This window comes from Stenotrophomonas mori (assembly GCF_023556335.1).
Taxonomy (GTDB): Bacteria; Pseudomonadota; Gammaproteobacteria; order Xanthomonadales; family Xanthomonadaceae; genus Stenotrophomonas; species Stenotrophomonas mori.
The window spans coordinates 54979-111962 of sequence record NZ_JAIKTS010000001.1 but is presented as its reverse complement, the minus strand read 5'-3'; the positions used below and the strand labels follow the sequence as shown (position 1 = coordinate 111962).

At 71.6% G+C, this 56984-nt stretch carries 47 protein-coding genes (1 of these 47 running past the window's edge); 14 read left to right on the top strand and 33 right to left on the bottom strand.

Going from position 1 to position 56984, the window contains the following annotated elements; genetic code table 11:
* Positions 1-631: 631 nt before the first annotated feature.
* Positions 632-1204 (top strand): O-acetyl-ADP-ribose deacetylase, encoded by a 573-nt coding sequence (locus K5L01_RS00510; RefSeq protein WP_250060944.1) that lies wholly within the window; start codon positions 632-634, stop codon positions 1202-1204.
* 853 nt (positions 1205-2057) lie between these two features.
* Here the strand turns inward: K5L01_RS00510 and K5L01_RS00505 are convergent.
* The 4 genes from K5L01_RS00505 to K5L01_RS00490 all read right to left on the bottom strand — a co-directional run bounded on the left by K5L01_RS00505 (position 2058) and on the right by K5L01_RS00490 (position 7375).
* A complete protein-coding gene (locus K5L01_RS00505; protein WP_250060942.1) occupies positions 2058-3062 on the bottom strand; it encodes a class I fructose-bisphosphate aldolase in 1005 nt (334 codons plus the stop codon).
* A 264-nt stretch (positions 3063-3326) separates the two neighbouring features.
* On the bottom strand, positions 3327-4793 hold the full coding sequence (gene pyk / locus K5L01_RS00500; RefSeq protein WP_250060940.1) for a pyruvate kinase: 1467 nt from the start codon (positions 4791-4793) through the stop codon (positions 3327-3329).
* A gap of 616 nt (positions 4794-5409) precedes the next feature.
* Positions 5410-6054, bottom strand: coding sequence for an HAD hydrolase-like protein (locus tag K5L01_RS00495; protein WP_250060938.1), 645 nt, complete (start codon positions 6052-6054; stop codon positions 5410-5412).
* 142 nt (positions 6055-6196) lie between these two features.
* The gene (locus tag K5L01_RS00490; RefSeq protein ID WP_250060936.1) at positions 6197-7375 is read right to left on the bottom strand and encodes a phosphoglycerate kinase; all 1179 of its coding nucleotides are present in this window, start codon (positions 7373-7375) and stop codon (positions 6197-6199) included.
* 54 nt (positions 7376-7429) lie between these two features.
* Here K5L01_RS00490 and K5L01_RS00485 point away from each other — a divergent pair, with 54 nt between their 5' ends.
* Positions 7430-7999 carry a GNAT family N-acetyltransferase gene (locus K5L01_RS00485; RefSeq protein WP_250060934.1) on the top strand — a complete coding sequence of 190 codons (570 nt, stop codon included), beginning with the start codon at positions 7430-7432 and terminating at the stop codon, positions 7997-7999.
* A 129-nt stretch (positions 8000-8128) separates the two neighbouring features.
* On the opposite strand, the gene K5L01_RS00480 is transcribed toward K5L01_RS00485, so the two are convergent.
* From K5L01_RS00480 to gap, 3 genes are all read right to left on the bottom strand, one after another.
* Positions 8129-9508, bottom strand: coding sequence for a DUF3999 domain-containing protein (locus K5L01_RS00480; protein WP_250060932.1), 1380 nt, complete (start codon positions 9506-9508; stop codon positions 8129-8131).
* The gene (locus K5L01_RS00475; protein ID WP_250060930.1) at positions 9505-12189 is read right to left on the bottom strand and encodes a DUF2339 domain-containing protein; all 2685 of its coding nucleotides are present in this window, start codon (positions 12187-12189) and stop codon (positions 9505-9507) included. The genes K5L01_RS00480 and K5L01_RS00475 overlap by 4 nt, the downstream gene beginning before the upstream one ends.
* Before the next feature lie 443 nt (positions 12190-12632).
* On the bottom strand, positions 12633-13634 hold the full coding sequence (gene gap / locus K5L01_RS00470; RefSeq protein ID WP_250060928.1) for a type I glyceraldehyde-3-phosphate dehydrogenase: 1002 nt from the start codon (positions 13632-13634) through the stop codon (positions 12633-12635).
* A 209-nt stretch (positions 13635-13843) separates the two neighbouring features.
* On the opposite strand from gap, the gene K5L01_RS00465 reads away from it, so the two are divergent.
* The 3 genes from K5L01_RS00465 to K5L01_RS00455 all read left to right on the top strand — a co-directional run bounded on the left by K5L01_RS00465 (position 13844) and on the right by K5L01_RS00455 (position 18010).
* Entirely contained in the window at positions 13844-14488 is a 645-nt protein-coding gene (locus K5L01_RS00465) for an OmpW/AlkL family protein (protein ID WP_250060926.1), read from the top strand.
* A gap of 145 nt (positions 14489-14633) precedes the next feature.
* Positions 14634-15458, top strand: coding sequence for a S1/P1 nuclease (locus K5L01_RS00460; protein ID WP_250060924.1), 825 nt, complete (start codon positions 14634-14636; stop codon positions 15456-15458).
* A 581-nt stretch (positions 15459-16039) separates the two neighbouring features.
* Positions 16040-18010: an acetyl-CoA hydrolase/transferase C-terminal domain-containing protein gene (locus tag K5L01_RS00455; RefSeq protein WP_250060923.1), complete on the top strand. Its 1971-nt coding sequence runs from the start codon at positions 16040-16042 to the stop codon at positions 18008-18010.
* Here K5L01_RS00455 and K5L01_RS00450 read toward each other — a convergent pair.
* From K5L01_RS00450 to K5L01_RS00375, 16 genes are all read right to left on the bottom strand, one after another.
* A complete protein-coding gene (locus K5L01_RS00450) occupies positions 18007-18552 on the bottom strand; it encodes an AAA family ATPase (RefSeq protein WP_250060920.1) in 546 nt (181 codons plus the stop codon). The genes K5L01_RS00455 and K5L01_RS00450 overlap by 4 nt on opposite strands.
* Positions 18553-18571: 19 nt before the next feature.
* Positions 18572-18976, bottom strand: coding sequence for a hypothetical protein (locus K5L01_RS00445; protein ID WP_250060918.1), 405 nt, complete (start codon positions 18974-18976; stop codon positions 18572-18574).
* A 99-nt stretch (positions 18977-19075) separates the two neighbouring features.
* Positions 19076-19444: a VOC family protein gene (locus K5L01_RS00440; protein ID WP_250060916.1), complete on the bottom strand. Its 369-nt coding sequence runs from the start codon at positions 19442-19444 to the stop codon at positions 19076-19078.
* 802 nt (positions 19445-20246) lie between these two features.
* Positions 20247-22253 carry a transketolase gene (gene tkt, locus K5L01_RS00435; protein WP_250060915.1) on the bottom strand — a complete coding sequence of 669 codons (2007 nt, stop codon included), beginning with the start codon at positions 22251-22253 and terminating at the stop codon, positions 20247-20249.
* 164 nt (positions 22254-22417) lie between these two features.
* Positions 22418-23707: a dicarboxylate/amino acid:cation symporter gene (locus tag K5L01_RS00430; protein WP_250060914.1), complete on the bottom strand. Its 1290-nt coding sequence runs from the start codon at positions 23705-23707 to the stop codon at positions 22418-22420.
* 121 nt (positions 23708-23828) lie between these two features.
* Positions 23829-25418, bottom strand: a complete 1590-nt coding sequence (locus K5L01_RS00425; protein WP_250060913.1) for a protein BatD — start codon at positions 25416-25418, stop codon at positions 23829-23831.
* Positions 25415-27166, bottom strand: a complete 1752-nt coding sequence (locus tag K5L01_RS00420; protein ID WP_250060912.1) for a VWA domain-containing protein — start codon at positions 27164-27166, stop codon at positions 25415-25417. Before K5L01_RS00420 ends, K5L01_RS00425 begins: the two co-directional genes overlap by 4 nt.
* Positions 27163-28161 (bottom strand): vWA domain-containing protein, encoded by a 999-nt coding sequence (locus tag K5L01_RS00415; RefSeq protein ID WP_250060911.1) that lies wholly within the window; start codon positions 28159-28161, stop codon positions 27163-27165. The genes K5L01_RS00420 and K5L01_RS00415 overlap by 4 nt, the downstream gene beginning before the upstream one ends.
* Positions 28158-28613: a DUF4381 family protein gene (locus tag K5L01_RS00410; protein ID WP_250060910.1), complete on the bottom strand. Its 456-nt coding sequence runs from the start codon at positions 28611-28613 to the stop codon at positions 28158-28160. Before K5L01_RS00410 ends, K5L01_RS00415 begins: the two co-directional genes overlap by 4 nt.
* Positions 28610-29548 (bottom strand): DUF58 domain-containing protein, encoded by a 939-nt coding sequence (locus tag K5L01_RS00405; protein WP_250060909.1) that lies wholly within the window; start codon positions 29546-29548, stop codon positions 28610-28612. The genes K5L01_RS00410 and K5L01_RS00405 overlap by 4 nt, the downstream gene beginning before the upstream one ends.
* A gap of 7 nt (positions 29549-29555) precedes the next feature.
* A complete protein-coding gene (locus K5L01_RS00400; RefSeq protein WP_250060908.1) occupies positions 29556-30566 on the bottom strand; it encodes an AAA family ATPase in 1011 nt (336 codons plus the stop codon).
* Positions 30567-30670: 104 nt separating this feature from the next.
* Positions 30671-32551 carry a type IV pilus secretin PilQ gene (locus tag K5L01_RS00395; RefSeq protein ID WP_250060906.1) on the bottom strand — a complete coding sequence of 627 codons (1881 nt, stop codon included), beginning with the start codon at positions 32549-32551 and terminating at the stop codon, positions 30671-30673.
* 21 nt (positions 32552-32572) lie between these two features.
* Positions 32573-33082 carry a pilus assembly protein PilP gene (locus K5L01_RS00390; protein WP_250063386.1) on the bottom strand — a complete coding sequence of 170 codons (510 nt, stop codon included), beginning with the start codon at positions 33080-33082 and terminating at the stop codon, positions 32573-32575.
* Between the two features lie 26 nt (positions 33083-33108).
* Positions 33109-33789, bottom strand: coding sequence for a type IV pilus inner membrane component PilO (locus tag K5L01_RS00385; protein ID WP_250060904.1), 681 nt, complete (start codon positions 33787-33789; stop codon positions 33109-33111).
* Complete coding sequence (locus K5L01_RS00380; RefSeq protein WP_250060902.1) at positions 33786-34496, bottom strand: PilN domain-containing protein; 711 nt, start codon at positions 34494-34496, stop codon at positions 33786-33788. Before K5L01_RS00380 ends, K5L01_RS00385 begins: the two co-directional genes overlap by 4 nt.
* Entirely contained in the window at positions 34496-35554 is a 1059-nt protein-coding gene (locus K5L01_RS00375) for a pilus assembly protein PilM (RefSeq protein ID WP_345779161.1), read from the bottom strand. The genes K5L01_RS00380 and K5L01_RS00375 overlap by 1 nt, the downstream gene beginning before the upstream one ends.
* A gap of 216 nt (positions 35555-35770) precedes the next feature.
* Between K5L01_RS00375 and K5L01_RS00370 the strand changes: the two genes are divergently transcribed.
* Both K5L01_RS00370 and K5L01_RS00365 read left to right on the top strand, forming a co-directional pair.
* Positions 35771-38227, top strand: coding sequence for a penicillin-binding protein 1A (locus K5L01_RS00370; protein WP_250060898.1), 2457 nt, complete (start codon positions 35771-35773; stop codon positions 38225-38227).
* Between the two features lie 67 nt (positions 38228-38294).
* Positions 38295-38912 carry a hypothetical protein gene (locus tag K5L01_RS00365; protein WP_250060895.1) on the top strand — a complete coding sequence of 206 codons (618 nt, stop codon included), beginning with the start codon at positions 38295-38297 and terminating at the stop codon, positions 38910-38912.
* Between the two features lie 175 nt (positions 38913-39087).
* Here K5L01_RS00365 and K5L01_RS00360 read toward each other — a convergent pair whose 3' ends face one another.
* From K5L01_RS00360 to K5L01_RS00315, 10 genes are all read right to left on the bottom strand, one after another.
* Positions 39088-40293, bottom strand: a complete 1206-nt coding sequence (locus K5L01_RS00360) for a citrate synthase (protein WP_425603847.1) — start codon at positions 40291-40293, stop codon at positions 39088-39090.
* 393 nt (positions 40294-40686) lie between these two features.
* Positions 40687-40929 (bottom strand): type B 50S ribosomal protein L31, encoded by a 243-nt coding sequence (locus tag K5L01_RS00355; RefSeq protein WP_250060891.1) that lies wholly within the window; start codon positions 40927-40929, stop codon positions 40687-40689.
* 82 nt (positions 40930-41011) lie between these two features.
* Entirely contained in the window at positions 41012-41953 is a 942-nt protein-coding gene (locus tag K5L01_RS00350) for a nucleoside hydrolase (RefSeq protein WP_250060890.1), read from the bottom strand.
* A gap of 151 nt (positions 41954-42104) precedes the next feature.
* Entirely contained in the window at positions 42105-44249 is a 2145-nt protein-coding gene (gene recG / locus K5L01_RS00345) for an ATP-dependent DNA helicase RecG (RefSeq protein ID WP_250060888.1), read from the bottom strand.
* Positions 44250-44257: 8 nt separating this feature from the next.
* Positions 44258-44644, bottom strand: a complete 387-nt coding sequence (locus tag K5L01_RS00340; RefSeq protein ID WP_250060885.1) for a RidA family protein — start codon at positions 44642-44644, stop codon at positions 44258-44260.
* Between the two features lie 340 nt (positions 44645-44984).
* The gene (locus tag K5L01_RS00335) at positions 44985-47144 is read right to left on the bottom strand and encodes a RelA/SpoT family protein (protein WP_250060883.1); all 2160 of its coding nucleotides are present in this window, start codon (positions 47142-47144) and stop codon (positions 44985-44987) included.
* Positions 47145-47295: 151 nt separating this feature from the next.
* Complete coding sequence (rpoZ, locus tag K5L01_RS00330) at positions 47296-47595, bottom strand: DNA-directed RNA polymerase subunit omega (RefSeq protein WP_250060881.1); 300 nt, start codon at positions 47593-47595, stop codon at positions 47296-47298.
* A gap of 157 nt (positions 47596-47752) precedes the next feature.
* Positions 47753-48364 carry a guanylate kinase gene (gmk, locus tag K5L01_RS00325; RefSeq protein WP_250060878.1) on the bottom strand — a complete coding sequence of 204 codons (612 nt, stop codon included), beginning with the start codon at positions 48362-48364 and terminating at the stop codon, positions 47753-47755.
* A gap of 83 nt (positions 48365-48447) precedes the next feature.
* Positions 48448-49758 (bottom strand): serine hydrolase domain-containing protein, encoded by a 1311-nt coding sequence (locus K5L01_RS00320; RefSeq protein ID WP_250060876.1) that lies wholly within the window; start codon positions 49756-49758, stop codon positions 48448-48450.
* Positions 49759-49791: 33 nt separating this feature from the next.
* Entirely contained in the window at positions 49792-50652 is an 861-nt protein-coding gene (locus tag K5L01_RS00315; protein WP_250060874.1) for a YicC/YloC family endoribonuclease, read from the bottom strand.
* 180 nt (positions 50653-50832) lie between these two features.
* On the opposite strand from K5L01_RS00315, the gene rph reads away from it, so the two are divergent.
* The 7 genes from rph to pepQ all read left to right on the top strand — a co-directional run.
* A complete protein-coding gene (gene rph / locus K5L01_RS00310; RefSeq protein ID WP_250060872.1) occupies positions 50833-51561 on the top strand; it encodes a ribonuclease PH in 729 nt (242 codons plus the stop codon).
* Complete coding sequence (locus K5L01_RS00305; protein WP_250060870.1) at positions 51558-51947, top strand: VOC family protein; 390 nt, start codon at positions 51558-51560, stop codon at positions 51945-51947. Before rph ends, K5L01_RS00305 begins: the two co-directional genes overlap by 4 nt.
* Positions 51944-52549: an RdgB/HAM1 family non-canonical purine NTP pyrophosphatase gene (gene rdgB / locus K5L01_RS00300; RefSeq protein ID WP_250060869.1), complete on the top strand. Its 606-nt coding sequence runs from the start codon at positions 51944-51946 to the stop codon at positions 52547-52549. The genes K5L01_RS00305 and rdgB overlap by 4 nt, the downstream gene beginning before the upstream one ends.
* A gap of 115 nt (positions 52550-52664) precedes the next feature.
* On the top strand, positions 52665-53894 hold the full coding sequence (hemW, locus tag K5L01_RS00295; RefSeq protein ID WP_250060868.1) for a radical SAM family heme chaperone HemW: 1230 nt from the start codon (positions 52665-52667) through the stop codon (positions 53892-53894).
* 92 nt (positions 53895-53986) lie between these two features.
* Complete coding sequence (locus K5L01_RS00290; protein ID WP_250060867.1) at positions 53987-56311, top strand: DUF1631 family protein; 2325 nt, start codon at positions 53987-53989, stop codon at positions 56309-56311.
* Positions 56308-56655, top strand: coding sequence for a PilZ domain-containing protein (locus K5L01_RS00285; RefSeq protein ID WP_250060866.1), 348 nt, complete (start codon positions 56308-56310; stop codon positions 56653-56655). Before K5L01_RS00290 ends, K5L01_RS00285 begins: the two co-directional genes overlap by 4 nt.
* Before the next feature lie 115 nt (positions 56656-56770).
* Positions 56771-56984, top strand: partial view of a Xaa-Pro dipeptidase gene (gene pepQ / locus K5L01_RS00280; protein WP_250060865.1) — the start only. The gene runs 1115 nt beyond the window's last position; the window shows 214 of its 1329 coding nt (coding positions 1-214); it begins with the start codon at positions 56771-56773; the stop codon falls past the right edge of the window.

The following is a 56984-nucleotide window of genomic DNA, read 5'->3' as shown; positions in this document are numbered from 1 at the left end:
CCCCATCGATGCGCCCGGTCCCGGCCTGCGGCCACTGCACCGCCGGCGCCCTGCCGCGCAGCCGCAGGAACGGAGCGTCGCCCCGGCGTCGAGGCCTCCCCGGCGACGGCCCACGGGACGCCACCGCCCTGCCCGCCCCCTCGGCGGAGCGGCGGCCACAACCGACGGCCGGCCCGGAAAGCCCGCTGACGCTGCCGAGGCGCTTCCGGAACATTCCGGAATCCCGCCCCGGCAATGCCGCATCGCACCGGTCGCGTCCCGCGGCACTCGGGACGGGCGTCGCCCGGCACCGGCCCGGACGGCCCGGCAACCGCGGCACATGCGCCCACCGCCACGGACCACAACGGCCGCGGCCCTGCCCTCCTTCCCCTGCACCAGCGGCCCTCACGACGCGACCCCGCGCGGCGGCGGGTTCCTGCTGCCCCATCCCGCTCCTGCACCCGCCGGCGGCTGGCCGCATCCCGGCACGCCGCCGTGGCGCCCGGATGCGGGTCCCACGGCACCGGCATCGCGCCCCGGCACCGGCCCGTCGCAGCCGCCGAGACCGCCCCTGCTCAGACTTCTCCGCGACCGCCTGCAATCCGTGCATCCGTCACATTCCGTTCCTGCAGGCCAAGGGAGGATCAGCGACATGAACATCGACATCTGGCAGGGCGACATCACCACGTTGACGGTGGACGCCATCGTCAATGCGGCCAATGAGGGCCTGCTCGGCGGTGGCGGGGTCGATGGCGCGATCCACCACGCCGCAGGCCCCGGCCTGCGCGCCGAATGCGCAGCGCTGCCGGAGCTCCGTCCCGGCGTGCGCTGCCCCACCGGGGAAGTGCGCGCCACCGGCGGCCATGCCCTGCCCGCGCGCCATGTCTTCCACACCGTCGGCCCGGTCTGGCAGGGCGGGCAGCACAACGAGGCCGCGCTGCTGGCCAACTGCTACTGGCAATCGCTGCGGCTGGCCGAACAGATGCAGCTGGATTCGATCGCCTTCCCCGCCATCAGCTGCGGGGTGTACGGCTACTCGCTGCACCAGGCCGCCACCATCGCGGTCACCGAGACCGTCACCTGGCAGAAGTCCCACAGCCGGCCGCTGCGCATCCTCCTGGTCGCCTACAACACCGCCACCTTCAAGGCCTACCGGCAGGCACTGGCCACGGCCACGCAGACCGGCGCCGGCATCGACGATCCACAGCCCACCTTCGCCCGCTGACCCGGCGCCGGTGCCTTCCCGACGCCGCACAACAGCGACTTTCCTGCAGAGCGGGGCCGCGCCCTGCCGCCGGGCAGGGCCCGGCGCTACAGAGCCTCGCGCTCCCCCTGTAGAGCGGGGCCATGCCCCGCCGGGGCATCACCACGAGCACCCCGCCGGGCAGGGCCCGGCGCTACAGAGACTCGTGTTCCCCTGTAGAGCGGGGCCGTGCCCCGCCGGGGCATCACCGCGAGCACCCCGCCGGGCAGGGCCCGGCGCTACAGAGCCTCGCGTTCCCCTGTAGAGCGGGGCCGTGCCCCGCCGGGGCATCACCGCGAACACCCGCCGGGCAGGGCCCGGCGCTACAGCACCTCACGTTCCCCCTGTAGAGCGGGGCCGCGCCCCGCCGGGGCATCACCGCGAGCACCCGCCGGGCAGGGCCCGGCGCTACAGAGACTCGTGTTCCCCTGTAGAGCGGGGCCATGCCCCGCCGGGGCATCACCGCGAGCACCCCGCCGGGCAGGGCCCGGCGCTACAGAGCCTCGTGTTCCCCTGTAGAGCGGGGCCGTGCCCCGCCGGGGCATTACCGCGAACACCCGCCGGGCAGGGCCCGGCGCTACAGAGCCTCGCGTTCCCCTGTAGAGCGGGGCCGTGCCCCGCTGGGGCATCACCGCGAGCACCCCGCCGGGCAGGGCCCGGCGCTACAGAGCCTCACGTTCCCCCCGTAGAGCGGGGCCCTGCCCCGCTGGGGCATTACCGCGCAGGGCCCACCCCCACAGCCCCCCGCGCTTCCCGGTGTAGAACGGGGACCCCGCGAAAACAGAAACGCCGGCACAAGGCCGGCGTTTCCACATCCATCATGGGCAGGCGGCGATCAGCCTTCCCACTTGCCCAGCGCGGCCAGGCCGTTTTCCCTGGCACGGGCGTAGACGGTCTGCTGCGCGGCTTCATAGTTGCCCTGCATGTCCTTCGCCCACAGCTTCAGCGCGGCCTGCTGCATCGCGCGGCCGTAGGAGAAGCTCAGCGGCCACGGCAGCCTGTCGAGCTGGTTCATCGCGTTCAGGTGCGCGGTGGACTGCTCGTCGCTCTGCCCGCCGGACAGGAACACCACGCCCGGCAGGATCGCCGGCACGGTGCTCTTCAGGCACATCACGGTGGCTTCGGCCACTTCCTCGACGTCGGCCTGCTCATCGCAGTCCTTGCCGGCGATGACCATCGAGGCCTTCAGGATCGTGCCTTCCAGCAGCACGTTCTGCTGGTACAGCGCATCGAACAGCGAGCGCAGGGTGGCTTCGGTGACTTCGTAGCAGGTCTCGATGTCGTGGTCGCCGTCCATGATCACTTCCGGCTCGACCATCGGCACCAGGCCGCATTCCTGGCACAGCGCGGCGTAGCGCGCCAGCGCGTGCGCGTTGGCCTCGATGCAGGTGCCCGACGGGATGCTCTCGCCGATGTTGATCACCGCGCGCCACTTGGCGAAGCGGGCACCCAGCGTGTAGTACTCCTGCAGGCGCGCGCGCAGGCCGTCCAGGCCTTCGGTGACCAGCTCGCCCGGGCAGCCGGCCAGCGGGTGGGTACCCTTGTCGACCTTGATCCCCGGGATCATGCCGTTGTCGGCCATGAACTTGGCGAACGGCACGCCGTCCTTGGTCGACTGGCGGATGGTTTCGTCGAACAGGATGGCGCCGGAGATGTGCTCGTTGAGCTTGGGCGTGGTCAGCAGCAGCTCGCGGTAGGCACGGCGGTTGGCCTCGGTGTTCTCGATGCCGACGCCGGCGAAGCGCTTGGCGATCGTGCCGGTGGATTCGTCGATGGCGATGATGCCCTTGCCCGGGGCGACCATGGCCTGGGCGGTTTCAGCCAGCAGTTCGATGCTCATGAAGTTCCTGTGACGGGATGGCGGGAAAAGCCGCATTATAGCCCGTGGCCCGCATCAACCGGCCCCGGCGATGACCCACCCGCGGTTTCCACCGGTCCCGGCAGGACAAAGCCTGTCCCGCCCGCCCCGCGGTGCCCCTGCCGTGCCGGCCGCCTGCCGGCAGTGCCCGTCCCCCGGTCCCCGCCGGCCGCCACGCCCCTCCTGCCTCCGCGCACCCCGCCCCCGGCGGCGCCGGGGCGGTGAGCGGTTGCGTCGGCGCGGCGCCTACAGCTCGCCCAGGCCGCCGGCGCGGCCGTCGCTGCCGACCTGCAGCAGCCGTAGCGTATTGGTGGCGCCGTGGGTCTCCATGTGCTCGCCGCTGGTGAACACCACGCGGTCGCCGCTCTGCAGCAGGCCGGCCGCCACCAGCAGGCCGATGCTGCCCCGCGCGGCCTCGCGCGGGGTGAAGCCGCGACTGTCGAAGTTGATCGGGAACACATCGCGCATCAGTGCCATCTGCCGGCGCGCACCGTCGTGGCGGGTGACCGCATAGATCGGCGACTTGGCGCGGAAGCGCGACAGGTAGCGCGCGGTGCCGCCGGATTCGGTCATCGCCACGATGGCGCGCACGCCCACGTGCTGGGACAGGAACATGGTCGCCATGGCGATGGCCTGGTCGGCGCGCTGGAGGTTGCGCGGCGAGGCGTTGAAATCGGTCTCGGTCTGGAACTGGCGTTCGGCGCCCAGGCAGATGCGCGCCATCGCTTCCACCGCCTTCACCGGCCAGGCCCCGGCCGCGGTTTCCGCCGACAGCATCACCGCGTCGGTGCCGTCGATGACCGAGTTGGCCACGTCCAGCACTTCGGCGCGGGTCGGGATCGGGCTTTCGACCATGGACTGCAGCATCTGGGTGGCGGTGATCACCACCTTGTTCTGGGCCAGCGCGGCCTTGATGATCTTCTTCTGCAGGCCCGGCAGCTCGGCGTCGCCGATCTCCACGCCCAGGTCGCCGCGCGCGACCATCACCACGTCGCTGGCCTCGACGATCTCCTCCAGGTTGGTGATCGCCTCGGTGCGCTCGATCTTCGACACCAGCGCCGCATCGCTGCCGTGCTGCTGGGCGATGGCGCGGGCATCGTTCATGTCCTGCGCATTGCGGCAGAACGAAACCGCGATGAAGTCCACGCCGATCTTGGCGACGATGCCGATCAGCTCCTTGTCGCGTTCGGTCAGGGCGCCCAGCGAGAGCCCGCCGCCCTGCTTGTTCAGCCCCTTGCGGTCGGACAGCACCCCGTCGTTGAGCACGCTGGTGATGATCCGCTCGCCCTGCACCTCGGTCACCTGCAGCTGCATCAGGCCATCGTCCAGCAGCAGCACATCGCCGGCGCCGACGTCCTGCGGCAGGCCGAGGTAGCTCACGCCGACCTGTCCGGCGTCGCCCGGGCCGACATCGCCACGCGCGATCAGGTCGAAGCGGTCGCCGGCCTTGAGCTGCACCCTGCCCTCGGCGAAGCGCTCGATGCGGATCTTGGGCCCGGGCAGGTCGGCGAGGATGCCGACCTCCACACCGACCCGCTGCGCGGCGGCCCGCACCTCGGCGGCACGCTTGGCCTGCCCCGCCGGATCGCCATGCGAGAAGTTCAGCCGGACCACGTTGACGCCGGCACGGAACAGATCATCGAGCACGCCCGGCGCATCGGTCGCCGGTCCGAGAGTGGCGAGGATCTTGGTACGGCGCTGGCGTTCGATCATGGTGCGAAAACTCCGTTAAAGTCCGTCGAAATTAGCACAATCAACGCATGACAACGATGTCCGGCGCACTTTCAGACGCCACTGTCCGCACTGTCCCGCGCAGATGGCGGACAGGCTGTCCGGACCTCGGCGCGACGAGGCACGGCACTGTCCCGCGGCAACACCGCACAAGGACAGGCGCCGGCACCGGACAGCCTTCCCGGGACCGTGCCCGAGCCAGCCGGGACAGTCCACCGACACCCGTACCGGGGCGATATGCGGTCTGGCATTTCCCGCGACGACAACCGGACGCCAGGCACGGCCGCCGGCGAAGATTCCGGTGAGGGCATGCACCTGCAGGCGGGGGACTGCCCGGTAAAGCTCCAGCGGGGCGCGGCCCCGCTCTACAGGGCCTGCGGCCGCGGCAATGACGTAGCGCCGGGCCATGCCCGGCGGGGGACGGCCCGGTAAAGCCCCAGCGGGGCGTGGCCCCGCTCTACAGGGCTTGCGGCGGTGGCAATACCGTAGCGCCGGGCCATGCCCGGCGGGGGACGGCCCGGTAAAGCTCCAGCGGGGCATGGCCCCGCTCTACAGGGCTTGCGGCCGCGGCAGTGGCGCCGTGCCGGGCAGGGCCGCTCTATCGCGACAGCAGCCGTCCCAGCTCCGCGGGCGTGTCGGCAAGGTGGGCTGCGCCGGCCGCGGCCAGCTCCTCGCGGCTGCCGAACCCCCACAGCACGCCGATGTTGCGCAGGCCATGGTGGCGCGCGCCCTCGATGTCCATGCGGCGGTCGCCGATCATCCAGCACTGTGCGGGCTGCAGCGCCAGGCGCCGCAGGGCTTCGGCAACCAGCTGCGGTTTGTCGCTGCGCGTACCGTCGGGGGTGGCGCCGATCACGTCGTCGAAACACGTTCCGAACGGCAGGTGTTCGACGATGCGCCGCGCATGCGGTTCGTTCTTGGCGGTGACCACCGCCAGCCGGTGGCCGGCGGCATGCAGGGCACGCACCTGGTCGCCGATCCCGGGATAGACCGCGTGTTCCCGCCAGCCGACGGCCTCGAAGCGTTCGCGGTACAGCGCCACCGCCTGCTCCACCCGCCGCGCATCACCCAGCAGCGGTGCGAAGCTGGAGCGCAGCGACGGCCCGATCCAGCGGCGCAGCTCGTCCGCTGGCGGCAGCGGCTGCTGCATCCGCTCCAGCGCATACGCCACGCAGCGGGTGATCCCCGCGGCCGAATCGATCAGCGTGCCGTCGAGGTCGAAGAACAGCACATCGCGGCTCATGCGGCGTCCTCTCGATCCGTCATGGGCGATGGCCCGTGAACCGTGGCGGTGCGCAGCAGGCGCAACGCATGCGGAATACGCGGGCACTACCGGCACCGCCCACGGCCTGCCGGACAGGCGCACCAGGTCCGTGCGCGCGCCCTCACGCGCCGCGGGCGTCCAGTGCCGCCACCGCCGGCAGGGTCTTGCCTTCCAGGAATTCCAGGAACGCGCCGCCACCGGTGGAGATGTAGCTGACCTGGTCGGCGACGCCATACTTGTCCACCGCCGCCAGGGTGTCGCCGCCGCCGGCGATGGAGAACGCGCTGGACGCGGCGATGGCGCGCGCCAGCGCCTCGGTGCCCTTGCCGAAGGCGTCGAACTCGAACACGCCGACCGGGCCGTTCCACACCACGGTGCCGGCCTTGGCGATCAGTTCGGCATACTGCACGGCGGTCTCCGGGCCGATGTCCAGGATCATGTCGCCGGCGCCCACAGCATCGACCGCCTTGACCGTGGCCGGGGCGTCAGCAGCAAAGGCAGGCGCCACCACCACATCGACCGGCAGCGGGATCTCGGCACCGCGCGCCTTGGCATCGGCGTCGATCTTGCGTGCGGTGTCGAGCAGGTCGTTCTCGACCAGCGACGTGCCCACGCCGTGCCCCTCGGCGGCGATGAAGGTGTTGGCGATGCCGCCGCCGACGATCAGCTGGTCCACCTTGCCGACCAGGCTGGAGAGCAGTTCCAGCTTGGTCGAGACCTTGGAGCCGGCGACGATGGCCAGCAGCGGCCGCGCGGGATTGGCCAGCGCCTTGTCCAGCGCGTCCAGCTCGGCCATCAGCAGCGGGCCGCCGGCGGCGACCGGCGCGAACCGGATCACCCCGTGGGTCGAAGCCTGCGCGCGGTGCGCGGTGCCGAAGGCGTCCATCACGAACACGTCGCACAGGGCCGCGTACTTCCTGGACAGGGCTTCGTCGTCGGCCTTCTCGCCGACGTTCATGCGGCAGTTCTCCAGCAGCACGATGCTGCCCGGCGCCACGTCCACGCCTTCCACCCAGTCCTTGACCAGCGGCACGTCCACGCCCAGCAGCTCGGACAGCCGTGCGGCCACCGGCGCCAGCGAATCGGCCTCGCTCCACACGCCTTCCCTGGGGCGGCCCAGGTGCGAGGTGACCAGCACCGCTGCGCCCTTCTCCAGCGCCAGCTTCAGCGTCGGCAGCGAGGCGGTGATGCGCTGTTCGGAGGTGATCCTGCCGTTGTCGTCGATCGGCACGTTGAGGTCTTGCCGGATCAGGACCCGCTTGCCGGAAAGATCAAGGTCGGTCATGCGAACGATGGACATGGCAGCGCGGCTCCGCGAACGTGATGGGAAACCGCGATTCTCGCCCGCCCCCGCATGAGGGGCAAACCCGAGGTGCGGCGCCTGCCACCGCGCCTGCCCTATCCCGAGCTGTCCAGCCCCCGGCTGCGCCTGCGCGAAGTACGCGGGGCCGCCGCGCCGGCCCTGTTCGCCATCCACAGCGATCCGCGGGGGATGCGCTACGGGAGCTGCCCGGCCTGGACCGAGCCGGCGCAGGCCGAACGCACGGTGGCCGACATCCAGCGCCAGCGCCGCGGGCTGGACAGGCTCGTCCGGGCCATCGCCGATGCGCACAGCGACCGGCTGGTCGGCACCAGCGCGGCGGTCGCGACGCACCTGGAGCAGGGCCGCGCCGGGATCGGCTACAGCCTGCATCCGCACTGGCCGGGCCACGGACTGGCCAGCGAGGTGTTGCTCAGGATCCCGCACGCCCTGTTCGAGGACATGGGGACTGCACCGGATCGAAGCCGACACCGGCCCGCGCCACCCGGCCTCGTGCCGCCGGGTCGAAAAGCCGGGCTTCGTCCGCGAGGGCGTGCTGCGCGAACGCTGGCACGTCAATGGCGAATCCGGCGACACCAGGCTGTATGGCCTGCTGCGCGGTGACTTCATCGACCGCGCGCAGACGCGCACTTCAGTGCGCGACGGGACGTTCCCCGCCCGGACCCCGCGTGCGGACGGATCAGCGGGCGGGCCGCCCGCGACCGGAGTCGTTCCGGCCGGACAGGAACGGCTTCAATCGTTCGCGGGGCGGTTGCCGCGCAGCAGGCTCATCGCGAATCCGGCCACCGCCAGCGCGCCGGCCACCAGCACCGCCCACAGCACCAGGTTCTTCCAGTCGCGCACCGGCGCCGCCGGCGCATAGGCCTTGTCGCCGGCGCGTACCGCGCCTTCGCCGAGGCTGGCGACCGCCGGCTGCCACTGCGCACCATTGCCCGCGCGCAGCGCGGCCAGCATCGGCTCCAGATTCGTCTCGCGCACGTCGGCCCGTGCGCTGCCGGCCACCAGCAGGTAGGGTGCGCGGCCCTGGGCGAGGAACACCACGCTGCCCGGCCGGTAGCCCAGCCTCAAGGCCGGTGCGGGGGTTCCCGCCACCGCCGGCTCGGCCTGCAGCTGCCAGTCGCGGTCGCCGGTTTCCCGCCCCAGCTCCAGCGGCGCCGAGGCCTGGCGGCGGTCGCCGTCCTGCAGTGTCCAGGTGTTCCAACCGCTGGCGCGCACGTGCCAGGCCTGTGCGGCATCGGCCACCTTGCGGTCGTCGTCGGCGCTGGACACGGTCCACGACACGGTGCTGTTGGCGGGCAGCGCCACGTCCAGCCGCTGCACCGGGAAACGTCCCTGCACCCGGTACCGGAAACGGCCCGGCGCGCCGGCGTCCGCTGCCGGCGCCGCCAGTTCGACCCATCGCCAGTCGCCGGCGGCCGTGTCGCCGGCCAGTTCGCCGTGCAGCGCGCGCAGCGGCGGCGCGCCATCGCGCTGCAGCGGCACCAGCCGCAGGTACCGCTGCGGCGTGGACAGTGCGATGCGGTCGCTGTTCAACTGCCGCCCCTGGTTGCGCAGGCGCACCAGCCGCACTTCCGGGTCGAGCACCTGCCAGCGGCGCAGGTCGTCGCTGCCTTCCAAGCGATAGCCCAGGTCCACCGCCGTCGGCTCGCCCTCCCACTCGACCTTCAGTGCCTGCACCTGGCCGGCCTGCCGGCCCAGGTCCACCAGCCACGAGGGATCGCCCTTGGCCGCGCCCGCGGCGCCCAGCGTATTGCGCACCGACACCACGTTGCCGCCGGCATCGCGCTGCACCACCACGCTCAGGTCTTCGCCCGCCGTCGCGGCGGCGCTGGCCGGCAAGGCGAACCAGTCCAGCGTCACCTGCCGTGCCGGCCCGGCGGTCGGCACGGCCGCTCCCTGCACCGCGCTGGCCATCGGCCTGCCGTCGGCATCGAGCACCTGCACATCGCGCAGGTCGCGCCAGTACGCGGCGCGGTAGACGCCGTCCTCCAGCACCACGCGGTAGGCGCCGGCATCGTCCTGGGCCAGCTGCAGCGGCCATTGCGTGGCGAATTCATCGGCCGCGGGCGCCGTCAGCGGCAGCAGCGCCAGCCATCCAAGACGTTTGATCATGCGGAGGGGTCCTCGTGTCGTGTGCCCTGGCCGGCGGTGCGCGGCGGCGCCGGCGCCAGCCAGCCGACCAGCGTGCACAGCAGGCCATAGGCGATGAAGGCGCCGATGCCCAGCAGGTCGCCCAGATTCTCGCGGTCGATCAGCAGCAGCTTGGCCAGCACCACCGCCATCAGGATGGCGCCGGCCAGCCACAGCCCCCATTGCCCGCGCCGCGAGCCGGATACCCAGCCGACCACTCCGAGCAGGCTCCAGACCACGGTCAGGCTGGTCTGCGCCAGGCTGGTGTCGATCAGGCGGCCGTTCCAGTCCACGCCGCCCCACTGGTGCACGGCGCGCAGGGTGACCGTACTGACCAGCACCAGCGCGGCCAGCGGCAGCAGTCCCAGGCGTAGCCCGGCCAGGCGCGAGCGGTCGGCCAGCGACCACAGCTGCGCGGCCGCCAGCGCCAGTACCGCCAGCTGTGCCAGGTCCAGCGGATTGAGCAGCACCACCCACGGCAGCGGCGACGAATCGCCGGCGTTGCCCAGCCAGACCAGCCACCACAGGCCCAGGAGCGCGAACACCGCCGCCTGCAGGGCCGCGCGGTAACGGTCGAAGGCCGGCCCCAGCGGCTGCGCCAGCCAGTGCCAGCGCCGCATCGACAGCAGCGCCAGCAGCAGCCAGGGCAGCGCCAGCAGCATGCCGACCCAGCCGTCGGCCAGCGCGAAGCGCCTGCCCAGATGCCAGGACAGCAGCGACAGCACCGTCGGCCACAGCAGCCACCAGGCCAACTGTGCCGGGCCGGCGACCGCATCGCCCGCCGAGCGCAGGCACAGCAGGCTGCGCACGCCCAGCGCGGCGAACAGTGGCCACGCCCAGGCACCGTGGCCGGCAAACGGCTGGCCGTATTCGGCCACCTGCAGGAAGGCCAGCGGGAACGCCAGCACGAAGCAGCCCAGCGTGGTCAGCGAGAGTCCCGCTGACGGCCGGCGGCGGTGCACCTCGGCCGCCAGCCAGCCGGTGACACCCAGCAGCAGCAGCATGCCGTGCAGGACGCTGCGCGGCTCCACGAAGCGCGCGATCTCGGTACCGCCATTGCCCAACCACCAGAGCAGGCCCCAGGCATAGGCGATCGCCGCCACCGCCCGGCGGCCGGCGCCGCGGTACAGCCACGCGGTGGCGAAGGCCGCCAGCGCGATCAGCAGCGCCCCCATGAAGGCCGCATTGGCGACAGCGAGCTCCACGCCGCCGCTGGCGTGGGCACCGTCGATGCCCACCGCCAGCGCGAACGCGGCCGCCAGTTGCAGGCCGATGCCGGTCCAGCGGGCAAGCCGGCGCTGCTGCATCAGGCCCAGCCAGACCAGGCCGGCGCCTTCCAGCGCGAACACCGACGCGGTGGCCTTGGCCGACAGCGCCAACGGCACCGCCAGCGTGGCGAAGCCGACAGCCAGGATGGCGTAGCCCTGGGCCAGCAGCTGCAGGCGCGCGCGGCCGCGCAGCGCGTATGCCAGCCCCGCATAGAGCACGGCCACGCCGAGCGCGCACAGCGCCAGCGCCATGCGCTCGCCCTGCAGCAGGCCGGCCTGCAGCGAGAACGCCACCAGCGGCGTGCCGAACAACAGGCAACCGTCGATGCGCGCGCCGCCCGGCGTCGCCGCCCGACGCGCGTACAGCAGCGGCAGCAACAGGTAGAAGGCGAAGAACAGCACCAGGAACGGCTCGGTGCTGGCGAACTTGGCCGGCGTGTAGTCCAGCACGCCCCAGAGCGTGCCGATGCCCCAGGTGAAGGCGAAGCCCAGCAGGTTGAGGATGCGCCAGGGGCGCACCCAGGCAATGGCGAACAGCCCGGTGTTGAGCAGCGCGTAGTAGGAGAACAGGCCGACATGGTTGCCGCCGCCATCGGACAGCCAGATCGGCGCCATGAACCCGGCCAGCACGCCGAGGATGGCCAGTGTGCGCGACTCCTGCAGCACCGCCATCACGCACAACCCGGCGATCAACACCACGCTGACCACGAAGGCCGGCGCGATGCCCAGCAGACCGTAGTTCTTGGCCGCCGCGAACACGGTCAGCAACAGTACCCCGATGGCACCGCCCTGCAGCGCCAGCGCGAATGCCCGGTGGCTGTCGCGCTGGCGCCAGGCGAACACCAGCCCGGCCAGCGCCGCGGCACTGATGCCGGCCAGGCGCAGCTCGATCGGCAGGCGCAGCCAGCCCTGGTCGCTGACGTACTTGAGCAGCGCGGCGACGCCGGCCAGCAGCACCAGCATGCCCACCTTGACCGGCACATTGCCGCGGGTGAACCACTGCTTGATGCGCTCCAGGCCGCGCTCGACCAGGCCCGGCGCTTCCGCTGCCGGCGTCCCAGCCTCCTCCGGCGCAGCCACGGACGCAGGCGCGGACACAAGGGCCGGTTCCGGCAACGGCGGGACCTCGAGCGGCGCCCTCTGCCCCTCCACGTCCGGTTCCCGGGGCGGCACCGGGACGGGGACGTCCTCTTCCTCCGGTGGACCGTCCTCCCACGCACCGTGCGCTTGCGGATCCACCGCCGGCACCACCGTGGCCGTCCCGGCATGCATCGCCAGCGCGGCCTCCAGCGCCGCCACGCGCCGCTTCAGCGAGGACACCGACACCAGCGCCAGGATCAACAGCACCGGTATCGCCAGCACCACCCCCATCGCCACCAGCCACCCAAAGACCATACGCGCTGTCCTTCCTTATCCCTGGCACCGGCAGGTGCGGTCCCCATTATCCGCGCTTCGCGGAAACACACCATGCCGACCACAGGCGCCTGCCGCGGCAGGCGCCCGGCGGGCTGGCCCGGGAGGGGCCACAGCGGGGCATGGCCCCGCTCTACAGGGGGAGGCTGCCGTCGGTAGCGCCGGGCAGCGTCCGGCGGGCTTGTCCCGGGAAGGCCGCAGCGGGGCAGGGCCCCGCTCTACAGGGGCTGCCGTCGGTAGCGCCGGGCAGCGCCCGGCGGGCTGGCCCGGGAGGGCAGCAGCGGGGCAGGGCCCCGCTCTACAGGGAGCTGCCGTCGGTAGCGCCGGGCAGCGCCCGGCGGGCTGGCCCGGGAGGGCCGCAGCGGGGCGCGGACAAAAAAGAAGGGCGCCGTTGGCGCCCTTCCCTGGATCCGGTGGGGTGCGGGTCAGGCCGCGACCACGCGGACCATTTCCAGGCACTTGTTGGAGTAGCCCCACTCGTTGTCGTACCAGCTGACCAGCTTGACGAAGGTGGAGTCCAGCGCGATGCCGGCTTCGGCGTCGAACACCGAGGTGTGGGTCTCGCCGCGGAAGTCGGTGGCGACCACCTTGTCCTCGGTGTAGCCCAGCACGCCCTTCAGCGGGCCTTCGCTCTGGGCCTTCACTTCGGCGCAGATCTCGGCGTAGGTCGCCGGCTTGTCCAGTTCGACGGTCAGGTCGACCACCGACACGTCCGAGGTCGGCACGCGGAAGCTCATGCCGGTGAGCTTCTTGTTGAGCTCCGGGATCACCACGCCCACCGCCTTGGCCGCGCCGGTGGAGGACGGGATGATGTTCTCCAGGATGCCGCGGCCGCCGCGCCAGTCCTTGTTGGACGGGCCGTCGACGGTCTTCTGGGTGGCGGTGGCGGCGTGCACGGTGGTCATCAGGCCGCGCTTGATGCCCCACTTGTCGTTGATGACCTTGGCCAGCGGCGCCAGGCAGTTGGTGGTGCACGAGGCGTTGGAGATGATCGCCTGGCCGGCATAGGTCGTGTCGTTGACGCCGAACACGAACATCGGCGTGTCGTCCTTGGACGGCGCCGACATGATCACCTTCTTGGCACCGGCGTCGATGTGCTTCTGCGCGGCCTCCTTGGTGAGGAACAGGCCGGTGGCCTCGATCACCACGTCCACGCCCGCCTCGTCCCACTTCAGGTTGGCCGGGTCGCGCTCCTGGGTCAGGCGCACCTTCTTGCCGTTGACCCGCAGGTGCCCGTCCTCGACGGCGACATCGGCCTTGAAGCGGCCGTGCACGGAGTCGTACTTGAGCATGTAGGCCAGGTAGTCCGGTTCCAGCAGGTCGTTGATGGCCACGACCTCGATGTCGTTGCCGAAGTTCAACACTGCCGAACGCAACACGTTGCGCCCGATGCGACCGAAACCGTTGATGCCGACCTTGATTGCCATGTTCACGAACTCCTGCGGCCGCAGAGCCTTGCGGCGGGGGTGGAAAGGGGCGGGCATTGTAGCAGCCGCGCCCCCGCGGCTGGCCCCCGCGCCGCCCGCGGCCCGGTGAACGCCACATGAGCGCAAACAAGCGTTTGATCCGGATCAAGGCGCCGCCACCGCCGGCTGCGGAAACTGGCCACAACCTCACCAAGCAATGGAACATTCCCATGCGCAAGACTCCCACCCTGCTGCTGTCCGGCCTCGCCGCCGCCCTGGTGCTGGCCGCCTCCCCCGCCATGGCCCAGTCCAAGGGCGACTGGACGCTGGGCGTCGGCGTGCACAACGTCGATCCGAAGTCCAAGGCCGGCGACCTCGACGGCTCGGCCCTGGGCCTGGGCGCGCTGCCGACCAAGGTGGACAGCAGCGTGCGCCCGACCGTGACGTTCGAATACTTCGTCGCCGACAACGTGGGCGTGGAAGTGCTGGCCGCACTGCCGTTCCAGCACGACATCAGCATCGACGGCGTGGGCAAGGTCGGCCGCACCAAGCAGCTGCCGCCGGTGGTCTCGCTGCAGTACCACTTCGCCAACCGCAGCATCGTCACCCCGTTCGTCGGCCTCGGCGTGAACTACACCAAGTTCTTCAGCACCGACAGCAAGGGCGCGCTGGAAGGCACCAAGCTGCGGCTGAGCGACTCGTGGGGCCTGGCCGCGCACGCGGGCCTGGACTTCGCACTGACCGAGAAGGACGCCCTGCGCGTGGACCTGCGCTGGGCCGACATCGACACCAAGGTCAAGGTCAACGGCAACCGCCTGGGTACCGCCAGCATCGACCCGCTGGTGTACGGCGTGGCCTACGTCCGCACGTTCTGATCCAGCCCGGGCTTCCCGCCCTGCGGGGAGCCCCCGTTTCCCGGGCCTGCCCCGGTCCCGCCGCGAGCCAAGCGCGGCAGGGCCACGGGCGGGCCCGCCAGCGTCGGCACACGGATGCCACCTCGCCGCCGCTAGAATGCCGGCGATGACTACCGTTCCCCGTCTTGCCGCACGCCTCTCCGGCGTCGCCCTCGCCGCCCTGCTCCTGCTTCCCGCGCCCGTCTTCGCCTGGGGCGCCCAGGGCCACCGTCTGGTCGCCCGCATCGCCGAGACCCGCCTGGACCCGGCCGCCAGGGCCGAGACCGGGCGCCTGCTCGCGCTGGAGCCCGGCGCCACCCTGGCCGGCATCGCGCCGTGGGCCGACCAGCTGCGCGCCGAGGACCCGGACCTGGGCAAGCGCTCGGCCGGCTGGCATTACGTCAACATCGGCGAGGACGGCTGCGCCTACGACGCCTCCAGGCACTGCCGCAACGGCAACTGCGTGGTCGAGGCCCTGAAGGCCCAGAGCGCGCGCCTGGCCGACCGCGGCCTTCCCGATGCCGAGCGCCTGCAGGCGCTCAAGTTCGTCGTGCACCTGGTCGGCGACATGCACCAGCCGATGCACGCCGGCTACGCGCACGACAAGGGCGGCAACACCTTCCAGCTGCAGTTCGAGGATCGCGGCACCAACCTGCACTCGCTGTGGGACAGCGGCATGTTCTACGCCCTGCGGCTGGACGACGAGCGCTACCTGCAGCGCCTGCTGGCCCTGCCCGCTCCCGGTGGCATCGCGCCCCCGCAGCTGCAGCGCGACGCCGCACGCTGGACCGAGCAGAGTTGCCGCATCGCCATCGGCGACGGCCTCTACCCTGCCCGCCGCACCGTCGGCGACGCCTATGCCGCCACCTGGCGTCCGGTCGCCGAAGCGCAGCTGCGGCTGGCCGGCGAACGGCTCGCGGCACTGTTGAACGAATTGCTGGCTACCCCGTAGGACCAGCGCTGCCCCAGTGCCACCGGCATCGCCCGGCGAGGGAGCCGACCCGACCCCGGCGGACGATGCCCCGGCTCCGCACTGGCACGGCCCCCCACGCGGGCGCAAGGCGATGGACGGCCTGCCTGTCCGCCTGCCTGGCCCTGCGCGGTCGCGAGGGCGAACGCAGACGGCCACGTCGCCGCCATCACGTCGACGTGGCGCGCACGGCCCCGGCCCGTGCCAGCACGTCCCGACGCTGTGCGCCTGCGCCCTGTCCTCGAGGGCGGCCGGATGCATGACGCGTGGCCGGTGCCCGGACCCGCCGAGGGCGCCCAGGTCGAACAAGCGATGGCACAGGAGCGCGGAGGTCCCTGGCAGCACCGCTGCACTCAGCCAGGCGCATCCTCACGTCCCCGGCACCAGGCCGACGCCACATGCCAGCGAGGGCCGGCAGCATCGTCCCGGCCCTCGTTCTGGAGCAGGGCTCACGTCCAGGCACGCCATTGGCCGCAGCTGCAAACGGCCCTCGACAAGCCCCTGCCCCCGGAATTCACCGCATCGGTGCTGTAATGCCGCATTCCCGCAACAACGTATCCGCCATGCCCCACCACCTGACCGATCCCGATGCCGCGGTGGACTGGCTGCTCGCCCAGGTCGAAGGGCCGCTGCGCATCGCCGCGCCGCTGGCGCTGGGCAAGCCCCACCGCCTGCTCAATGCCCTGTATGCCCGTATCGAGGGCGATCCCTCGCGCCCGCTGCAGCTGTACACCGCGCTTTCGCTCGATCCGCCGCAGGCCCGCGGCGGCAGCCTGGAAGCGCGCTTCCTGCGGCCGTTCGTCGAGCGCCATTTCGGCGCGGACTTCCCGCGCCTGGCCTATGCGCGGGCCATCGCGCGCGATGCCCTGCCGGCGCACGTGCAGGTGGAAGAGTTCTACATGCAGTCCGGCGCGCTGCTGGGCTCGGCGCAGGCGCAGCGCGCCTATACCAGCCTCAACTACACCCATGCCGCCGACGCGGTGGCGCAGCGTGCGCCCAACGTCATCGTGCAGAAGGTGGCCCGCCGCGAGGGCAGCCGCCGGCTGTCGCTGTCGTGCAACAACGACCTCACCCAGGACACGCTCGATGCCATCGCCGCGCGCGGGCTGCCGCGCCCGCGGCTGATCGCCGAGGTCGATCCGGAGCTGCCGTGGCTGGGCGGCACCGCGACGGTGGCCGAGGACGTCTTCGACGTGGTGGTCGACCCGCCCGGCCCGCATCCGAAGCTGTTCGGCCTGCCGCGGCAGCCGGTGAGCGATGCCGACTACGCCATCGGCCTGTATGCCAGCGTCCTGGTGCGCGATGGCGGCACCCTGCAGATCGGCATCGGCACGCTGGCCGATGCGCTCAGCCACGCGCTGGTGCTGCGCCACACCGACAACGCCCGCTACCGCCAGGTGCTGCGCGCGCTCGACCCGACCCTGGAGGACCACCCGCTGGTGCGCGAGAGCGGTGGGCTGGCACCGTTCGGGACCGGGCTGTACGGCTGCAGCGAGATGCTCAACGAAGGCTTCCGCACGCTGGTGCAGCACGGTGTGATCCGCCGCAAGGTGCACGACGACCTGGCGCTGATGCAGCGCCTGGCCAACGGCAGCGCCTATACCGCCGACCACGCCCGGCTCGCCGAGGAGGGCGAATACCTGCATGGCGCGTTCTATCTCGGCTCGCCGGCGTTCTACGACTGGCTGCGGCACCTGCCCGAGGACGAATGCCGCGCCATCGGCATGCGCCGCATCAGCGAGATCAACCAGCTCCATGGCGACCACCACGCCCTGCAGCGGCTGCAGCGGCGCGAGGCGCGCTTCTTCAATTCCTGCATGATGGCCACCGCGCTCGGCGCGGCCGTGTCCGACGCCCTGGACGACGGCCGCGTGGTCTCCGGCGTCGGCGGCCAGTACAACTTCGTGGCGATGGCGCATGCGTTGCCCGACGCGCGCAGCATGCTGATGTTCCGCGCGGTGCGCGACACCGATGCCGGCCCGCGCTCCAACATCCACTGGAGCTATGGCCACACGACCATTCCGCGCCACCTGCGCGACGTCTTCATCGACGAGTACGGCATCGCCGACCTGCGCGGCCTGACCGACGAAGACTGCGTGATCGCCATGGCCGGCATCACCGACGCCGCCTTCCGGCCGGCGCTGCTGGAGCAGGCGCAGGCCGCGAAGAAGCTGGCCCACGGCTTCACCGCGCCGGAGCACTGGCAGCGCAACCGCGCCGATGTCCTGGCCACGGCGCTGGCGCCGTTCCGCCGCGACGGCACCCTGCCCGACTATCCGCTGGGCAGCGACTTCACCCCGGTCGAGCAGGACCTGCTGCGGGCCCTGTCCTGGCTGAAGGTCCATGCCCGCGGCCGCGTTGGCACGCTGCGCACCGTGCTGGCCGCACTGGTGCAACCGGCGGGCGACAACGATGCCCTGTACCTGCAACGCATGGGACTGGGCCACCCCACGACCCTCGGCGAACGGCTCGACGCCAGGCTGCTGCGCCTGGCGCTGGCGAAAACCGCATGCCCCCCAGCCGACCCGCCCTAGGACGCGGGCCAGGAAAACCCGCCCTTTGCCGCCCGCACCCGGTATTCGCCGGCCACCTCGTCCAGGCACCGGTCGCCCGTGTCGATCGTGTGGCCGGCCAGGGACGCCGGCAACGCGGCGAACCGCGCCTGCATGCGCCGCACCAGATGGACATCGGCCGAGGGCTGCGAGGTACGCGCTGCGGCACGCGCCAGCAGCGTGTCCAGCGGCGCCTGCAGCAACACGTAGTCGAACCCGCCCAGCCACGGCCCGATCAGCGGCAGCGACCATGGGCCGATCACCCCGTCCAGGTACACCGCATAGCCGGCGGCGGCGTACTCCCGCGCGGCCGCCGCGCAGGCGCGCAGCGCCGCTTCGTTTTGCCGCCGCGACTGCGGCAGGGAAGGGTCGATGCGGTGGGCCGGGAAGCGGAAAAACACATCGGCCTGGACGTGCACGCCGCGCGGGTCCTCGCCGGCAAGCGCATGCGCGAGCGACGTCTTGCCCGAGGCCGGCGCGCCCGCGATCACCACCACCGCCCTGCGCCCTTCCGTCTCGTCCATCGCCCTGCAGCCCGTACGTTCAATCGCCGCGCCGGGCCCTGCGGCGCCCGCGCAGCAGCAGCCAGGGCCAGAAACCGATCATCGCAAGCCCGAACAGGGTCACCGCAACGGCACGGACCACGCCGACGGCCGGATTGCTCCATGCCGTCGCGATCGACAACGCGCCGAACAGCAGCGCCGGCCCACCGAGGAACACCAGCGCGAAGCTCCGCAGCCCACCGCCCGCATGCGGCTCCTGCAGCTTGCCGACGATGTCGGCCGTCGCGAAGTGGATCTGCAGCGGGTCGGTCGTGGAGCGCGCGGGCTCGATCACCGTCGCCACCGTGCTCTGCACCGGCTGGTTGAGATCGATCCCGGCCGGCGGCGGCTGGACCAGTTCGTCGATGTTGGTACGCGCCACCAGATCCTTGAGCTTCGAGTCCATGTCCCTTCCCTCCGACGACACTGGCCCGCCACTGTAAGCGGACGTCCGCGCCGATCAAGGGCCTCCCGCCCCCGTGGCGGAGCGGCCCTGGTCCCGCGCTCAACCGGCCGTGTCCGCCGCGTCGTGCTGCAGGATGTTCAACAACGTCCCGAACGGATCGCGCACGAAGAACCTGCGCACGCCCCAGGGCTCGTGGACCGGCCCGTACGTGATGACGACACCGGCCCGACGGACGCGTTCGAGCGCCTCGTCCAGGTCGTCGACCTCCACCGAAAGGTCCGGCTGCGGGGGGCCCGTCTCCCCTTCAAGAGCGACGCCGAGCTGCACGCGCATGCGCGCATCCGCGGCGTAGGTACGGAACCAGCCATGGTCCATGGCCCGTTCCAGGCCGAGGATCCCGTGGTAGAACGCATCCGCGGCCTCCAGGTCGTCCGTGCGGATGTTGGCGACGATACGGTTCACTTTCATCGTGTTCTCCTCTCCGGCCACATGCCGCCATGCTAGCGGGTCCACCGCGGGCTGCCGAAGCCCCGGCCGCCTTGCGGCGCGATGGCGCCCGCCCGGCCCGCTCCTGCCAGCGTCATCGCACCAGGGTGTGGAACAGCGCTTGCCCGGGAATGCCCCAGCGGGGCATGGCCCCGCTCTACCGGCATGGTGGGGCCGATGCATCCGTAGCGCCGGGCCGGGCCCGGCGGGGCTTGTCCGGGAATGCCCCAGCGGGGCACGGCCCCGCTCTACCGGCATGGTGGGGCCGATGCATCCGTAGCGCCGGGCCGGGCCCGGCGGGGCTCGACCGGGAATGCCCCAGCGGGGCACGGCCCCGCTCTACCGGCATGGCGGGGCCGGTAAATCCGTAGCGCCGGGCCCCGCCCGGCGGGCCCCGCCCGGGAATGCACCAGCGGGGCGCGGCCCCGCTCTACCGGCATGGCGGAGCCGGTAAATCCGTAGCGCCGGGCCCCGCCCGGCGGGGCTCGACCGGGAATGCCCCAGCGGGGCGCGGCCCCGCTCTACCGGCATGGCGGAGCCGGTAAATCCGTAGCGCCGGGCCCCGCCCGGCGGGGCTTACCCGGGAATGCCCCAGCGGGGCGTGGCCCCGCTCTACCGGCATGGCGGGACCGACACATCCGTAGCGCCGGGCCATGCCCGGCGAGGCTTGCCCGGTAATGCCCCAGCGGGGCGTGGCCCCGCTCTACGGGCTGGCAGGCGGTTGCCGGCAAAGAAAAGGCCGGGAAATCCCCGGCCTTCTCCGATCACGACGCGGTGCGCCGCATCACTTGGCCAACTGCGCCCTGGCCGCGGCGACCACGGCGTCGGTGGTGATGCCGAAGTGCGCGTACAGCTTGTCGGCCGGGGCCGAGGCGCCGAAGCTGTCCAGGCCGACCATCGCGCCGTCCAGGCCCACGTACTGGCGCCAGAAGCCGGTCACGCCGGCCTCCACCGCCACGCGGGCGCGCACCGCGTTGGGCAGCACCGATTCACGGTAGGCCGCGTCCTGGCGGTCGAACACGTTGGTGGACGGCATCGACACCACGCGCACCTTGATGCCCGCTGTTTCCAGCTCGGCCTTGGCGGCCATGGCCAGGCCGACTTCCGAACCGGTGCCGATCAGGATCACGTCCGGGGTGCCGGCGGCGTCGGCCAGCACGTAGCCGCCACGCTCGATCTGCGCGACCTGCTCGGCAGTACGCGCCTGCGGGGCCAGGTTCTGGCGGCTGAAGACCAGGCAGCTCGGGCCTTCCCTGCGGACGATGGCCGCCTTCCAGCTGGCCGCGGACTCGGCCGCGTCGCACGGACGCCAGACATCGTTGTTGGGGATGTAGCGCAGCGAGGACAGGTGCTCGACCGGCTGGTGGGTCGGGCCGTCCTCGCCCAGGCCGATGGAGTCGTGGGTGTAGACGTGGATCACCTGCGCCGGGATCAGCGCGCTCATGCGCAGCGCATTGCGGGCGTAGTCGCTGAACACCAGGAAGGTGGCGTCGAACGGCAGGAAGCCGCCATGCAGGGCCAGGCCGTTGGCGATCGCGCTCATGCCGAACTCGCGCACGCCGTAGTGCACGTAGTTGGCCTGGGGGTCTTCGCCGACCACGGTCTGCGCGCCCTTCCACAGGGTCAGGTTGGAACCGGCCAGGTCGGCCGAGCCGCCGATGATCTCCGGCAGCAGCGGCGCGAAGGCCTGGATCGCGTTCTGCGAGGCCTTGCGCGAGGCGATGTTCGGCGCCTCGGCCTGCACCTGCGCGATGTAGGCGTCGGCCTTGGCCAGGAAGTCGTCCGGCAGTTCGCCGTGCGAACGCCGGGTCAGCTCTTCGGCCTCGGCCGGGAACTGCGCGGCGTACTTGTCGAACAGCTGCTCCCACTCGGCCTGGCGCAGGGTGCCGGTGCCGCCGGCACGCCAACCCGCGTAGATGTCCTCCGGGATCTCGAACGGGCCATACGGCCAGTCCAGCGCCTTGCGGGTGGCCTCCAGCTCGTCCTTGCCCAGCGGCGCGCCGTGGCTGGATTCCTGGCCGGCCTTGTTCGGCGAGCCGAACCCGATGGTGGTCCTGCAGCAGATCAGGGTCGGCCTGTCGGACTGCGACAGCGCCGCGTCGATGCCGGCCTTGATGCTCTCCGGGTCATGGCCGTCGACGCCGCGCACCACGTTCCAGCCGTAGGCTTCGAAGCGCGCCGGGGTGTCGTCGGTGAACCAGCCGTCCACTTCGCCGTCGATGGAGATGTTGTTGTCGTCCCAGAAGCACACCAGCTTGCCCAGGCCCCAGGTGCCGGCCAGCGAGGCGGCTTCGTGCGAGACGCCTTCCATCAGGCAGCCGTCGCCGAGGAACACCCAGGTGCGGTGGTCGACAACCTCGAATTCCGGACGGTTGTAGCGCTGCGCCAGCAGCTTCTCGGCCAGCGCGAAGCCCACCGCGTTCGCCAGCCCCTGGCCGAGCGGGCCGGTGGTGGTCTCCACGCCCGGGGTCTCATGGCGCTCGGGATGGCCGGCGGTCTTGCTGCCCAGCTGGCGGAACGCCTTGAGCTGCGCGATCGGCAGGTCGTAGCCGCTCAGGTGCAGCAGCGCGTACTGCAGCATCGAGCCATGGCCGTTGGAGAGCACGAAGCGGTCGCGGTTGAACCAACCCGGGTTGTTCGGGTTGTGCCGGAGGTAATCGTTCCAGAGCACTTCGGCGATATCGGCCATGCCCATCGGCATGCCGGGGTGGCCGGAGTTGGCGGCTTGCACCGCATCGGCGGCGAGGAAACGGATGGCGTTCGCCAACTGGCGGCGGGAGGGCTGCGTCATGGTTCGTCGGAATTCGGGAGGCTCCCGCGGAAATGCGGGCGGCCCATTGTCCCACAGAGGGCGCGGCAGGTCAGGCCATGGCCGGCGCCGCCCGCGCCCGCATGCCCCCAGGAACGGGGCGGCCGCCCTTGGGGCGGCCGCCGTATCGGACAAGCACCGGTGGACTATTCTTTTCCACCCGTTGCCTGCATGTCCGGCACGTCTTCGTCGGTCACGCCACTGCGCCGGGAGACCACCACGGCCATGGCCAGGTCTCCAGAGACGTTGAGTGAGGTACGGCACATGTCCAGGAAGGTATTGACGCCGAGGATGATGCCGATGCCTTCCGGGCGGATGCCGATGATGCCGCAGATCATCGCGATCACCGGCAGCGAACCGGAAGGAATGCTCGCGGTGCCGATACCGCCGAGGATGCACAGCAGCAGCACCATCAGCTGCTGCGCCAGACCCAGTTCAAGACCGTAGACCTGGGCCAGGAACAACACCGTGATGCCCTCAAACAATGCCGAACCATGGTGGTTGGCCGAGGCGCCGACCGTCAGCACGAAACGCGAGACCTTGCGCGGCAGTTTCAGGTTCTCCTCGGCCACCCGCAGGGTCACCGGCAGGGTCGCGCTGGAGGAGGCGGTGGCGAAGGCCGTCAGTGTGGCTTCCTGGGTACCGCGGAAGAACGTGCGCACCGGCATGTCGCCCATCAGCCGAACCCACAGCGGCAACACGATGAAGCCGTGGATGGCCAGCGCCAGCAGCACGGTGACCACAAACCACAGCAGGCTCTGGATGACGTCCCAGCCCAGCTGCGCGGTCAGGTTGAACATGAAGGCGCACACCGCGTACGGTGCCAGCTTGATGAACATGCCGATCAGGTGCATGCACACCTCGAACAGGCCCTGTACCGCGCCCTTGAATGCGTTGGTACCCTGGCTCGGCTTCATCACCAGGCCGATGCCGACCATCAGCGCGAAGAACACGATGCCCAGCTTCTTGCCATCGTCACCCATCGCGTTGACGATGTTGGACGGCACGATGTTCACCAGAAGGTCCATCAATCGCAGCTCATTGCCCTTGCTGACGATCTCGCCGGTCTTGGCGCTGCCGATGGCCCGCTCGACCATGTCTGGATCCATGTGCGCGCCCGGCTGCAGCAGGTTCACGCAGACCAGGCCGATCAGCACGGCCAATGCCGTGACCACCGCCGTATAGTTCAGCGTCTTCCAGCCCAATTTGCCCAGCGAAGCCACATCGCCGAGCTCGGCCACCCCCAGCACCAGCGCCGAAAAGATCAGCGGCACCACCAGCATGAACAGAAGGTTGAGGAAGATCTGGCCAAAGGGCTGGGTGACGTAACCGATCACCGCCTGCACCCATGCAGCATCGCCTGCGACGGCGTGTGCGATCAGGCCCAGAGCCGTGCCCAGCACGAAACCGATCAACACTTTGATTTGCAAGGGCATGGGAGATTTCCGTACTGCTGGGACTTGAGCCTGGGGCATGCGTCGGCACTCGTTCGGGGGAAGGAGAATCGCGCAGCTTAACAAAAGCTGGACGCCGGCCACCCGTGCCCAAATGCACGGGTCAGCGGGGCGGATAGAGGGGCGGCAGCGGCGCGGCGGCGGCCTTCGATTCGACCCGCCAGGCGGGGCCCGCGCCGAACGCCGACCGCAGCGCGGCGCGTGCCTGCGGCGCGGCGCCACCGGCCCAGCGGGCACGCCGCAGGGCCTCGAGCGCGGCCTGCTGGCGCGTGTCGCCGAGTCCCGCGGCCAGCGCGTCCAGGTCCCTGGCGGGTGGCCGCGCCATGCCGCGCAGGGCCTGCTCGATATCGTCCAGGTCGCCCAGGTCCAGCGCACGCCGCAGGTCGGCGAGGGTGTGGGTGGCGCCAGGCGCGGCCGGCACACGTGTCCGCGGCGCGGTCCGCGCGTCCGGCGACGGGTGCCGGCGCAGCAGCGCCCACAGCAGGGTCGCCAGCCACAGCATCGCGAAACCGGCCGCCAGCATCGGCCATGACCGCGACGCCGCCCTGGCCGCCACCGCAGCCGGTGGCCGGTCGTCGGTGGCCAGCGGCGCCCGGGCCGCCGGCACCGGCGCCGCGGCCGTCCCGGGCATGCCTGCCGGCGCCGCCGCCACGTCCAGGACGAGGTCGGGCAGGCGCGCGGTGCGCGCCGTCGCCGAGCGCACGTCCCACCACGCGAGGTGCGGCCCGGGAAGGGTCAGCGCCCCTGCCTGCCGCGGCACCAGCGCATAGCGGCGCGTGACCGTCAGCCGCGGTCCGTCCACGCCGAAGGTCTCGTCGTAGCGCGCCGGCTCGGCCAGCACCTGCGCTGCCGGCCCCGCCGCGGGCAGCGGCAGCTCCGGGAACTGCGCCCGGGTGGCACCGGCCGCGCTCGCCTCCACCTCCAGGGTCACCGCCTCGCCCACGCGCGCGTGCCGGACCGTGCCGGTATAGCGCAGCCGCAGGTCGGTCAATGGCAGCCACGGCTGCGGCGCGGCAGCGGGCATCGCCCGCACCTGCAGCACCTGGGCCGGCGCATGCGCCTCCAGGGCGCGCCCGCCGGTGCCGAACATGCCGTCGAAGAAGCCGCCGACGCCGCGGCCGTTGAAACCGGCCCCCTCCAGGCGCAACGGACCGCTGCGCTCGGGGATCAGCACGAAGCGCCGCTCCAGCACGTGGTAGCTGCGGCCGCCGATGTCGCGCACCGAACGGCGCTCCTCGCCCACCCGCTGCAGCGAGGCCGACGCCGGCGGCGCCAGCGTCAGCTCGCCGGAGACCAGCTGGAGCGCGAAGTACAGCCGCACCGTGACCGCCACGCGCTGCTGTACATACGGCTGCAGGTCGTCCACCTCGGTTTCCACGAACACCGGGGCCTCGCCGCGGCGGACCGCCGCCGGCACCGGTACCCCCCGTGTCCCCGCCTGCAGGCGTGGCGCGAGGAGCGCAGCGAACAGGGCGGCACCGGAGACGCCGTTCCCTGCGACCTGCCCCGACCGTCCCCGGCCGCCGGCCATCCGCACGGAATCGGCCTGCGGCGCCACCTGCGCCGACACCGCGGACAGCCGGCCGTCCGCACCGCCTGGCGCACCCTCCAGCCAGGCGCGCGCCGACACCGGCGCCGCCGCGACCATCCAGACGAACAGCACCCCTGTCAGCACCCGGCATCGCCCGCTCATGGTTGCTCCCGCCTGCGCCGTTGGTATTCGAGCTGGAACTTCGCCTTCAACAGATCGCCCGGAGCATCCGGCACCCGCTGCATCCAGCCATCCAGCGCCTGCTGCCGCTCGCGCTGCCCGGCCTCCGGCGGCGACGGCGCGTCAGCGGCGCCGCCCGTGGCCTCGCCGGGCTGCCGCCGCATCGCCTCGGCCATGCGCGCGCGCTGGGCGAGGTCGGCCTGCTGCTGCGCCGGCGCATCCGCTGCCGCGGGGACCTCCTGGCGGGCCTCCGCTGCCGCCTGCCCGTCGCGCGGCGTGGGTGCCGGCTCCTGCCCGCGCGGCGGCGGCCGCCCGCCCTGTGCCTGGCGCGGCGGCGCCGTGGCCTGTCCCGGATCCCGGGGCTGTCCAGCCGCCGCCCCCGGATCCTGCCGGCCGGCGCCGCTCTGCCCGTCCCCGTCCTGCGGCGGTGGCCGGCGCTGGCGCGCCGCCTCGACCGCGGCACGGTTGGCCGTGGCATCGGCCATGCCCGGCTGCCGTCCCAATGCCTGGTCGTAGGCATCGATCGCCGCGTCGTAATGTCCCTGGCGGGCCAGGGCATTGCCCAGGTTGTACCAGCCCTGCGCGGTGTCGATGCCTTCGAAGCGGCGCTGTGCGCCTGCATAGTCGCCCTGCCGGTAGGCCGCCACGCCCGCGGTCAGGCGCTGGTGATCGCGCTGCTCGGGCCGCCACCACCATCCCCCGGCCTCGGCCGCCTGTACCGGCAGCGGCCAGGCCAGCGGCAGGCACAGCCCCAGCAGTGCCAGCAACGGCACGAAGCGGCGTGGGCGGAAGGCCAGCAGCGCAAGCAGCATCAACGGCGGCAGCAGCCAATAGCCTTCGTCCTGCCAGCCCCGGGCATGACCGCCGGGCGCCTGCTGGCGAGCGGCCGCCGGCCGCAGCACGCCCAGCGAGCGCAGGTCGTCCTCGTCGCCCGCCGACAGCCGCGCGTAGCCACCGCCGCCGGCGGCCGCCAGCGCCTGCAGTGACGCCGCGTCCAGCCGCGCCTCGGCGACGCCGCCGTCGCGGTCGCGGTAGGCCGCGCCCTGGGCGGTTCCCAGCCCCAGCGCCGACACCCGGTGGCCGGCCTCGCGCAACCGTGCGGCCTGCTCGATGGCGGCGGGATCGGCATGGTCGCCGAGCAGCAGCACGTCGCCGTTTCCGGCACCGGACTGGCGCAGCAGCGCACCGGCCCACTGCAGTGCCTTGTCGGTGCGCTGCCCGTCGAGCGGCATGATCTCCGGCTCCAGGGCGTCGAGGAACAGCGCGACGTTGGCGGCATCGTCGGTGAGCGGCGCCACCGTGAACGGCTCGCCGGCATAGGCCACCAGACCGACCTCCCCTCCCTGCCGCAGGTGCAGCAGCGCCGCCAGCTTGGCGCGCGCCTGCAGCAGCCGGCTCGGCGCCAGGTCCGGCGCCAGGCTGGCGCTGGACAGGTCCAGCACCAGCACCAGCGGCGCCCGGCTCACGGCCAGCGGTTGTTCGAGCTGGCGCCAGCTCGGCCCGGCCAGGGCCAGTACCGCCAGCAGCAGGCCGACCACCGCCGCCAGCGCCGGCCAGATGCCGGCCCGGCCCGCGCCCACCTGCAGTACCGCAAGCAGGTGCGGGTCGATCGCCCGACGCCAGTCGCGGCGCTGGCGCGCGCGCGCGCCGAGCGCTGCCGCCGGCAACACCAACAGTGCCCACAGCCAGTACGGACGCATGAAGTGGAGGCTGTCCCAGAATGCGGTCATCGACGCCCTCCCGGCCAGGCCATCGCCAGCAGGGCCAGCAGCAATGCCGCGGCCAGGGGCCAGGCATAGCGCTCCAGGCGCGGGCGCACCACCGGGCCGGCACCGTGCACCGGCTCGAGACGGTCCAGCTCTCCGTAGATGCCGGCGAGCTCGTCGGTGTCGCGGGCGCGGAAGAAGCGGCCACCGGTCCGCCCGGCGATGCGCGCCAGGGTCGCTTCGTCGATCTGTTCGCCGCCCCCGCCGACCTGCAGGCCGAACAGCGAGAACCCGCCCTCGCCGCCGAAGGCGATGGCGTGCACCCGCACGCCGTCGGCCACCGCCAGCTCGGCGGCCTTCAGCGGCTCGAGCGCGCCGGCATTGCTCACACCGTCGGTCAACAGGACCAGCACACGCTGCCCTTCCGGCTGCGCCCGCAACCGCTTCACCGCCAGGGCGATGGCGTCGCCCAGTGCGGTCTCGCGCCCGGCCAGGCCGACCACACTGTCGCGCAACTGCGCGCGCACGCTCTCGTGGTCGTGGGTCAGCGGCGTCAACGCGTAGGCCTGCTGGCCGAACACCACCAGGCCGATGCGGTCGCCGTCACGGCGGTCGAGGAAATCGGCGAGCACCGCCTTGGCGGCGGTGAGACGGTCCACGACCCGCCCGCCGAGCCGCATGTCCGCCTCGCTCATGCTGCCGGACAGGTCCACCGCCAGCATCATCTGCCGTGCATCACGCAGCGGCGGCAGCGCATCGCCCAGGTGCTGCGGACGCGCCGCGGACGCGCACAGGCAGGCCCACGCCAGCCACGGCAGCAACAGGCGCGGCGACACCCGCAACCGCCCCGCGCGCGCAGGCTGCACGCGCTCCGCGGGCCACGGCACCCGCAGTGCCGGGCCACCGGCCGCGCGCTGCGGCCACAGCCGCATCAGCAGCGGCAACGGCAGCGCCAGCCACGCCCAGGGCCAGGCAAACGCGGGCAGCGCTTCCAGCCATGCCGACCATCCGCCGCTCATCGCGGCCGCTCCATGAGCCCGACGAACCGACGCCGCGCCAACCGGCAGGCACGCTCGGCCGCAGCGGCATCGACATCCCGGTCGCGGCGGAAGCCGCCGTCCAGCAGCAGCCGCCCGTCGGCGGCACTGAACCCTGTTCCCTTGCCGCCATCGAGGAAGGCCAGCCAGTCCTCGCCCCGCAACAGCGCCGCCTGCGGCCGACGGTGCCGCGCAGCGCGGCGCAGCAGCTGCGATGCCGCTTCCAGGCGTGCGGCCGGACCGGATGCCGCGGCCACGCCGCGGTCGAACAGCGCGGCCCAGCGCCGGCGGCGACGCAGCCGCCGCACCCGCAGCACCGCGACCAGCCCGGCCGCGACCAGCAGGACCGCCGCCACCAGCCACCAGCCCGGCGCGGGCGGCCACCAGGCCGGCGCCGCGGGCAGGTGCACGTCGCGCAGTGCCAGGGTGCTCATCGCCGCCCACCGGACTGCGGCCGCAGCCAGGCGTCGCTGGCGGCGTCGCTGGCCAATACCTGGACCTGGACCCGATGAGCGGGCAAGGCCGCACACAGTGCCTGGACCGGCGCTGCGAATGCCTGCTCCCAGGCCGCGCGCGCCGCGCCCGCGGCGAGGTCCAGCTGCAGCCGCCCCTGCGCCGTCTGCAGCGGCAGCCGGCACGCGGGCGGCTGCATTTCCAGCGGATCGACCAGCAGCAGCACCCGGACATCGGCATGCCGCGCCAACGCCGACCAGCGTGCCGGCGCGACCGCCAGGGCACTTGCCGGATCGGCCAGCACCAGCACCTGGGCGCCCGGATGCAGCAACCGTGCGGCCCGCTCCAGTGCCTGCGGCAGGCCATCGTCCTGCGGAGGCGGCGCACGGTACCAGCGCACCAGTGCATCCAGCGTCCGCAGCGCGCCGCGGATGCCGCCCGCCGGCGCCACCACGGCGGCGTCGCGGGCGCCGCACAGCGCCGCCACGCGGTCGCCCGCGCGCAGCGCCGCCCACACCGCCACCGCCCCGGCACGGGCGGCCTGCACCGACTTGAACCGGATGCGGGTCCCGAAGTACAGCGCCGGCGCGCGGTCCGCCACCAGCAGGGTCAAGCGTTCGCGTTCGGCGTGGAAGGTCTTGGTATGGGGGGTACGGGTGCGCGCGCTCAGTTTCCAGTCGATGTGCCGGGCGTCGTCACCGGGCACGTAGGCACGCGATTCGGCGTACTCCATGCCGCGGCCGCGCGCCGATGCCGCCGCGCGCGCGACCGTCCCCATCCGGCCGCGCCGCGGATCGGCGGTGCGCGCCGCGCTGCGCCGCAGGGCGATCAGCTCGTCCAGCGTGGGAACGATGCCCGCGTCCGGGTCCGCCCCGTGCGCGCCCGCGCCTGCCTGCCGCGTCCCGGACGGACTCATGCCGGCCTCAGGGCAGCGGCACGCAGTCGAGCAGCGCCGCGGCCAGGCGAGCCCCGTCCCAGCCCTCGGCCGCCGCCTCGTAGCCGGGCAGCAGCCGGTGCCCCAGGACATCCACCGCGACCGCATGCACATCGTCCGGCGTCACGTAGTCGCGTCCGGCCAGCCAGGCCCGCGCCCGCGCGCAGCGGTCCAGTGCGATCGATCCGCGCGGACTGGCACCCCAGGCGATGCGCCGCGCCAGCGCGGCGTCGTAGGCCGAGGCATCGCGCGAGGCCATCACCAGCTCGACCAGGTAGCGCTCCAGGGAGGGCGCCATGTGCAGCGCCAGCACCGCGCGTTGCGCCTGCTGGACCTGCTGCAGCGACAGGCGGCCGTGCACCGGCCCTCCCGGGGGGGCCGGCTGCAGCGCGCGCGCGCGCGCCAGCCGCAGGATCTCGGTCTCCGCGCCGACGTCCGGATAGCCGATGCGCACCTGCATGAGGAACCGGTCCAGCTGCGCCTCGGGCAGCGGGAAGGTGCCTTCCTGTTCGATCGGATTCTGCGTGGCCATGACCAAGAACACCGGCGGCAGCGGGTAGGTCCGCCCCCCCACGGTCACCTGCCGTTCGCCCATGGCTTCCAGCAGCGCCGACTGCACCTTGGCCGGTGCGCGGTTGATCTCGTCGGCCAGCAGGATCGGATGGAACACCGGACCAGGCTGGAATTCGAAGCGCGCATCCTGCGGCCGCCAGATATCGGTGCCGGTCAGGTCGGCCGGCAGCAGGTCCGGGGTGAACTGGATGCGTGCGAACCCGGCCTCGATGCGCGAGGCCAGCGCCCGGATCGCGGTGGTCTTGGCCAGGCCGGGAGCGCCCTCGACCAGCAGGTGGCCGTCGGCCAGCAATGCCACCAGTAGGCGTTCGACCAGCCGCGACTGGCCAACGATCTCGGTGCCCAGCGCATCGCGCAGGGCGGCGAAGGCCGCATGCAGGCTGTCGCCAGCGGCAGTCGGCTCGGAAGGGGGCATGGGCAGGCTCATGGCCGCAGTTTGACCGATCCACGGTGAAAGAGTTCAGCCCGCCCCACAACGGCAAAGGCCGCCCGGAGGCGGCCCCTGCCCGTTCGCGCCCCGCGAGGGCCCGCTCAGTCCGGCTTGGCCACGCGCAGGATCTTCGGCGTCACGAACACCAGCAGCTCGGCCTTGTCCTTGTTGCGGCCGCGCTTCTTGAACAGGTTGCCCAGGAACGGCACGTCGCCCAGGAACGGCACCTTGGTCACGCTGCTGCGGTCGGTGAATTCGTACACGCCACCGATCACCACCGTCTGGCCGTCGTCGACCAGCACCGCGGTGTTGATCTCGCGGCGGTTGATGATCGGCACGGTGCCGTAGTCGGTGACTTCCATGTACCGGTCGACCTCGTCCTTCTTCACGTTCATGTTCAAAAACACGCGGTTGTCCTGGGTGATGGTCGGGGTGACCTTCAGCTCCAGCAGCACTTCCTTGAACTGCACGTTGGCGGTCGGCGCGCCGCCGGCGCCACCGCCGCCGGAGATGGTCACGTAGCCGATCTCCTTGCCCTGCTTGATCACGCCCTCGCGCTGGTTGGCGGTGACGATGCGCGGGTTAGACATCACCTCGCCGCGGCCCTCCTCCTGCATCGCCGACAGCTCCACGTCGAGCGAGAAGCCGCCGCGCAGCAGGGTGTAGGCGATCGAGCCGGCCGGACTCTCGATCGGCAGGTTCACGTTGAGTCCGCGGTCGGTGATGGTGTTGGTGACACTGTCCTTGGCACCGGTGGTGCCCAGGGTGCCACCCCAGGTGTCGCCGCGCCCGGTGCCCTTGTTCACGTTGTTGACGTTGACGCCGAACTTGGCGCCGAGCTCGCGCGCGAAGGTGTCGGTGGCGATGACGATGCGGCCTTCGATCAGCACCTGGTCGACCGGGCGGTCGATCACCTCGATCAGCTCGCGCATCTGCGCGATCTTCTTCGGGATGTCGCTGACCATCAGGGTGTTGGTGCGCTCGTCGGCCACGATCATGCCGCGGCCGGAGAGGAAACCGTTCTCGCGCTGGCCATTGCTGCCACTGCCGCCACCGCTGCTGCCGCCGATGCCCTTGGCCTCGGTGAGCGCCTTGAAGATGGTTTCGGCGCTGTGGTAGTTGATCTGGATGTAGTCGGTGACCAGGTTCTCGCGCTCTTCGATCGCGATGCGCGCGTCTTCCTTCTCCTGCTCGAACTTGGCCAGCTCCGGCTGCGGCGCGACCCAGATCACACCGCCGTCGCGGCGCTTGTCCAGGCCCTTCGCGCGCAGCACGATGTCCAGCGCCTGGTCCCACGGCACGTTCACCAGGCGCAGCGTCACATTGCCCTGCACGGTGTCCGACGCCACCAGGTTGAGCCCGGACTCCTCGGCCACCAGCTGCAGCACGGTGCGCACCGGCACGTCCTGGAAGTTGAACGTCACCGGCTTGCCGCTGTACCCGCGCGCCGCCACCGTGGCGGCGGCCTGGGCCACGGTCCGCGCGGTCACCGCGCCGGTCGCCGCCTGCGGCTGCCGCGGCGAGATCTCCACCACGTACTCGCTGCCGGACTGGTAGGCCAGCGATTCGAACGCGCCCTGGGTGCTGAGCACCAGCTGCGCGCCGCCGCCGGACGGGCGGGCATCGATGCGCTGCACCGGGGTCGCGAAATCGACCACGTTCAACGGGCGCTGCAGTGCCGGCGGCAACACCGCGTTGCCGATGTCCACCACCACGCTGTCGCCCTGGTTGCGCAGGTCCGGGCTGGCGCCCTGGCCGTCGAACTGCAGGACCAGGCGGCCACTGCCGTCGTCGCCACGCTTGAAGTCGACCTTGGTCACGGCCACCGCGGCCTGGGCGGTCGCGGCGGCGGGCAGGTCATCGGCGGCGAACGCCACCAGCGGAGAGCCGCAGGCCAGGGCCAGCGCGACACCCAGCGCGCGGGCATGGACCATCGCTTGGCGCCGGACGGGACGCAGGCTCAGGGCTTTGGAAAAAGTCATCGTGCTATCCCCAATCATCATTCATCGATCGTCAAGCGCCAGCGAGGCCGGACGTTCCAGCCAGCCGCCAGCGCCGTCGGGCACCAGTTCAATCAGCTCCACGCCATCCTCGCGCACAGCGGTGATGCGGCCGTCGCTCTGCCCCAGGTAGACGCCGGGACGCACGCGGTAGGTCACCTTGTCCGGCCCCATCACCAGCGCGACCATGCCCGCGCCGGTGCCGATGGTCCCCACCATGTCCAGGCTGTCGAGCGGAAACGCTTCCAGTGGTTCCTTGCGACGGTCCGGGTCCGGACGCAGGCCGGCACCGCCCTCCTGGTTGATCCAGGCGTCGCTGAACGGATCGCGCATGCCCTGGACCGCGTACTCGAAGGTCTCGAACTGCTGCATCACCGGCAGCGGATCCAGCGGTGTCGCCGGACGCGCACGCACGTCGGCCACCCACTTGCGCAGGTTGGGCGCATCGCCCGGCGTGCTGCTGATGCCCCGCGAGCAGGCGCCCAGCGCCAGCACCAGCGCCGCCGCGCACATCGCCCGGTGGATGTGAAGGCCTCCCCTCATCGCCGTGCCCCCTTCTTGCGCGCCGCTTCTTCGGCGGCGGCCTTCTGCTCCTGTTCCTCCAGCTCGCTGTCGTCCAGGTAGCGGTAGGTCTTGACCGTTCCGGACAGTTCCAGCGCGCCGCCCCGGGCGGAGATGCCGGATTTGAGGTCCTTCGGCTTCAGGTTGATGTCGTGCATGGTCAGGATCACCACGCGCGGCAGCGACGCCACGCCGCTGACGAACGCGCCGAACTGGTGGTAGCTGCCCACCAGCCGCAAGGCGATCGGCTTCTCGGCGTAGAACTCCTTCAGCTGCTCGTCGCCCGGCTTGAACAATTCGTTGTTCAGGCCGCTGGACAGCGCGGTCTGCGACACGTCGATGATCAGGTCCGGCATCTCGGTCTTGCTGGGCAGCTGCCGCAGCATCTGCTGCAGCACCTGCTCCATCTGCGCCAGCTGCTGCTTCAACGGCTCCAGGTTGGCCGCGCGCCGCTGTTCCTTCTCGAAGGTCTGGCGCAGGGTAGCTTCCTTCGCCTCCAGGCTGGTCAGCTCCTCGGCCTTGCCGCGGATCACCAGCAGGTAGGACAGGCCGATCATCAACAGCGCCAGCAGCACGCAGAACGCGAGCTTGGGCGCCTTCGGCCAGTTGCCGATGTTGTTGAGGTCCAGGTTGCTGAAACTGCTCTTGTTCCTGCTCATGGGCGGGCCTCCTGGGCAGCGGCCGGGGCCGCCGGCGCGGCCGCGTCGGCGGCGTCCGGATGCGCGGCGGCGGGCGCGGCGGCCTCGGGAGACGCCCCCGGCGCCGGTTCGGCGTCCGCCGCCAGACCCGGCTGTTCCTGGCCCGGCGTCGGCAGCTTCACCCGCAGGATGAAGACATAGGGCAGCGACTTGATGTCCACGAAGCCGGACGCGCCATCCTGGGCCTTGGCCTCGATGATCGACAGCTCCGGGTTGCTCATCCAGCCCGAGCTCTCGAGGTTGCGCATATAGGCGCTCACCCGGGCATTGGACTGCGTGCGTCCCTCCAGGGTGAGGATCTCGCCTTCCTGCTTGAGCGAGGTCAGCACCACGCCATCGGGAATCGTGCGCACCAGCGCGTCGAACAGGTGCACCATCTGCGAGCGCTTGCCCTGCAGTTCCTCGATCACCTGCTTGCGGGCGAGCAGCCGCTCCTTCTGGCGGTCCAGGCGTTCGATCTCCTGGTTCTGCTCCTTGACCTTGGCGATCTCCGCGTCGAGGAAGCGGTTGCGTTCGTTCTGGCCGCCGACCTGCCCGTCGTAATAGAAGTAGAGCAGCAGGGACAGCACCACGCCGGCCGCCGCGGCCAGCCCGAGCATCGTGTAGAACTCGCGCTGGCGCTGCTTGCGGCGCTCCGCGCGCCACGGCAATAGATTGATGCGCGCCATCAGTCGAACCCCCGCAGGGCCAGGCCGGTAGCGATCATCAGCGCGGGGGCGTCCTGGGCCAGCGCCTGTGCCTGCACCTTCGGGCCCAGGGTCATCTGCGCCAGCGGATTGGCCACCGACGTGCTCACCCCCAGCTGCTCGGCGACCATCGCCGGCAGGCCCGGCAGCGACGCGCAGCCGCCGGCGAGCACGATGTGGTCGACGCGGTTGAACTCGCTGCCCGCATAGAAGAACTGCAGCAGGCGCCCGATCTGCTGCACGGTCGCCTCCTTGAACGGCTCCAGCACCTCGGCTTCGTAGCTCTCCGGAAGCCCGCCCTGGCGCTTGGCCAGCCCGGCTTCCTCGTAGCTCAGCCCGTAACGGCGCATCACCTCGTCGGTCAGCTGCTTGCCGCCGAACACCTGCTCGCGGCTGTACAGGCTGCGCCCGCCGCGCAGCACGTTGAGCGTGGTCATGGTCGCGCCGATGTCCACCAGCGCCACGACGCCGTCGGCCGCGACCGGCAGCTCGCTGCCGACCAGCCCGAATGCGTTCTCGATCGCGAACGCTTCCACGTCCATGACCCTGGCGACCAGCCCGCCGAGCTCCAGCGCCGACTGCCGCAGCTCGACGTTCTCCGAACGCGAGGCCGCCAGCAGCACCTGGACCATTTCCGGGTTGTTGGGCACCGGCCCGATGACCTCGAAGTCCAGGCTCACTTCGTCGATCGGGTACGGGATGTAGTTCACCGCCTCCAGTTCGACCTGGGCCTCCATGTCGTCCTCGTCCAGCTCGGACGGCATCGGGATCACCTTGGTGATGACCGCCGAACCGGCCACCGCCGCAGCGGCGTGCTTGGCCTTGCTGCCCGAGCGCGCAACCGCGCGACGGACCGCCTCGGCGACCGCCTCGACTTCGACGATGTTCTTCTCCACCACCGCACTGGGCGGAAGTGGCTCCACGGCATAGTGTTCCACACGGAAACGATTGCCACTGCGGGCCAGCTGCAACAGCTTGACCGCAGTCGAACTGATGTCAACGCCGATGAGCGGCGGTTGACTTTTTGGGATAAGCCCCACGGTTTCTCCCCTGCCGACGGGCACTTGGACGCGATACCTGCGCCCGCGCATTAATAATGAATTTTCTCCGGTTGGCAATCGCCCGACGCGCAGGCCGAGAAACTCGTCACGCCGCAACAGCCATTCGCCAACCCCATTTCCCCAAGGCGGCCCCGGCCGCTTCCACGCGTACTCTATACTCTGCGCCTACCAAATCCGCAATCGGAATCCTGCTTGATGCCCCGTTTCCGTCGCTGGCTGCGCTGGCTGCTGGCCTTGTTCTCCGCCTTGGCGCTGGCCGGCGCGATTGCCGCCGGCGCGCTCTATTATGTCATCTCTTCGAAGCTGCCGGACGTGCAGACGCTGCGCGGCGTCGAACTGCAGGAACCGATGTACGTCCATGCCGCCGACGGCAAGCTCATGGCCGTGTTCGGCGAGACCCGCCGCTACCCGGTCCAGATCGAGGACGTGCCCGAGCGCCTGAAGCAGGCCTTCCTGGCCACCGAGGACGCCCGCTTCTACGAGCACGGCGGCGTCGACTACAAGGGCATCGCCCGCGCGTTCTGGCTGCTGGCCACGACCGACGCCAAGCGCGTACCCGGCGGTTCCACCATCACCCAGCAGGTGGCGCGGCAGTTCTTCCTCAGCTCCGAGTACAGCTATACCCGCAAGCTGGCCGAGATCCTGCTCGCGCGCAAGATCGAGCGCGAGTTGAGCAAGGACGAGATCTTCGAGCTGTACCTGAACAAGAGCTTCTTCGGCAACCGCGCCTACGGCATCGGCGCGGCGGCCGAGTACTACTACGGCAAGAAGCTCGACGCGCTGGACCTGGACGAGATGGCCTCGCTGGCCGGCATCCCCAAGTTCCCCTCCAGCGGCAACCCGATCAGCAACCCCGAGCGCGCGCGCCAGCGCCGCGACAACTACGTGCTGCAGCGCATGGCCGAGCTCGGTTTCGTCAGCCAGGCCGAGGCCGATGCCGCCAAGGCGGTGCCGATGCACGCCAGCCCGCACGAACCGCCGATCGAGGTCAACGCGCCCTACGTGGCCGAGATGGTGCGCCAGGAAATGATCGCGCGGCATGGCGGCGACGTGCTCAACAAGGGCTACCGCGTCACCACCACCATCGACAGCCGGATGCAGGAGGCCGCCAACACCGCGATACGCGACGGCCTGCTGCTGTACGACCACCGCCGCGGCTGGCGCGGCGCCGAGCAGCACTTCGAGCTCGCCGCCGATGCCGACGCCACGGTGCTGGCCCGCCATGCCGCCGGCGTGTCGGCGCAGTCCGGGCTGCTGCCGGCGGTGGTGTCGGCCCTGCACGCCGATGGCGGCATCGACGTGGTGCTGGCCGACCGCACCGAGCTGGTGCTGCCGGCGGCGTCCAGCCGCTGGACCAACCGCCCGCCGGCGAAGCTGGTCAAGCGCGGCGACCTGATCCGCGTGCGCCGTGGCGCCAAGGACGATGAGTGGCTGATCGAACAGCTGCCCGCCGGGCAGGCGGCGCTGGTGTCCCTGGATGCCGACAGCGGCGCCCTGCGCGCCCTGGTCGGCGGCTTCAGCTTCGCCGGCAACAAGTTCAACCGCGCCACCCAGGCGCGGCGCCAGCCCGGTTCGAGCTTCAAGCCGTTCCTGTACGCCGCCGCGTTCGACAAGGGCTTCAACCCGGCCTCCATCGTGCTCGACGCACCGGTGGTGTTCCGCGACCGCCGCGGCAAGACCTGGGAACCGAAGAACGATGGCGGCGGTTTCCGCGGCCCGATGCGCCTGCGCGAAGCCCTGGTGCAGTCGCGCAACCTGGTGTCGGTGCGCCTGCTGGACAGCATCGGCGTGGATTTCGCGCGCAAGTACATCAGCCAGTTCGGGTTCCAGGAAGCCGAGCTGCCGCCAAACCTGTCGATGTCGCTGGGCACCGCCTCGCTGACGCCGCTGTCGGTCGCACGCGGCTATGCCGTGTTCCTCAACGGCGGCTCACGGGTGGAGACCTGGATGATCGACGAGGTCGTGGACCGCGACGGCACCGTGGTGTTCAAGGAAAACCCGGCTCTGGCCTGCCGCGGCTGCGGCGGGGGCGGAACGGCCGCCACGCCTGCCAGCCAGGTGGTGGACGGCTTCAACTTCGGCGCCGAGGCGGCCCCGGCGCCGCCCCCCGCCCGCCCCGAGGCCCCGCCGGCCACCGCCCCCGGGGACGACGCCCCCGCGGCCGGGACGGCCGAGGGCGGCGCCGACCCCGAGGCCCGCACGGCACCGCGCGCGATCGACGAGCGCACCGCCTACCAGTTGGTATCGATGATGCGCGACGTGGTCCAGCGCGGCACCGGCGGCGCCGCACGGGCGCTGGGGCGTGCGGACGTGGGCGGCAAGACCGGTTCCACCAACGACCACCGCGACGCCTGGTTCTCCGGCTTCGGCAGCACCCTGGCGACCACGGTCTGGGTCGGCCGCGACGACTTCCGCTCGCTGGGCTACCGCGAATACGGTGGCCGCGCGGCGCTGCCGATCTGGATCGACTACATGCGGACGGCCCTGAAGGACGCGCCGATCGCCACCAACGAGCCGCCGGCCGGCATGGTGGAGGCGACCCTCAACGGGGCCACCGAGTGGATCAAGGTCGAGGACCTGGACCGGATGCAGGAGTTCGATTTCGATCCGCAGGACGCACAGTCCGACGACGCCGCCTTCGATATCTTCTGACCGCCAGCGGGAGGGTGCCTGCACGCCCTCCCGCGCCGGCACGCATCCCGCCGCCGTGGAGAGCGCCATGTCCCGCCCCCGCCCGAGCCTTCACCGCGAACGCGTGCTGATCGCCCAGGAGGCGGCGCGCCTGGTGCGCGAGAGCGGCATCGACGATCTCGACCAGGCCCTGCGCAGGGCCGCCGCCCGCCTGGGCGTGCGCGACGACGCGCGCTGGCCGCGCGTGGCCCAGGTGGAGGACATCCTGCGCGAACAGCAGCGGCTGTTCGACTCGGCATCGCAACCGGCCGCCCTGCACCGCCACCGCGACGCCGCACTGCAGGCCATGCAGTTCCTGGCCGATTTCGAGCCGCGCCTGACCGGCGCCGTGCTGGCCGGCACCGCCGATGCCGGCACTGCGGTCGTCCTGCACCTGCACTGCGATGACAGCGCGGCGGTGCAGCGCCTGCTGGACGAGCATGGCATTCCCGCCGTCGCCCGCACCTGGCACCTGCAGCTGGCCGGCCAGACCGCGCGCGCGCCTTTTCCCGGGTGGAGCTTCATCGCCGACGAGGTCCCGTTCGAGCTGGTGGTGCTGCCCGAAGCCGCACTGCGGCAACCGCCGGTCGCACGCGAGGACGGCAAGCCGCTGCCGCGCGCGACGCTTGCGCAGATGCGTCGGCGCCTGGCCGGCCCCGGGGAATAGGCGCCCCCCGTCCGGGCTCCCGCCGCACGCCTGGCGGCCCACACTGCACATCGCGCGCCCTTGGCGCCGAGGCCCCCTCCGGCCCGCCAACGACGGCGGCGACCGGGCGCGCATGAAAAAACCCCGCCGGAGCGGGGTTCTTCATAAGCGATGGCGGCGCATCCGCGCCGCGCGCTCAGGTGTAGTCGCGCACGGCGTGGCCGGTATAGACCTGGCGCGGACGGCCGATCTTCATTTCCGGATCGACCTGCTGCTCCAGCCAGTGCGACACCCAGCCGGCGGTACGGCCCAGGGCGAACATCACCGTGAACATCTCGGTCGGGATCTGCAGCGCCTTGTAGATGATGCCGCTGTAGAAATCGACGTTCGGGTACAGCTTGCGGGCCACGAAGTAGTCGTCCTGCAGGGCGGCCTGCTCCAGCTTGATCGCGACGTCGAGCAGCGGGTCCTGCACGCCGAGCTGGCCCAGCACCTGCTTGGTCATCTCGCCGATCACCTTGGCGCGCGGGTCGAAGTTCTTGTAGACGCGGTGGCCGAAGCCCATCAGGCGGAAACCGGAGGTCTTGTCCTTGGCCTTGAGTACCGCGGCCTCGACATTGTCGGCGCTGCCGATCTCCTCCAGCATCTTCAGCACGGCTTCGTTGGCGCCGCCGTGGGCGGGGCCCCACAGCGCGGTTACGCCGGCGGCGAGCGACGCGTAGGGGTTGGCACCGGTCGAGCCGACCAGGCGCACGGTCGAGGTCGAGGCGTTCTGCTCGTGGTCGGCATGCAGGATGAACAGCAGGTCCAGCGCCTTGACCACGTCCTTGTTCAGGTCGTAGCTACCGTCGGCGGCCTCGAACGTCTGCTTCAGGAAGCGGCTGACGTAGTCCAGCGAGGTGTCCGGCACATTGGCCGGCAGGCCCTTGCCGTGGCGGTAGATCAGCGCCGACAGGGTCGGCACCTTGGCGATCAGGCGCACCGCGGCCTTGCGGCGCTGCTCGGCATCGTCCAGGTCCAGCGAGTCGTGGTATTCCGCCGACAGCTGCGCGATCGTCGCGGTCAGGATCGCCATCGGGTGCGCGTTCTTGGCGAAGCTGCCGATCAGGGTGTTGGTCGCCTCGCCGACGCCGGCCTCCTCGGCCAGCTCGGCCTCGAACGCCTTCAGCTGGGCCGCGTCCGGGCGCTCGCCATTGACCAGCATGTAGGCCACTTCGACGAAGCTGGACTTCTCGGACAGCTGCTCGATCGGGTAGCCGCGGTACAGCAGCACGCCCTGGTCGCCATCGATGTAGGTGATGGCGGACTTGCAGCTGGCGGTGGCGGTATAGCCGGAGTCGTAGGTGAACAGACCGGTTTCCCGGGTCAACTTCGAGATGTCGACGCAATCGTTGCCCAGCACGGGTTTCACTACAGGCAGAACGGCGGATTTGTCACCGGCGTTGAGCGTGACCTGATCAAGATCGGACACAGTGTGCGCTCCTCAAGATGGAAGGCGCCTGTCCTGTAAGGGGGATGACGGGCAGGCGCGTGTAGGACGTTGGCGATGTATCACCGCGGTTGCCCGGTATTATCGCACAGCAGCATTTGCCGTTCGCATAGACGAACGTCCTATCGGGCGGCATGTCCGCGACACAGCGTCGCGATCGCGGCATGCGGGGTTGCGCATACATTCAGCCCGCCGAAAGACGCGCGGGCCACGGCGTCCGGCACCGGGGCCGGACACCACGCACGACAAAACAATGGCCGCGCTGAGCGCGGCCATTGCCCGGACGGTACGGCAGTCGTCGTTCGATCAGCGCGCGTAGCGCTTCTGGAACTTGTCGATGCGGCCGCTGGTGTCGATGACCTTGTGCTTGCCCGTGTAGAACGGGTGCGAGGCCGAGGAGATTTCGACCTTGATCAGCGGGTACTCTTCGCCGTCTTCCCACTTGACCGTCTCCTTGGAGGACATGGTCGAACGGGTCAGGAACTTGAAATCGGACGTGACGTCGTGGAACACGACGCTGTGGTAATCGGGATGAATGTCGGCCTTCATGGGCTCACACCGTGTGGGCTGGTGGTCAAGAGCGGCATTATAGCCCCCGGCCGGCTGCGTCGGCAAGCCGGGGGACACTTCCTCAGTCGACCAGCCCCAGCGCCGCCTGCACCTGGCGTTCGAAGCGCGCGCGGTCGTAGGCCAGCAGCAGGGCGGTGTTGTCGGCCGCGCCGGTCTGGCGGTTCCAGTCCACCACCGTGGCGCCGCGGGCATGGGTGCCGGCGAGCTCGATCGCCAGCGGCCGCCGCTCCACCCGGGTCGCGCCGTCCGGTTGCAGCGCCCAGGCCATGGCCAGCGCATCGGCGGCATACCAGTACTCGCCGCGGCTGTCCTCGGACCACAGCCGGGTCTGGCGCGAGATCAGTTCGTAGAAACGCGCCTTGTCGGTGTCCGCGGCCAGCCACTGCTCCACGTCACGGTGCAGCAGGCCGTGCGCCACCGTGGCCTCCCAGTCGGCGACCTCGGTCTGCGGGAAGGCGCTGAACACGATGTGCGCGGCTTCCGGGTCGAAGGCAATGTTGAATTCGGCCATCGGCGTGATGTTGCCGTGGCCGTTGATCGCCCCGCCCATCACCAGGAAGCGCTTCACCCGCTGCGGCAGGGTCGGGTCCAGCTTCAGCGCCAGCGCGAGGTTGGTCAGCGGCCCCAGGGCCACCAGCAGCAGCTCGCCGGCGTACTGGTGCGAGAGCCGCAGGATCGCCAGTGCCGCATGCTCGGCCTCGGCACCGCGCGCGGCGGCCGGCAGGTCGACATCGCCGAACCCGTCGCGGCCGTGCACGTGGGCCGCGTCTTCGGCCGGGTGCAGCAGCGGATCGGCGGTGCCGGCGAAGACCGGCACGTCCTCGCGCCCGGCCACCTCGCACAGCTTCAGGGCATTGCGCACGGTGTGCTCCAGGCCGACATTGCCGGCGGCCACCGTCAACCCGACCACCGCATGGCGCTCGTCGGCGAAGGCCATCAACAGCGCCAGCGCATCGTCCACACCCGGATCGGTGTCAATCAGCAACGGGATCTTCTTGCTCATTTCAGGCTCGTCTGCGGATCGATCATGGAGTCTGGCAGCTCCACCATGACAGGGGAAGCATCGTGGCCGGCGCCATTTCCGCAGGCGTCCGGCGCCTGCGGCGGCATTTCCCGTCCTGTTGCCGGTGCCGCCCTGCCCCGCACACGGGCATTCAGGCCGACGCGTAGCGTGCGGCGCCGCCCACCCAGCGCGCCACCACCCGGTCGGCGAGCGCCGGCGCTTCGGCCAGCAGCCGCTCGGCCAGCGCGTGCACGCCCGGCAGCAGCGCCGCATCGCGGGCCAGGTCGGCGACGCGGAATGCCGCCAGCCCGGTCTGGCGGGTTCCCAGCAGTTCGCCGGGGCCGCGCAGTTCCAGGTCCTTCTCCGCGATCAGGAAGCCATCGTTGCTCTGCCGCAGCGTCTGCAGCCGTTGCCGCGCCATCGCCGACAGCGGCGCCTGGTACATCAGCACGCAGCTCGAAGCGGCGGCGCCGCGGCCCACCCGCCCGCGCAGCTGGTGCAGCTGCGCCAGGCCCAGGCGCTCGGCGTTCTCGATGATCATCAGCGAGGCATTGGGAACGTCGACCCCCACCTCGATCACCGTCGTGGCGACCAGCAGCCCGGTCTGGCCGGCCTTGAAGGCGCGCATCGCCGCCTGCTTCTCGGCGGCCTTCATGCGCCCGTGCACCAGCCCGACGCGCACCCCGGGCAGCTGCGCCGACAGCGCCTCGAAAGTGGCCTGCGCGGCACTGGCCTCCATGCGCCCGGCGGCGACCCCGGGCTTGCCGTCCTGCTCGTCGACCTCCTCGATCAGCGTGCACACCCAATAGGCCTGGCACCCCTGCGCACAGGCCGCACGGATGCGCTCGACCAGTTCGGGCCGGCGCTCGGCATTGATGACGATGGTCTGCACCGGCGTGCGCCCGGGCGGCAGCTCGCCGATCGCCGACAGGTCCAGGTCCGAATAGGCCGCCATCGCCAGCGTGCGCGGGATCGGCGTAGCGGTCATCACCAGTTGATGCGGCACGCTGCCGCCGTCGGCGCCCTTGTCGCGCAGGGCCAGCCGCTGGTGGACCCCGAAGCGGTGCTGCTCGTCGACGATGGCCAGCGCCAGGTCGCCGAACACCACGCTGTCCTGCATCAGCGCGTGGGTGCCGACCACCACCTGCGCCTGGCCGCTGGCGATCTCCTCCAGCACCCGGGCGCGCGCCTTGCCGGTGACCTTGCCGGCCAGCCACGCCACCCGCACATCCAGCGGTTCGAGCCAGCCGCGCAGGCTGGCCAGGTGCTGCTCGGCCAGCAGCTCGGTCGGCGCCGCCAGCGCCACCTGACGGCCGTGGGCCACCGCGAGCATCGCCGCCAGCGCCGCGACCACCGTCTTGCCCGAGCCGACGTCGCCCTGCACCAGCCGCAGCATCGGCTGCGGGCGCGCGAGGTCCGTGCGGATCTCCCGGAAGACCCGCGCCTGCGCACCGGTCAGGCGGAACGGCAGCGCGTCCAGCAGCCGGCGCACCTGCGCCGCGCCACCGTCCAGCACCGGCGCACGGTGGCGCTGCAGGGCGATGCGCTGGCGGCGCAGGCTGAGGTGGTGCGCCAGCAGTTCCTCCATCGCCAGGCGCCGCTGCGCCGGATGGGTGCCGGCGGCCAGTGCCGCCACGTCGGCATCGGCCGGCGGCCGGTGCATGGTCAGCAGTGCCTGGCGCAACGCCGGCAGCGCCAGCCCGGCCAGCAGCGTCTCCGGCAGCAGTTCCAGGGTGGCCGCGTCCGGCAGGCGCTCCAGGGCGTGGCCGATCAGCTTGCGCAGGCTTGCCGGCCCGATGCCCTCGACCAGGGGATAGACCGGATCCAGCGCGTCCCCGAGCCCTGCCTGCTCCTGTTCGCCGAGCAGCCGGTAGCTGGGATGGACGATCTCCAGCCCCTGCGGGCCGGGCCGCGGCGTGCCGTAGCAGCGCAACCGCGCGCCGACCGCGAACTGCGCCACCTGCGCGGCACGGAAATGGAAGAAACGCAGCACCACGGTGGCCCGCGAACCATCCTCCACCGCCACCCGCAGCACCGGCCGGTAGCGGAAGCCGCGCTCGACGGCGACCACCCGGCCCTCCACCTGGGCGGCGACGCCCGGCTGCAGCGCGGCGATGGCGCTGAGCCGGGTACGGTCCTCGTAGCGCAGCGGCAAGTGCAGCCACAGGTCCTGCAGGGTGCAGATCCCGCGCGCCTGCAGCTTGGCGGCGACGGCCGGCCCGACACCGGGCAGCACCGTCACCGGGGCTTCGCCGCTGGCCGCCAGTGCGGGGGCGGCCGGCCGGGTGCGCGCCATGCCGGGGGTCAGTCGAGGATCATCACCGCATCGACTTCGAACGCGGCGCCCTTGGGCAGGCCCGACACCTCGATGGTGGAGCGGGCCGGGAACGGCGCCTGGAAGTAGGTCTGCATCACCGCGTTGACCTTGGCGAACTCACCCAGGTCGGTGAGGTACAGGCCCAGCCGCACGATCCTGTCCAGCGAACCACCGGCCTCCTCGGCCACCGCCTTGAGGTTGTCGAAGGCGCGCCGCGCCTGCGCTTCCACGTCACCGGCACCGACCAGCTCGCCGGTCGCCGGGTCCAGCGGGATCTGCCCGGAGAAGTACACGGTGTTGCCGGCGCGCACGGCCTGCGAGTACGGGCCGATGGCGGCCGGGGCCTTGGGGGTGTTGATGATCTGGCGGGACATGGGGGAACTCCGGTGGGTAAAGGCGGACCATTGTAGCGTCGCCCCTGCATGCACCGGCCGTGGACAATTGTTCGCCAGCGCGGGCAGAGGCCCACCGCCCAAGGCCCAGCGGCGGTTATCCACATGTTGTGGGCAGGGCATTGCACACCGGCTGTGGAGAACGCCGCCTGCCGGCCCGGCCACGCCCGGGATGCCGGAAACGGACCGCTGCGCGGTGCCCGCCCCACCCTGCCGGGCACCGGGCACCGGGCACCGGGCGCAGGCCGCGGGGACGCGAGGGCGGAACGGGCCACCGGCCACCGCGGCCGGTGCCGGGCGGGTGTGGCAGCCCGCCCGGAGGCTATCTGCGGCGGACCGACTGCACCACGCTCAGGCGCCGCAGCCGGCGCATCACCTCGGCCAGGTGGGTACGGTCGCGCACCTGCAGGTTGAAGCACAGCATCGCCGCATTGATGTCGCGGTCCAGGTAGTCCACGCGCTCGATGTTCGACTGGCTCTGGGCAATGGCCGCGGCCAGCTGCGCCAGTACGCCGGTGCCGTTCTCCACCACCACGATCAGCGCGGTGTCGTAGTCGCCGACCACGCTGCTGTCCCAGCCGATCGGCACCCAGCGCTCGGGCGACTTGCGCAGCTCGGCCAGGTTCGGGCAGTCCATGCGGTGCACCACGATGCCCTTGCCGGCGGTGTGGTAGCCCATGATCTCGTCGCCCGGGATCGGCTGGCAGCAGCCGGCGAAGGTGACCACGCCGCGCTCGCTGCCGCTGATCAGGATCTTCTCCTGCGCGCGTTGCGGCATGCCGCCGGCCAGCGCCTCGCCATGCGCCATCAGCGCCTGCGCGGCCTGGGTCGGCATCCAGTTGCCGAGGGCGACATCGGCCAGGAAGGCCTCCAGGCGCGGATAGCGGTGCTCGGCCAGGAAGGCATCCAGCCGGCCTTTGGGCAGCCGCTCGATCGAACTGTCCATCGCCTCCAGCGCGCGGTCCAGCATGCGGTGCCCCAGCTGCACCGCATCCTCGTGCTCGAGCTGCTTGAGCTGGTGGCGGATCGCGGTGCGCGCCTTGGCGCTGACCACGAACTCCAGCCACTGCGGCTTGGGCGTGGCCGAGCGCGCGGTGATCACTTCCACCGTCTGCCCGCTGACCAGCTTGGTGCGCAGCGGCACCAGCTTCTTGTCCACCCGCGAGGCCACCGCGCGGTTGCCGACGTCGGTATGCACGGCGTAGGCGAAATCCAGCGCGGTGGAATTGCGCGGCAATGCCAGGATCCGCCCCTTGGGCGTGAACAGGTAGACCTCGTCGGGGAACAGGTCGACCTTGACGTTGTCCAGGAATTCCAGCGACGACCCGGCCGAGCGCTGCGAGTCGATCAGCTCCACGATCCAGGCATGGGCGCGGCTCTGCGCGCTGTTGGGCGAATCGCCGCCGAACTTGTAGGTCCAGTGCGCGGCCACGCCGCGCTCGGCGATCAGGTCCATCTCCTCGGTGCGGATCTGCACCTCGATCGGCGACCCGTACGGGCCGAACAGCACCGTGTGCAGCGACTGGTAGCCGTTGGCCTTCGGGATGGCGATGAAATCGCGGAAGCGTCCGTCCAGCGGCTTGAACGTGGCATGCACGGCGCCCAGGGCGTGGTAGCAGCTGGGCACCGAGCGCATCACCAGGCGGAAACCGAACACGTCCATCACCTGGTCGAAGCTTTTGTTCTCCTCGTGCATCTTGGTGTAGATGCTCCAGGGCGTCTTGATGCGGCTGATCAGGCGATGCTCCAGGCCCTCGCGCGCCAGCCGCTGCGACAGCTGCACCTCCACCTGCGCCATCGCTTCGCGGCGCACCACCGGCTGGCTGCGGATGTGCTTTTCCAGGATCGCGTGGCGCCAGGGGTACAGCGCCTTGAAACCCAGGTTCTGCAGCTCCGACTTGATCAGGCTCATGCCCAGGCGCTGGGCGATGGGCGCGTAGATGTCCAGCGTCTCCAGCGCGATGCGGCGCCGCGCCTCGGCGCTCTGCGCGCCCAGGGTGCGCATGTTGTGCAGGCGGTCGGCCAGCTTGATCATGATCACGCGCAGGTCGCGCGACATCGCCAGCAGCATCTTGCGGAAGCTCTCGGCCACCGCCTCCTGGCGGTCGCGGAAGCGCAGCTTGTCCAGCTTGGTGACGCCGTCCACCAGGTCGGCCACGGTGTCGCCGAACTGCTCGGCCAACGCCTCGTGGGTCAGCGGCGTGTCCTCGATGGTGTCGTGCAGGATCGCCGCGACCAGCGCCTCCACGTCCAGCCCCAGCTCGGCCAGCACGCAGGCCACCGCAACCGGGTGGGTGATGTAGGGCTCGCCGGACTTGCGGGTCTGCCCGGCATGCGCGGCCGCACCAACCTCCCAGGCGCGGCGCAGCAGCAGCCGCTGTTCGGCGGGCAGGTAGCTGGCCGCGCGTTCAAGCTGGAGGACGTAATCCGGCACCGCGCCACCCGCGGGCGCGGCGACCTGGGCAGTGGGGCCTGGGTTCATGACATCGAAGATAGGCCAGTGGCCACAGCTCGGCAATTGCCGGCATCGGTCCACGGTGCGCGGACGCTGGCCGCGGCGCCGTTTCCATGGCGGGGAAAGCGGACAGCCCGCACGGGGCGGGCTGTCGGATGCACCACGACGGGGTGGTGGATCAGTCGTCGTTCTTGGACATGTCCTCGTCGGCCACGACCTCGGCCGCGGCCCATTCCAGCGCCTCGCGCTCGGCGCGCTCGCGCTCGGCCTTCTCCACTTCCTCGATCAGCGCGTTGTCGATCTTGCGGGCGGCGATCTCGCGCAGCGCCAGCACGGTCGGCTTGTCGTCGGTCTCGCTGTTGTCGAGGGTGGCCTGCACGCCGTTGGCCAGCTGGCGGGCGCGCTTGGACGCCATCATGACCAGCTCGAAACGGTTGTTAACGACTTCCAGGCAATCTTCTACGGTGATGCGGGCCATGCGGGCTCCCGGCGGCCAGCTGCGGCCGCTCGATCGAATGAGGGAAAGGTCGCGGATTGTACAGGCCGCGGCCGCCGAAAATCAAATCCGCGCCTGAACCGCCCCTTTGGAATCAATCAGTTGCCTCGCAGGAACGGTGTCCCGGCGACGTCCGGGCTCAGTCCAGCAGCGAGCGGATCAGGCCGCCGTGGCGCGCCTGCTGCTGCGCCCGGCGCAACCGGCTGGCGGTGAAGATGGCGCACATCTCGTCGACCGCGGTGTCGAAGTCCTCGTTGACGATCACGAAATCGAACTCGTCGTAGTGCAGCATCTCGTCGCGCGCGGCGGCCAGCCGCTGCGCCATCACCGCCTCGCTGTCCTGGCCGCGCTTGCGCATGCGCTCGTCCAGCGCCTGCCGCGAGGGCGGCAGGATGAATACGCTGACCGCGTCGGGCACCTTGTCGCGCACCTGGCGCGCGCCCTGCCAGTCGATCTCCAGCAGCACGTCCTTGCCCGCGGCCAGCTGCGGCTCCACCGACTGCCGGGCGGTGCCCTTCCAATCGCCGTGCACCCGCGCGTGCTCGAAGAAGTCGCCGGCGGCGATCATCCGCTCGAACGCCTCGGCGGCGACGAAATGGTAGTGCCGGCCGTTCTCCTCGCCCGGGCGCATCGCCCGCGAGGTGAAGGAAATCGACAGCGCGATCTGCGGGTCGCGCGCCAGGGTGGCATTGACGAGGCTGCTTTTGCCGGCGCCGGAAGGGGCCGCCACGATGTAGAGGGTGCCACGCATCGCTCGGCTCTCCGGGTCGACGGGATCGGGCGGCGCACGATAACCAGCCGCGGGCGCCGCTGCAATGGCGGCGGGCGGCCGGCTCACAGGTCGAAGGCCAGCAGGTCGCGCCCGGTCGCGGCGCGGACGATGCGCTGGTAGACGCCGGTACCGCCCCCGCCGCTGGTCATCACCACCAGCGCGCGGCGCCGCTGCGGATCGCCCACCGCGAAGGTGCGGTAGCGGCCCGCGTTGGCCCCGCCATGGAAGAACCAATGCGTCCGCGCGTCGATCCGCTCCAGGTTCCAGCCCAGGCTCTTGTACAGCCACTCGGGGCGCACCGGCAGCTGCGGCGCCAGCATCGCCTGCCGGGTCGCCTCGGCGATCTCCCAGCCTTGCCGCTGCGGCCGCGGCAGCACGTGGCAGAGGAAGCGCGCATAGTCCTGCACCGGTCCGCGCAGGCTGGCCGCGGCATTGGCCAGCAGGTCGCCCGGCCAGGTGAACATGCCTTCCGGGGCGGCGGCGCGCGCCTGCGGCAGGGCGCGCACCGCATCGTCCCAGGTCCAGGCCGGCAGCGGCTTGCCCCGGGCGCGCGCCAAGGGTTCCAGCAGCGGCCACTGCCGACCGAAGGTCTGCACCACCGGCGCCGCCCCGGGCGCCGGCACCCCGACCACCGAGTGCCGTGCCGCATGCGCGTCCCAGGCGAAGGTGCTGCCGCGCATGCCGGCCGGCCCGAACAGCCGCCGCCGGGCAAGCTGGTCCAGGCTCTGGCCGGTCACGTGCTCCACCGCCAGCTGCAGCCAGAAGAAGGCTTCGCCGGAGTAGTCCACCCGTTCCCCCGGGGCGGCCCGGGTGCGCAGCGCCTCGTGCCCGGGGTCGGCGCGCCAGCCCGGCAGCCCGCTGCTGTGGCGCAGGACGTCGCGCACCGTGATCCGCTCCAGCCACGGGTCGTCCACGGCCAGGTATGCCGGCCGGTGGTAGTCGACCAGCGCGCCGTCGAGCCGCAGGACACCGGCATCGACCAGTTGCAGGACCAGGTAGGCGAAGACCGGCTTGCTCAGCGACGCGCACTCGAACACGCTGTCCGCGTCCACCGCGGTGCCACGCTGGATGTCGGCCAGGCCGAACCCGCGGTGCCAGGCCAGTTCGCCCTGCTCGACCACCGCGATGCCCACGCCGGGGACGCCGAACGCACGCATCCATTCCGGCAGGGCCTCCAGCACCGCATCGGACGGAATCCATGGGCGGTCGGCGGCCACCGCGGCGGCGGCACGCGGCGCGGCCGCGGGCAACAGGGCGGCGACGCCGCAGGCCGATGCCGACGCCAGGAATCCGCGCCGATGCAGTGTTCCGGTTCCGCTGCCGCCCATGTCCGCCACTCCCCGCCGTGCCTGCCTGCCGTGCTTGCCTGTCATGGCCGGCGCGCACCGCGCACCGGCCCGCCGCGCTCACTCCAGGTTCTGCACCTGCTCGCGGATCTGGTCGATCAGCACCTTCAGTTCGACCGCGGCACTGGAGGTGCGGCTGTCCACCGACTTGGAGCCCAGCGTGTTGGCCTCGCGGTTGAACTCCTGCAGCAGGAAGTCCAACCGCCGGCCGACCGGTTCGCGCTGGCGCAGCACCCGGCGGATCTCGGCGATGTGGCTGCCGAGCCGGTCCAGCTCCTCGTCCACGTCGAGCTTCTGCAGCCACAGCACCAGTTCCTGCTCGGCGCGGCCGGGATCGACCGGATGCGGCAGGTCGGCCAGGCGTGCGGCCAGCTTGGCGCGCTGGCCCTCGCGGATCGCCGGGATCATCGCGCGCACCTGGGCGGCGATGCCCTCGATCGCGTCCACCCGCTCGTCGACCGCCGTGGCCAGCTTCGCGCCTTCGCGCTCGCGCGCGGCGATGAACGCGTCGATCGTCGTCTCCAGCAAGGCCAGCGCCTCGGCATGCAGGGCCGCGGCATCCACCGCCTCGCCACGCAGCACTCCCGGGTAGGCCAGCAGCTCGGTGAAGCTGACGCGCATGTTCAGGAAGTGCCCGTGCAGGCGCTGCGCGACTTCGCCCAGTTGCCCTACCAGCGCCTCGTCCACCGACAGCGCGGGCGCCGCCTCCGGCGCGCGCAGGCGCATGACCAGGTCCAGCTTGCCGCGGCTCACCCGCGCGGCCACTCGCTCGCGCAGCTGCGGTTCCAGCGCGCGCAGCTCCTCCGGCAGCCGCGTCCCCACTTCGAGGAAACGGTGGTTCACCGAGCGCAGCTCGCAGCCCAGGATGCCCCAGGGGGTCGCGCGGTCGCCGCCGGCATAGGCGGTCATGCTTCGGATCATGTGGATTTCCGGTGCGTGGCAAAGGGCGGATGGTACCCTAGCGCCCCCTTTTCCCCGGCGGAGGAAAGGCACGGGCACGGCGCCCGGGAGACCGCCACGCCGTACCGCCCCCTGCCCTCATCCGCCCCCGGGGCGCCTTCGCCCACCGGCGCAGGCCTCCACCCGCCATCCGGACGTCCCATGACCTTTTCCCGCCCCAGCGGCCGCCAGGCCGATCAACTGCGCACCGTCACCCTCGAACGCGCCTTCACCCGCCACGCCGAGGGCTCGGTGCTGGTCAGCTTCGGCCACACCCGCGTGCTGTGCACCGCCAGCGTCGAGAACCGCGTGCCGGCCTTCCTGCGCGGCAAGGGCGAGGGCTGGGTGACCGCCGAATACGGCATGCTGCCGCGCTCCACCCATACCCGCAGCGACCGCGAGGCCGCGCGTGGCAAGCAGGGTGGCCGCACGCTGGAGATCCAGCGCCTGATCGGCCGCACCCTGCGCGCCTGCATCGACCGCAACGCCCTCGGCGAGCGCACCCTCACCCTGGACTGCGACGTGCTGCAGGCCGACGGCGGCACCCGCACCGCCGCCATCACCGGCGCCTACGTGGCCCTGGTGGACGCGGTGAACCTGCTGCTCAAGCGTGGCGACATCAAGCGCAACCCGGTGTTCGGCGCGGTCGCCGCGGTCTCGGTCGGCATCTACAAGGGCGTACCGGTGCTGGACCTGGACTACGCCGAGGACAGCGACTGCGACACCGACATGAACGTCGTCATGAACGACGGCGGCGGCTTCATCGAACTGCAGGGCACCGCCGAGGGCCATGCCTTCCGCCGCGACGAGCTGGACGCCCTGCTGGCGCTGGCGGACACCGGCATCCGCGCGCTGTTCGACGCACAGCAGGCGGCGCTGGCCAAGGCATGAACCGGCGCCTGGCCCTGGTCACGCTGGTGGTGGCCGACTACGACGACGCCATCGCCTGGTACACCGGCATGCTGGGGTTCCAGGTGCTGGAAGACATCGACCAGGGCCACAAGCGCTGGGTGGTGGTCGGCCCGACCGAGGGCAATGCCGCCGCCCTGCTGCTGGCACGCGCCAGCGACGAAGAACAGCGCAGCCGCATCGGCAACCAGACCGGTGGCCGGGTCGGCTTCTTCCTGGCCACCGACGACTTCGCGCGCGACCACGCGGCGATGACCGCGCGCGGTGTCGAATTCCTGGAGCCGCCGCGCGAGGAACCCTACGCCACCGTCGCCGTGTTCCGTGACCTGTACGGCAATACCTGGGACCTGCTGGAGCCCGCACGATGAAACTGGTACTGGCCAGCGGCAACGCCGGCAAGCTGAAGGAACTGCAGGACATGCTCGCCGGGCTGCCGCTGCAGATCGTGCCGCAGCGCGAGCTGGGCGTGGACGACGTGCCCGAGACCGGGCTGACCTTCGTCGAGAACGCACTGATCAAGGCGCGCCACGCCTGCAGCGTGACCGGCCTGCCGGCGCTGGCCGACGACTCGGGCCTGATCGTCGACGCGCTCGACGGCGCGCCCGGCCTGTACAGCGCGCGCTATGCCGGCAGCCCCACCGACGATGCCGCCAACAACGCCAAGCTGCTCGATGCCTTGCGCGGGGTGCCGGCCGAGCGCCGCGGCGCGCGCTTCTACGCGGTGATCGTGCTGCTGCGCCATGCCAACGACCCGCAGCCCCTGGTCTGCGAGGGCAGCTGGGAAGGCCGCATCATCGAGGCGCCGCGCGGCAGCAACGGGTTCGGCTACAACCCGGTGTTCCTCGACGAGGCACTGGGCCTGACCGCGGCGGAGATGCAGCCGGAACAGAAGAACGGCCGCAGCCACCGCGCCAAGGCACTGCTGCGGCTCAGGCAGCAACTGGCCCTCGCCCGGCCCGCCACGGTCTGATGGACGGCGCGGTGGACAGCGGCCGGCGCCCTTCAGCGATGCTCGTCGGCATCGCCGCGGCCGTGCTGCGCGTGACGCCGCGGTCGCGGATCGCCCCGATCCTGCCGGCCCGGCCATGACGCAGCGCCCCGCCTCCTGCAGCCACGCGCCCGGCGACGCCTGCCCGGACGGCCACGGCCACGACACCGGGCCGTCGCTGGTGCCGCCGCCGCTGGCGCTGTACGTGCACCTGCCGTGGTGCGTGCGCAAGTGCCCGTACTGCGATTTCAACTCGCATGCCGGCAAGGGCGCGCTGCCGTTCGATGCCTACATCGATGCGCTGATCCGCGACCTGGACCAGGACCTGCCGCTGGTCTGGGGCCGGGTGGTCAGCAGCGTGTTCTTCGGCGGCGGCACGCCCAGCCTGTTCCCGCCCGGGGCGATCGACCGTTTCCTTCAGGAAGCCAGCGCACGGCTGCGTTTCGCGCCGAACCTGGAAGTGACGCTGGAGACCAACCCCGGCACCGCCGAGCACGGGCGCTTCGACCGCTACCGCGCCGCCGGCGTGAACCGCATCAGCTTCGGCATCCAGACCTTCGACGATGCGGCGCTGCAGCGCCTGGGCCGCATCCACGACAGCCACGAAGCCGAGCACGCGGTCAGGCTGGCCCAGGATGCCGGCTACGACAACATCAACATCGACCTGATGTATGCGCTGCCGCAGCAGACCCTGGCCCAGGCCGCGCATGACCTGGAGCGCGCCTTCGCCCTGGCCCCCACGCACATCTCGCACTACCAGCTGACGCTGGAACCGAACACGGTGTTCTTCGCCAGGCCGCCGCAGGGCCTGCCCGACGAGGACAGCGCCTGGGACATCCAGGAGCATTGCCAGGCCCTGCTCGCCGAGCGCGGCTATGGCCAGTACGAGGTCAGCGCCTATGCGCGTCCCGGCTACCAGTGCGCGCACAACCTCAACTACTGGCGCTTCGGCGACTACCTGGGCATCGGCGCCGGCGCCCACGGCAAGCTCAGCTCCGGCGCGCAGCAGCACGTGCTGCGCCGCTGGAAGCACAAGCACCCGCAGGCCTTCATGGACAACGCCGGCACGCCCGCGGCGATCGGCGGCGACGAGGTGATCGACGCGGCGCGGCTGCCCTTCGAGTACATGCTCAACCTGCTGCGCCTGCACGAAGGCTTCAGCCTGCGCGACTTCCAGGCGCGTACCGGGCTGGCTCCGGGCGTCCTGCAGCCGGCCCTGGCCACGGCGCTGGAACGCGGCTGGCTGCACCGGGACGGCGGGCGGCTGGTGCCGACCGACCTGGGCCGGCGCTTCACCAACGATGTGGTCGCGCTGTTCCTGGCCTGAGTGCGCGGCCGGCGGTGGCCGGGGCCGCAAGTAGCGCCGCCCCGGGCGAAATGTTAAAAATCGCTTATCTGGAGAGGCGGGACCCACAGCGGATGTCAGGCACCACAGCAACCTCATCCGACCAGGCACTGGCCCGGTTGGCCGCCGCGCCGCTCCCCGAGCGCGTGCAGCACCTGCTCCGCGCCGTCCATGGTGCCGCCACGCAGGTGCTTGCGCCGTCGCTGCAACTGACCCTGGTGCAGCTGGAACGCCAGCTGTTCGCGCTGGCCGAACAGGCCCGCAACGGCCAGGTGCAGGCGGACCTGTACGCGCAGATCCGCCAGCTGGGGAAGCACGCCGGCGGATTTCCCGGCGCTTTCCTGGACGAGCTCGCCGAGGCCCTGGCGCAGCTGCGGGAACCGGCGCCCGTCGCCGCGACCGCGGCCGTCCCGACGATGACCCTGGTCACCGACACCGACATCGACCGCGACATCGTCCTCAACGAGATCGCCCGCCGCGAAAGCCACCGCGCGCGGCCGCAGCTGCAGCTGCTCGGGCAGCGCTTCGGCGTGCTCGCCGCACAGCCGGCGCTGGATGCCGAACGGCTGCCGGTAGGTCCGCATGCGCTGTGCCGGATCCTGCGCGGATGCGGCGAGCGGCTGGGCCTGAACCTGGAAGCGCAGCAGCAGCTCTACCATGCCTTCGAACGCCAGGTGATGGAGCGCCAGGTCGAGCTGCTGGAGCAGCTGAACCTGCTTCTGGAGCGCGAAGGCGTGCTGCCCGGGCTGGTCTATACCCCGTACCTGCCACGGCCCTCGGCGCCCCGCCGCGGCGGCGAAACCGCCGGCCGCGCGGCCGCGCACGACCACGATGCGGCCGCTGCCGACGGCGCACCGGCAGCCACCGGCCCTGCCGCCGCCGGCACCGCCTTTGCCGGCGACACCGCGGCCGGCGATGTCGTGGCGGCCACGGACATGGCGCCGCTGCATGCCCTGCTCGCCGCCGCCCGCCAGGCCCTGGCCTCGCCGGTGTCCGGCCCGGGCGGTACCGCCCCCGCTCCGGCGGCCGGCCCCACCGGGCCCTGGCCGGCCGCGACCGCGGCGCAGGCCGTTCCCGGCGCCGCGCTGCAGGCCGCGCTGGCCCGGTTGCAGGCGCAGCCGCCGGCGCCGGCCTCGGACACCCGGCGCAGCTTCGCCGACCTGCGCCAGGCGCTGCTGGCGCAATTGCGCAGCGAGCACGGCACCGAGGCCGCCCTGTCGCCACGCGACAACGACACCCTCGACCTGCTGGGCATGCTCTACGGGCAGATCCAGCTCGAACTGGGCGACAACCCGCGCACCGCGCCGCTGCTCGAACGCCTGCAGCTGCCGCTGGCGCGCGCGGCCGTGAACGACGCCGCGTTCTTCCTGCGCGACCAGCACCCGGCGCGCGAACTGCTCAACAGCGTGGCCGAGTACGGCACCACCTGGCTGGGCGACGACGACACCGACCCGGTCCTGCTGCAAAAGCTGGGCGAGACCGTGGAGCGCGTGGTCAGCGACTACCAGGGCGACGAGGCGGTGTTCGCCACCGCCAACCGCCAGGTGCGCGGCCACCTGCAGGCCGCGATCCGCAAGGCCGAGGTCGCCGAGCGCCGCCAGGTCGAAGCCGCCCGCGGCAAGGAGCGGCTGCAGGTCGCCAAGCAGCTGGCCCGCGACAGCATCGACCGGCTGTGCGCCCAGGGCGCGCCGCCGCCCAAGTTCGTACGCACCCTGCTGCACGAAGCCTGGAGCGACGTGCTGACCCTGACCCTGCTGCGCCAGGGCGAGCAGTCCGCGGCCTGGCGCCAGCAGCAGGACACCACCCGCCGCATCGGCGAGATCACCGCCGACACCGGCGGGACGCCGGACCCGGCGCTGCGCGGGCAGGTCGAGAGCGCCCTGCTGCAGGTCGGCTACCACGACGAGGAAGCCGCCGCCATCGCCCGCCGGCTGTCCACGCCTGGCGGCGTCGATGCGAGCACCTCGCGCACCGAGATGGCGGTCATGCTCAGGGCCCGCACCCGGCTGGGCGAGGCCAGCGACAGCCCGGCCGTGGCGCCAGCCCCGGTGGCGGCCCGCGCCGAACGCACCGCCGCCGAGGAGTCCTGCTACCGCCACCTGCGCACCCTGCCCTTCGGCACCTGGTTCGACTTCACCGTCAACCAGCAGGGTGACACCCGGCGGCAGCGGCTGTCCTGGTACAGCCTGACCACGGACAACGCGCTGTTCGTCAACCAGCGCGGCCAGAAGGTCGCCGAGCATTCGCTGGACGCACTGGCGCGGCTGATGGCGCGCGGCCAGCTGCGGCTCGTCGCCGACGGCTCCGGACGCCTGATCGACCGCGCCTGGCAGGCCACCCTGCGCGCCCTGCGCAGCCTCGCCGGCGGTCCCTCCGTTCCTGCAGTGGAGTCCCCATGAACGTCGACACCCGGCGCATGCCGCGGCTGCAGGTCAGTGGCGCGGTCGCGGTCACCGACCAGATGACCGGGCGCACCCTCGGACGCCTCGGCAACGTCTCCGAGACCGGCCTGCTGCTGCTCGCCGCCGAGCCCCTCACCGACGACGCGCTCTACCAGCTGCAGTTCGCCATTCCCGACGACGATGGACGGCCGCAGCCGCTCGACGTCGGGGTCCACCTGCTGTGGCGGGAGCCGGCCCAGGCCCCGGGCCATGCCTGGGTGGGGTTCCGTTTCCTGACCCTGGCGCCGGCCGGCCGCGAGCGCCTGCGGCGATGGATCCAGGCCAACCTCCCCCCGGCCTGAGCCCGCTCCGCATGGCCGCTCCATCCGCTCCGGGTGCCGGAACCGGCACAGCAGCGCGCGCACGATTGCGGCAGAATCGGTGACCCCCTTTCCGTCCTGTCCGCGAGCCCCGACGATGACCCTGCCCGACCTTGGCGCCCTGTATCCCGACCACCTGCGCGTGCTTGCCCGGCGTGCCGACGAGGCCCTGGCGCGGGGCGGTTTCGACCACCTGGTGGTCCCCAGCGGCTCGCTGCACTACCAGCTGTTCGACGACCGCGACTACCCGTACGCGGTCAACCCGCAGTTCAAGAGCTGGCTGCCGCTGACCCGGCTGCCGGACAGCTGGC

Excerpts from the sequence above, each read along its gene's own strand:
- K5L01_RS00510 (WP_250060944.1), top strand. The coding sequence starts at position 632 with ATGAACATCGACATCTGGCAGGGCGACATCACCACGTTGACGGTGGAC.
- K5L01_RS00505 (WP_250060942.1), bottom strand. The coding sequence starts at position 3,062 with ATGAGCATCGAACTGCTGGCTGAAACCGCCCAGGCCATGGTCGCCCCG.
- pyk (WP_250060940.1), bottom strand. The coding sequence starts at position 4,793 with ATGATCGAACGCCAGCGCCGTACCAAGATCCTCGCCACTCTCGGACCG.
- K5L01_RS00495 (WP_250060938.1), bottom strand. The coding sequence starts at position 6,054 with ATGAGCCGCGATGTGCTGTTCTTCGACCTCGACGGCACGCTGATCGAT.
- K5L01_RS00490 (WP_250060936.1), bottom strand. The coding sequence starts at position 7,375 with ATGTCCATCGTTCGCATGACCGACCTTGATCTTTCCGGCAAGCGGGTC.
- K5L01_RS00485 (WP_250060934.1), top strand. The coding sequence starts at position 7,430 with ATGAGGGGCAAACCCGAGGTGCGGCGCCTGCCACCGCGCCTGCCCTAT.
- K5L01_RS00480 (WP_250060932.1), bottom strand. The coding sequence starts at position 9,508 with ATGATCAAACGTCTTGGATGGCTGGCGCTGCTGCCGCTGACGGCGCCC.
- K5L01_RS00475 (WP_250060930.1), bottom strand. The coding sequence starts at position 12,189 with ATGGTCTTTGGGTGGCTGGTGGCGATGGGGGTGGTGCTGGCGATACCG.
- gap (WP_250060928.1), bottom strand. The coding sequence starts at position 13,634 with ATGGCAATCAAGGTCGGCATCAACGGTTTCGGTCGCATCGGGCGCAAC.
- K5L01_RS00465 (WP_250060926.1), top strand. The coding sequence starts at position 13,844 with ATGCGCAAGACTCCCACCCTGCTGCTGTCCGGCCTCGCCGCCGCCCTG.
- K5L01_RS00460 (WP_250060924.1), top strand. The coding sequence starts at position 14,634 with ATGACTACCGTTCCCCGTCTTGCCGCACGCCTCTCCGGCGTCGCCCTC.
- K5L01_RS00455 (WP_250060923.1), top strand. The coding sequence starts at position 16,040 with ATGCCCCACCACCTGACCGATCCCGATGCCGCGGTGGACTGGCTGCTC.
- K5L01_RS00450 (WP_250060920.1), bottom strand. The coding sequence starts at position 18,552 with ATGGACGAGACGGAAGGGCGCAGGGCGGTGGTGGTGATCGCGGGCGCG.
- K5L01_RS00445 (WP_250060918.1), bottom strand. The coding sequence starts at position 18,976 with ATGGACTCGAAGCTCAAGGATCTGGTGGCGCGTACCAACATCGACGAA.
- K5L01_RS00440 (WP_250060916.1), bottom strand. The coding sequence starts at position 19,444 with ATGAAAGTGAACCGTATCGTCGCCAACATCCGCACGGACGACCTGGAG.
- tkt (WP_250060915.1), bottom strand. The coding sequence starts at position 22,253 with ATGACGCAGCCCTCCCGCCGCCAGTTGGCGAACGCCATCCGTTTCCTC.
- K5L01_RS00430 (WP_250060914.1), bottom strand. The coding sequence starts at position 23,707 with ATGCCCTTGCAAATCAAAGTGTTGATCGGTTTCGTGCTGGGCACGGCT.
- K5L01_RS00425 (WP_250060913.1), bottom strand. The coding sequence starts at position 25,418 with ATGAGCGGGCGATGCCGGGTGCTGACAGGGGTGCTGTTCGTCTGGATG.
- K5L01_RS00420 (WP_250060912.1), bottom strand. The coding sequence starts at position 27,166 with ATGACCGCATTCTGGGACAGCCTCCACTTCATGCGTCCGTACTGGCTG.
- K5L01_RS00415 (WP_250060911.1), bottom strand. The coding sequence starts at position 28,161 with ATGAGCGGCGGATGGTCGGCATGGCTGGAAGCGCTGCCCGCGTTTGCC.
- K5L01_RS00410 (WP_250060910.1), bottom strand. The coding sequence starts at position 28,613 with ATGAGCACCCTGGCACTGCGCGACGTGCACCTGCCCGCGGCGCCGGCC.
- K5L01_RS00405 (WP_250060909.1), bottom strand. The coding sequence starts at position 29,548 with ATGAGTCCGTCCGGGACGCGGCAGGCAGGCGCGGGCGCGCACGGGGCG.
- K5L01_RS00400 (WP_250060908.1), bottom strand. The coding sequence starts at position 30,566 with ATGAGCCTGCCCATGCCCCCTTCCGAGCCGACTGCCGCTGGCGACAGC.
- K5L01_RS00395 (WP_250060906.1), bottom strand. The coding sequence starts at position 32,551 with ATGACTTTTTCCAAAGCCCTGAGCCTGCGTCCCGTCCGGCGCCAAGCG.
- K5L01_RS00390 (WP_250063386.1), bottom strand. The coding sequence starts at position 33,082 with ATGTGCGCGGCGGCGCTGGTGCTGGCGCTGGGCGCCTGCTCGCGGGGC.
- K5L01_RS00385 (WP_250060904.1), bottom strand. The coding sequence starts at position 33,789 with ATGAGCAGGAACAAGAGCAGTTTCAGCAACCTGGACCTCAACAACATC.
- K5L01_RS00380 (WP_250060902.1), bottom strand. The coding sequence starts at position 34,496 with ATGGCGCGCATCAATCTATTGCCGTGGCGCGCGGAGCGCCGCAAGCAG.
- K5L01_RS00370 (WP_250060898.1), top strand. The coding sequence starts at position 35,771 with ATGCCCCGTTTCCGTCGCTGGCTGCGCTGGCTGCTGGCCTTGTTCTCC.
- K5L01_RS00365 (WP_250060895.1), top strand. The coding sequence starts at position 38,295 with ATGTCCCGCCCCCGCCCGAGCCTTCACCGCGAACGCGTGCTGATCGCC.
- K5L01_RS00355 (WP_250060891.1), bottom strand. The coding sequence starts at position 40,929 with ATGAAGGCCGACATTCATCCCGATTACCACAGCGTCGTGTTCCACGAC.
- K5L01_RS00350 (WP_250060890.1), bottom strand. The coding sequence starts at position 41,953 with ATGAGCAAGAAGATCCCGTTGCTGATTGACACCGATCCGGGTGTGGAC.
- recG (WP_250060888.1), bottom strand. The coding sequence starts at position 44,249 with ATGGCGCGCACCCGGCCGGCCGCCCCCGCACTGGCGGCCAGCGGCGAA.
- K5L01_RS00340 (WP_250060885.1), bottom strand. The coding sequence starts at position 44,644 with ATGTCCCGCCAGATCATCAACACCCCCAAGGCCCCGGCCGCCATCGGC.
- K5L01_RS00335 (WP_250060883.1), bottom strand. The coding sequence starts at position 47,144 with ATGAACCCAGGCCCCACTGCCCAGGTCGCCGCGCCCGCGGGTGGCGCG.
- rpoZ (WP_250060881.1), bottom strand. The coding sequence starts at position 47,595 with ATGGCCCGCATCACCGTAGAAGATTGCCTGGAAGTCGTTAACAACCGT.
- gmk (WP_250060878.1), bottom strand. The coding sequence starts at position 48,364 with ATGCGTGGCACCCTCTACATCGTGGCGGCCCCTTCCGGCGCCGGCAAA.
- K5L01_RS00320 (WP_250060876.1), bottom strand. The coding sequence starts at position 49,758 with ATGACAGGCAAGCACGGCAGGCAGGCACGGCGGGGAGTGGCGGACATG.
- K5L01_RS00315 (WP_250060874.1), bottom strand. The coding sequence starts at position 50,652 with ATGATCCGAAGCATGACCGCCTATGCCGGCGGCGACCGCGCGACCCCC.
- rph (WP_250060872.1), top strand. The coding sequence starts at position 50,833 with ATGACCTTTTCCCGCCCCAGCGGCCGCCAGGCCGATCAACTGCGCACC.
- K5L01_RS00305 (WP_250060870.1), top strand. The coding sequence starts at position 51,558 with ATGAACCGGCGCCTGGCCCTGGTCACGCTGGTGGTGGCCGACTACGAC.
- rdgB (WP_250060869.1), top strand. The coding sequence starts at position 51,944 with ATGAAACTGGTACTGGCCAGCGGCAACGCCGGCAAGCTGAAGGAACTG.
- hemW (WP_250060868.1), top strand. The coding sequence starts at position 52,665 with ATGACGCAGCGCCCCGCCTCCTGCAGCCACGCGCCCGGCGACGCCTGC.
- K5L01_RS00290 (WP_250060867.1), top strand. The coding sequence starts at position 53,987 with ATGTCAGGCACCACAGCAACCTCATCCGACCAGGCACTGGCCCGGTTG.
- K5L01_RS00285 (WP_250060866.1), top strand. The coding sequence starts at position 56,308 with ATGAACGTCGACACCCGGCGCATGCCGCGGCTGCAGGTCAGTGGCGCG.